The sequence below is a fragment of the Olsenella sp. CU969 genome, from assembly GCF_905219715.1.
In the GTDB taxonomy this organism is placed as follows: domain Bacteria; phylum Actinomycetota; class Coriobacteriia; order Coriobacteriales; family Atopobiaceae; genus Granulimonas; species Granulimonas faecalis.
The window spans coordinates 1-57,671 of sequence record NZ_CAJMXC010000002.1; the positions used below are offsets into that span (position 1 = coordinate 1).

45 protein-coding genes and 1 tRNA gene (1 of these 46 running past the window's edge) are annotated in these 57,671 nt (G+C 70.0%); 42 read left to right on the top strand and 4 right to left on the bottom strand.

Going from position 1 to position 57,671, the window contains the following annotated elements; all coding sequences use genetic code 11:
- From JX283_RS00315 to JX283_RS00425, 23 genes are all read left to right on the top strand, one after another.
- On the top strand, window positions 1–554 hold a 554-nt coding region (locus JX283_RS00315; RefSeq protein ID WP_204828809.1), incomplete at its 5' end, for a tRNA (guanine(37)-N(1))-methyltransferase.
- 35 nt (window positions 555–589) lie between these two features.
- Window positions 590–1,174: a signal peptidase I gene (gene lepB, locus JX283_RS00320; protein WP_204828810.1), complete on the top strand. Its 585-nt coding sequence runs from the start codon at window positions 590–592 to the stop codon at window positions 1,172–1,174.
- A gap of 82 nt (window positions 1,175–1,256) precedes the next feature.
- Window positions 1,257–2,144, top strand: coding sequence for a glycine--tRNA ligase subunit alpha (locus JX283_RS00325; RefSeq protein WP_135977314.1), 888 nt, complete (start codon window positions 1,257–1,259; stop codon window positions 2,142–2,144).
- A gap of 4 nt (window positions 2,145–2,148) precedes the next feature.
- Window positions 2,149–4,233 (top strand): glycine--tRNA ligase subunit beta, encoded by a 2,085-nt coding sequence (gene glyS, locus JX283_RS00330; protein ID WP_204828811.1) that lies wholly within the window; start codon window positions 2,149–2,151, stop codon window positions 4,231–4,233.
- A gap of 119 nt (window positions 4,234–4,352) precedes the next feature.
- Entirely contained in the window at window positions 4,353–5,267 is a 915-nt protein-coding gene (locus tag JX283_RS00335) for a pyruvate, water dikinase regulatory protein (protein ID WP_239652386.1), read from the top strand.
- A 129-nt stretch (window positions 5,268–5,396) separates the two neighbouring features.
- Window positions 5,397–8,159, top strand: a complete 2,763-nt coding sequence (ppdK, locus tag JX283_RS00340; protein WP_204828812.1) for a pyruvate, phosphate dikinase — start codon at window positions 5,397–5,399, stop codon at window positions 8,157–8,159.
- A gap of 824 nt (window positions 8,160–8,983) precedes the next feature.
- On the top strand, window positions 8,984–9,325 hold the full coding sequence (gene rplS / locus JX283_RS00345) for a 50S ribosomal protein L19 (protein WP_135977318.1): 342 nt from the start codon (window positions 8,984–8,986) through the stop codon (window positions 9,323–9,325).
- A 75-nt stretch (window positions 9,326–9,400) separates the two neighbouring features.
- Window positions 9,401–10,156 (top strand): ribonuclease HII, encoded by a 756-nt coding sequence (locus JX283_RS00350; protein WP_204828813.1) that lies wholly within the window; start codon window positions 9,401–9,403, stop codon window positions 10,154–10,156.
- A 222-nt stretch (window positions 10,157–10,378) separates the two neighbouring features.
- Window positions 10,379–10,897 (top strand): YraN family protein, encoded by a 519-nt coding sequence (locus JX283_RS00355; protein WP_239652387.1) that lies wholly within the window; start codon window positions 10,379–10,381, stop codon window positions 10,895–10,897.
- Window positions 10,882–12,387 (top strand): YifB family Mg chelatase-like AAA ATPase, encoded by a 1,506-nt coding sequence (locus JX283_RS00360; RefSeq protein WP_204828814.1) that lies wholly within the window; start codon window positions 10,882–10,884, stop codon window positions 12,385–12,387. The genes JX283_RS00355 and JX283_RS00360 overlap by 16 nt, the downstream gene beginning before the upstream one ends.
- A 1-nt stretch (window position 12,388) precedes the next feature.
- A complete protein-coding gene (locus JX283_RS00365; protein ID WP_239652388.1) occupies window positions 12,389–13,276 on the top strand; it encodes a DNA-processing protein DprA in 888 nt (295 codons plus the stop codon).
- A gap of 67 nt (window positions 13,277–13,343) precedes the next feature.
- The gene (gene trmFO, locus JX283_RS00370) at window positions 13,344–14,687 is read left to right on the top strand and encodes a methylenetetrahydrofolate--tRNA-(uracil(54)-C(5))-methyltransferase (FADH(2)-oxidizing) TrmFO (protein ID WP_204828815.1); all 1,344 of its coding nucleotides are present in this window, start codon (window positions 13,344–13,346) and stop codon (window positions 14,685–14,687) included.
- Entirely contained in the window at window positions 14,684–15,592 is a 909-nt protein-coding gene (locus tag JX283_RS00375; RefSeq protein WP_204828816.1) for a tyrosine recombinase XerC, read from the top strand. Before trmFO ends, JX283_RS00375 begins: the two co-directional genes overlap by 4 nt.
- Before the next feature lie 219 nt (window positions 15,593–15,811).
- The gene (gene rpsB / locus JX283_RS00380; protein WP_204828817.1) at window positions 15,812–16,669 is read left to right on the top strand and encodes a 30S ribosomal protein S2; all 858 of its coding nucleotides are present in this window, start codon (window positions 15,812–15,814) and stop codon (window positions 16,667–16,669) included.
- A gap of 52 nt (window positions 16,670–16,721) precedes the next feature.
- Complete coding sequence (tsf, locus tag JX283_RS00385) at window positions 16,722–17,594, top strand: translation elongation factor Ts (RefSeq protein WP_204828818.1); 873 nt, start codon at window positions 16,722–16,724, stop codon at window positions 17,592–17,594.
- A gap of 112 nt (window positions 17,595–17,706) precedes the next feature.
- Window positions 17,707–18,435, top strand: a complete 729-nt coding sequence (gene pyrH / locus JX283_RS00390) for a UMP kinase (protein WP_204828819.1) — start codon at window positions 17,707–17,709, stop codon at window positions 18,433–18,435.
- Window positions 18,435–18,980, top strand: coding sequence for a ribosome recycling factor (frr, locus tag JX283_RS00395; RefSeq protein WP_204828820.1), 546 nt, complete (start codon window positions 18,435–18,437; stop codon window positions 18,978–18,980). The genes pyrH and frr overlap by 1 nt, the downstream gene beginning before the upstream one ends.
- A 1-nt stretch (window position 18,981) precedes the next feature.
- Entirely contained in the window at window positions 18,982–19,767 is a 786-nt protein-coding gene (locus tag JX283_RS00400; protein ID WP_239652389.1) for an isoprenyl transferase, read from the top strand.
- Between the two features lie 47 nt (window positions 19,768–19,814).
- On the top strand, window positions 19,815–20,714 hold the full coding sequence (locus JX283_RS00405) for a phosphatidate cytidylyltransferase (protein WP_204828821.1): 900 nt from the start codon (window positions 19,815–19,817) through the stop codon (window positions 20,712–20,714).
- Entirely contained in the window at window positions 20,711–21,910 is a 1,200-nt protein-coding gene (gene dxr, locus JX283_RS00410; RefSeq protein WP_204828822.1) for a 1-deoxy-D-xylulose-5-phosphate reductoisomerase, read from the top strand. The genes JX283_RS00405 and dxr overlap by 4 nt, the downstream gene beginning before the upstream one ends.
- On the top strand, window positions 21,904–23,289 hold the full coding sequence (locus JX283_RS00415) for a site-2 protease family protein (RefSeq protein WP_204828823.1): 1,386 nt from the start codon (window positions 21,904–21,906) through the stop codon (window positions 23,287–23,289). The genes dxr and JX283_RS00415 overlap by 7 nt, the downstream gene beginning before the upstream one ends.
- 2 nt (window positions 23,290–23,291) lie before the next feature.
- Entirely contained in the window at window positions 23,292–24,419 is a 1,128-nt protein-coding gene (gene ispG / locus JX283_RS00420; RefSeq protein ID WP_204828824.1) for a flavodoxin-dependent (E)-4-hydroxy-3-methylbut-2-enyl-diphosphate synthase, read from the top strand.
- 110 nt (window positions 24,420–24,529) lie between these two features.
- Window positions 24,530–26,236, top strand: a complete 1,707-nt coding sequence (locus JX283_RS00425; protein WP_204828848.1) for a proline--tRNA ligase — start codon at window positions 24,530–24,532, stop codon at window positions 26,234–26,236.
- A 106-nt stretch (window positions 26,237–26,342) separates the two neighbouring features.
- Here JX283_RS00425 and JX283_RS00430 read toward each other — a convergent pair whose 3' ends face one another.
- The gene (locus JX283_RS00430; RefSeq protein ID WP_204828825.1) at window positions 26,343–28,079 is read right to left on the bottom strand and encodes a 1-deoxy-D-xylulose-5-phosphate synthase; all 1,737 of its coding nucleotides are present in this window, start codon (window positions 28,077–28,079) and stop codon (window positions 26,343–26,345) included.
- Between the two features lie 178 nt (window positions 28,080–28,257).
- Window positions 28,258–28,333, bottom strand: a tRNA-Ala gene (locus JX283_RS00435).
- A gap of 183 nt (window positions 28,334–28,516) precedes the next feature.
- On the opposite strand from JX283_RS00435, the gene JX283_RS00440 reads away from it, so the two are divergent.
- The 16 genes from JX283_RS00440 (at window position 28,517) to JX283_RS00515 (ending at window position 45,149) form a co-directional block, all read left to right on the top strand.
- On the top strand, window positions 28,517–28,864 hold the full coding sequence (locus tag JX283_RS00440; protein WP_204828826.1) for an Asp23/Gls24 family envelope stress response protein: 348 nt from the start codon (window positions 28,517–28,519) through the stop codon (window positions 28,862–28,864).
- Window positions 28,865–28,931: 67 nt separating this feature from the next.
- On the top strand, window positions 28,932–30,596 hold the full coding sequence (locus JX283_RS00445) for a DAK2 domain-containing protein (protein ID WP_204828827.1): 1,665 nt from the start codon (window positions 28,932–28,934) through the stop codon (window positions 30,594–30,596).
- A gap of 15 nt (window positions 30,597–30,611) precedes the next feature.
- Window positions 30,612–32,768 (top strand): ATP-dependent DNA helicase RecG, encoded by a 2,157-nt coding sequence (locus JX283_RS00450; protein ID WP_204828828.1) that lies wholly within the window; start codon window positions 30,612–30,614, stop codon window positions 32,766–32,768.
- Window positions 32,765–33,358: an RsmD family RNA methyltransferase gene (locus JX283_RS00455; RefSeq protein ID WP_135977334.1), complete on the top strand. Its 594-nt coding sequence runs from the start codon at window positions 32,765–32,767 to the stop codon at window positions 33,356–33,358. The genes JX283_RS00450 and JX283_RS00455 overlap by 4 nt, the downstream gene beginning before the upstream one ends.
- Window positions 33,348–33,881, top strand: coding sequence for a pantetheine-phosphate adenylyltransferase (gene coaD / locus JX283_RS00460; RefSeq protein ID WP_204828829.1), 534 nt, complete (start codon window positions 33,348–33,350; stop codon window positions 33,879–33,881). Before JX283_RS00455 ends, coaD begins: the two co-directional genes overlap by 11 nt.
- Before the next feature lie 91 nt (window positions 33,882–33,972).
- Complete coding sequence (locus JX283_RS00465) at window positions 33,973–34,464, top strand: ATPase (protein ID WP_204828830.1); 492 nt, start codon at window positions 33,973–33,975, stop codon at window positions 34,462–34,464.
- Between the two features lie 13 nt (window positions 34,465–34,477).
- A complete protein-coding gene (locus JX283_RS00470; protein ID WP_239652390.1) occupies window positions 34,478–35,140 on the top strand; it encodes a DUF177 domain-containing protein in 663 nt (220 codons plus the stop codon).
- Between the two features lie 144 nt (window positions 35,141–35,284).
- Window positions 35,285–35,464 carry a 50S ribosomal protein L32 gene (gene rpmF, locus JX283_RS00475; protein WP_135977337.1) on the top strand — a complete coding sequence of 60 codons (180 nt, stop codon included), beginning with the start codon at window positions 35,285–35,287 and terminating at the stop codon, window positions 35,462–35,464.
- Between the two features lie 129 nt (window positions 35,465–35,593).
- On the top strand, window positions 35,594–36,595 hold the full coding sequence (plsX, locus tag JX283_RS00480; RefSeq protein ID WP_204828831.1) for a phosphate acyltransferase PlsX: 1,002 nt from the start codon (window positions 35,594–35,596) through the stop codon (window positions 36,593–36,595).
- A 59-nt stretch (window positions 36,596–36,654) separates the two neighbouring features.
- Window positions 36,655–36,900 carry an acyl carrier protein gene (locus JX283_RS00485; RefSeq protein WP_239652391.1) on the top strand — a complete coding sequence of 82 codons (246 nt, stop codon included), beginning with the start codon at window positions 36,655–36,657 and terminating at the stop codon, window positions 36,898–36,900.
- An 8-nt stretch (window positions 36,901–36,908) separates the two neighbouring features.
- On the top strand, window positions 36,909–37,664 hold the full coding sequence (gene rnc / locus JX283_RS00490) for a ribonuclease III (protein ID WP_204828832.1): 756 nt from the start codon (window positions 36,909–36,911) through the stop codon (window positions 37,662–37,664).
- 2 nt (window positions 37,665–37,666) lie between these two features.
- Window positions 37,667–41,206: a chromosome segregation protein SMC gene (smc, locus tag JX283_RS00495; RefSeq protein WP_204828833.1), complete on the top strand. Its 3,540-nt coding sequence runs from the start codon at window positions 37,667–37,669 to the stop codon at window positions 41,204–41,206.
- A complete protein-coding gene (gene ftsY, locus JX283_RS00500) occupies window positions 41,206–42,102 on the top strand; it encodes a signal recognition particle-docking protein FtsY (RefSeq protein ID WP_204828834.1) in 897 nt (298 codons plus the stop codon). The genes smc and ftsY overlap by 1 nt, the downstream gene beginning before the upstream one ends.
- Before the next feature lie 7 nt (window positions 42,103–42,109).
- Window positions 42,110–43,495, top strand: a complete 1,386-nt coding sequence (gene ffh / locus JX283_RS00505) for a signal recognition particle protein (protein ID WP_204828835.1) — start codon at window positions 42,110–42,112, stop codon at window positions 43,493–43,495.
- Between the two features lie 438 nt (window positions 43,496–43,933).
- The gene (locus tag JX283_RS08695; RefSeq protein ID WP_204828836.1) at window positions 43,934–44,440 is read left to right on the top strand and encodes a signal peptidase I; all 507 of its coding nucleotides are present in this window, start codon (window positions 43,934–43,936) and stop codon (window positions 44,438–44,440) included.
- Between the two features lie 16 nt (window positions 44,441–44,456).
- Complete coding sequence (locus tag JX283_RS00515) at window positions 44,457–45,149, top strand: TasA family protein (RefSeq protein ID WP_204828837.1); 693 nt, start codon at window positions 44,457–44,459, stop codon at window positions 45,147–45,149.
- Between the two features lie 3,557 nt (window positions 45,150–48,706).
- Here the strand turns inward: JX283_RS00515 and JX283_RS00520 are convergent.
- Complete coding sequence (locus JX283_RS00520) at window positions 48,707–50,164, bottom strand: L,D-transpeptidase family protein (protein WP_204828838.1); 1,458 nt, start codon at window positions 50,162–50,164, stop codon at window positions 48,707–48,709.
- 121 nt (window positions 50,165–50,285) lie between these two features.
- Here JX283_RS00520 and JX283_RS00525 point away from each other — a divergent pair, with 121 nt between their 5' ends.
- Both JX283_RS00525 and ftsH read left to right on the top strand, forming a co-directional pair.
- Window positions 50,286–51,098 (top strand): RNA methyltransferase, encoded by an 813-nt coding sequence (locus JX283_RS00525; RefSeq protein ID WP_204828839.1) that lies wholly within the window; start codon window positions 50,286–50,288, stop codon window positions 51,096–51,098.
- Window positions 51,099–51,229: 131 nt separating this feature from the next.
- On the top strand, window positions 51,230–53,116 hold the full coding sequence (gene ftsH, locus JX283_RS00530; protein WP_239652392.1) for an ATP-dependent zinc metalloprotease FtsH: 1,887 nt from the start codon (window positions 51,230–51,232) through the stop codon (window positions 53,114–53,116).
- Window positions 53,117–53,196: 80 nt separating this feature from the next.
- Here ftsH and JX283_RS00535 read toward each other — a convergent pair whose 3' ends face one another.
- The gene (locus tag JX283_RS00535) at window positions 53,197–55,104 is read right to left on the bottom strand and encodes a fructose-1,6-bisphosphatase (RefSeq protein WP_204828840.1); all 1,908 of its coding nucleotides are present in this window, start codon (window positions 55,102–55,104) and stop codon (window positions 53,197–53,199) included.
- Window positions 55,105–55,244: 140 nt separating this feature from the next.
- Between JX283_RS00535 and ileS the strand changes: the two genes are divergently transcribed.
- Window positions 55,245–57,671, top strand: partial view of an isoleucine--tRNA ligase gene (gene ileS, locus JX283_RS00540; RefSeq protein WP_204828841.1) — the 5' portion only. Its footprint extends 381 nt past the window's final position; only the first 2,427 of its 2,808 coding nucleotides appear in the window; its start codon is at window positions 55,245–55,247; its stop codon lies off the right edge, out of view.

Sequence of the window (57,671 nt, forward strand, 5' to 3'; positions counted from 1 at the left end):
TGCTCATGAAGCCCGCGCCCGTCTTCGAGTGCGTCCGCGAGCTGGCGGGGGAGGGGGCGGCGCCCCGCACGGTGTTCTTCTCGCCCGCCGGCCGCACCTTCACCGAGGACGTGGCCCGCGAGCTCGCGGCCGAGGAGCGCCTGCTCTTCGTCTGCGGCCGCTACGAGGGCATGGACGAGCGCTGCTACACCCTGGCCGACGACGTGCTCTCTTTGGGCGACTACGTCCTCACGGGCGGGGAGCTCGCCTGCATGGCCGTCACCGACGCCGTGGTGAGGCTGCTCCCCGGCGCCCTCGGCGNCGAGCGNTCGGCTCAGGAGGNGTCGTTCTCGGACGGGCTCCTCGAGTACGCCCAGTACACCCGGCCCGCGTCGTTCGAGGGCATGGACGTGCCGGGGGTGCTCCTCTCGGGCGACCACGCCCGGGTGGACGCCTGGCGCAGGCGCGACGCCCTCGTGCGCACCGCCCGCCGACGCCCCGACCTCCTCGCCTCCGCGCCCATCACCGACGAGGAGCGCGCCTTCCTCGTGGAGTCGGGGCTCCTGTCCGGGTAAAGTNGNTGGAACGAGTCGAGGTCGAGGAGGCAGCCATGGCAGGTACCGGTTCCGCTGGGAGAAAGGGCCCGTCCCGCCTCCGGGACGTCGTCGAGTGGGTGGCCGTGGTCGCCGTGGCGGTGGCCGTGGCCGTCTTCGTGCGGGCCTACGTCGCCGAGCCCTTCGAGATCCCCACGGAGTCCATGGTCGACACCATCCAGGTGGGCGACCGCGTGCTGGGGGAGAAGGTCAGCTACCTCGGCTCCGGGCCCGCCGCCGGCGACGTCGTCACCTTCCACGACCCCGAGCAGCCCTCCACGACGCTCATCAAGCGCGTCATCGCCACCCCCGNCCAGACCGTNGNCATNCGCGACGGTGCCGTCTACGTCGACGGCGAGCGGCTCGACGAGCCCTACACCGGGGGGAAGCCCACCGAGCCCATCGAGGGGCGCCACGCCGCCTTCCTCGACGGCGACGTCTCCTACCCGCTCACCTTAGGGGAGGACGAGTACTGGGTCATGGGCGACAACCGCACCAACTCCCTCGACTCCCGCTACTTCGGGCCCATCCGCCGCGACTCGGTGACCTCCAAGGCCTGGTTCATCTTCTGGCCCCTCAACGACGTGGCGCTCCTGGGCTAGGCGGCTCCCCCTCACCGGCGGTCCCCGAAGGGCTAGTATTGGAAGCCGCCATGACCGCACGCACCCGAGGGGAACGAAGCCTATGCACAAGGACGCACTGACGTTCCAGGCCATGATCCTGGCCCTGGAGCACTACTGGGCCGGTTGCGGCTGCACCGTGATGCAGCCCTACGACTCTGAGGTCGGGGCCGGCACCTTCCACACGGCGACGTTGCTCCGCTCCCTCGGCCCCGCCCCCTGGGCCTGCTGCTACCCGCAGCCCTGCCGCCGCCCCGCCGACGGCCGCTACGGCGAGAACCCCAACCGCATGCAGCACTACTACCAGTTCCAGGTGCTCATCAAGCCCAGCCCCGCCAACGCGCAGGAGCTCTACCTCGGCAGCCTCGAGGCCATCGGCCTCGACCCGGCCAAGCATGACGTGCGCTTCGTCGAGGACGACTGGGAGAGCCCCACGCTGGGCGCCTGGGGCCTCGGCTGGGAGGTGTGGCTCAACGGCATGGAGGTCACGCAGTTCACCTACTTCCAGCAGGTGGGCGGCATCGAGTGCGACCCGGTGCCCGTGGAGATCACCTACGGTCTCGAGCGCATCGCCATGTACGCCCAGGGCGTCGACTCCGTGTACGACCTCGTGTGGAGCTACCTGCCCGACGGCACGCCCATGACCTACGGCGACGTCTTCCTCGAGAACGAGCGCGAGTTCTCCGCCTACAACTTCGAGGTCGCCGACGTCCCCATGATGCGCCAGAAGTTCGACGACTACGAGCGCGAGTGCCGCCGCTGCCTCGAGGCCGGGCTGCCGCTCCCGGGCTACGACTGCGTGCTCAAGTGCAGCCACGCCTTCAACCTGCTCGACAGCCGCGGCGCCCTGTCCGCCACCGAGCGCACCAACTACATCCTGCGCGTCCGCACCCTCGCCAAGGCGGCGTGCGAGTGCTACCTCGCCTGCGTGGCCTCCAAGGAGGTTGAGTAAGCCCATGACCCAGACCAAGGACTTCCTGCTCGAGATCGGCTCCGAGGAGCTGCCGAGCGCGCCCCTCGACCGTGCCGCCGCCCAGCTTGCGAGGCTCGTCGAGGCCGGCCTCGACGACGCCGGGCTCGCCCACGGCGGGGTCCGCGTCGTCTCCACCCCCCGGCGCCTCGCCGTGCTCGTGGCCGACGTCGCCTGCGCCACCGAGGCCGCCCACTCCGTCATGCGCGGCCCGGCGGCCGCCATCGCGTTCGACGCCGACGGCAACCCCACCAAGGCGGCCGTCGGCTTCGCCCGCGGCAAGGGCGTGGACCCCGCCGACCTCGTGGTTCGCGGGGACGGCGGCAAGGACTACGTCTTCGCCGAGGTGGACGAGCCCGCCGTGCCCGCCGAGCAGATCCTCGCGCCCCTCTGCGAGCGCGTCATCGCCGGCCTCGACTGGCCCCGCAGCCAGCGCTGGGGCTCAACCCACGAGCGCTACGGCCGGCCCGTGCGCTGGATCTGCGCCCTCTTCGGCGACGAGGTGCTCGACGTCTCCTACGCCGACGTCACCTCCGGCCGCACCACCCGCGGCCACCGCGTGCTGGCCCCCGGCGAGCACGTCGTGCCCGAGCCNTCCGCCTACGAGGCCGTGCTCGAGGACGCCCGCGTCCTCGGCCACGAGGAGCGCGCCGCCCGCATCCGCGAGGGCATCGCCGCCGTGGAGTCCGAGTTCGGCGTCACCGTGGACACCCCGGCCCGCGTCTTCGACGAGGTGGTCAACCTCTGCGAGTGGCCCACGGTCCTGGTGGGCCGCTTCGACGAGGAGTTCCTCTCGGTCCCCCACGAGATCATCTGCGAGTCCATGCTGTCCCACCAGCGCTACTTCCCCACGTACGACGGCGACGGCAACCTCACCCGGGCCTTCATCGTCGNGGGCAACGGCGACCCGGCCTGCTCCGAGACCGTGGTGGACGGCAACGAGCGCGTGGTGCGCGCCCGCCTCGACGACGCCAANTTTTTCTTCGAGGAGGACCTNAAACACCCCCTCGAGGACTACCTGCCCAGGCTCGAGACCGTGACCTTCCAGGAGCGCCTCGGCACCATGGGCCAGAAGGCCGCCCGCATGGTGGCCCTCGCCCCCGCGGTGGTCTCCGAGGCCGGCGGCACCGAGGAGCAGCGGGACCACGCCCGCCGCGCCGCGCACCTCGCCAAGGCCGACCTCGTCACCCAGGCCGTCGTGGAGTTCACGAGCCAGCAGGGCGTCATGGGCGGCTACTACGCCCAGGCGGCCNNNGAGCCCGACGAGGTCTCCAGCGCCGTGGCCCAGNNCTACCGCCCGCGCTTCGCCGNCGACGAGCTCCCTGAGGGCCTCGTCGCGCGGGCCGTCGCCNTGGCCGACAAGCTCGACACCATCTGCGGCATGTTCGCCATCGACGAGCCGCCCACGGGATCCTCGGACCCCTTCGCCCAGCGCCGCAGCGCCATCGGCGTCATCCACATGCTCGAGGACATGCCCCAGGCGAGCCTCTCCGACCTCATCGATGCCTCCCTCGACGCCTATGCGGACCAGGGACTCTCCTTCGACCNCGGCGCCGTCGCCCAGAGGGTGAGGGAGTTCTTCCTCGGGCGCCTGGCCACCATGGCCAAGGACGAGGGCATCGGCCCCGACACCGTGGCCGCGGTCTCCGCCGCCTCGGTGATCGACCCGGCCGAGTTCTTCCAGCGCGCCCGGGCCCTGGAGCGGGCCCAGGTGGAGGACCCCGAGCTGTTCGAGGCCCTCGCGGGGGCCTACGCCCGCGCCGCCAACCTCGCCGACGCCGACCTCGGCTGCGACGTGGACGAGAGCGGCCTCGGCGACGCGGAGAGGCGCCTCCTGGACGCCTGTGTGAACGGCCAGGCCGCCGTGTCCGCCGCCCTGGCCTCCGGCGACTACGAGGGCGCCCTGGCCGCCCTCGGCGCCCTCAGGGGCCCCATCGACGGCTTCTTCGACGAGGTCATGGTCATGGACGACGACCCGGCCGTGAGGGAGAACCGCCTGCGGCTCCTCAACCGCTTCGCCGCCGTATTCTCCGGTGTGGCCGACTTCGGCGCCTTGGGAAGGGGTCGTTAGGCAACCAACTCCCTTGTTATTTTGAAAAGGCCGCCTGCTCCCAAGCGTTGCAGGCGGCCTTTAGTTACTTGTAAAATTGCCAAGGCCCGTCAACGACAGACTCCTCGCAAGGAGGTCCCTTGGCTAAGTACAGTTTCGAAGGGGAGGCCATCGACTACGCGNCCGACNNCGCGGTCATCCACGTCATCTCCGACTCCCTGGGGGAGACGGCGTCGAGCGTGGTCACCGCGGCCGCGGCGCAGTTTCCCCTCGGCTCGGTGCGTATCCTACNCCTTCCCAAGCTCCAGGCGCTCAGGCAGGTGAGGGAGTACTTCGACTCCCTCGACCCGGAGAGCGCGGAGCACCCCAGTGCCGTGTTCCACACCATCGTCGACCCCGACCTCCGTCGCGAGGTGCGCCGCGAGCTCGACGAGCGCGAGATCCCGTCGGTCGACCTGCTCGGCCCGGGCATCGCCATCCTCTCGTCGCTCACCGGCAAGGAGCCCGTGGGCATCCCCGGCNTCAACCACGAGGCCGACGACCGCTACTTCCGNCGCATCGACGCCATGGAGTTCTTCGTCGAGCACGTCGACGGACGCAACCCGCAGGACCNGCCCAAGGCCGACATCGTGCTCATCGGCGTCTCCCGCACCTCCAAGACGCCGCTGTCCATGTACCTCGCGTTCATGGGATACAAGGTGGGCAACGTGCCCCTGGCCCTCGGCGTCGAGCCCCCCATCGAGCTCGAGGAGGTGGACCCGGCCCGCATCTTCGGGCTCATGTCCACCACCGACACCCTCGTCTCCATCCGCATGCGCCGCCTGTCCAAGGACGGGGCGTCCGACTACGCTGCCTCCTACGCCGACCCCGCCGAGGTGGTGGCCGAGCGGGCCGAGGCCCGCAAGCTCATGCGCCACCTGGGCTGCATGATCANCAACANCAGCGGGAAGGCCGTCGAGGAGACCGCCAACGAGATCATCGCCCAGATCGAGGAGCTCAAGCGCATCCGCGCCGAGTACGCCGCCCGGGAGCGGGAGGCCCAGGGCTCCGAGTAGGTCCTTGGCCATTCACCGGTGGACAACCTTCGCCGGTTTTGGTTGGATACTGATATATGTATCGGCACGAGGCGCCCTTCGGGGCGCGAGAGAGGCGCATCCCGTGCGCCGCAAGCAAAAGGGAGATTTATGGCTGACCCGAACAAGCATGTGTACCGCTGGGGCATCGACGCCTCCGGCAACGACATCACCGAGGCCGACTCCTCGATGAACTACGTCGTCGGCGGCAAGGGCGCCAACCTGGCCGAGATGGCCAAGATCGGCCTGCCCGTGCCCCCCGGCTTCTCCATCACCTGCCAGACCTGCGTCGCCTATTCCGGCAACGACAACACCTGGCCCGAGGGCGTCCTCGACGAGATCGACGCCGCCCGCGCCGACCTCGAGGAGCGCATGGGCAAGCGCCTGGGCGACCCGGCCGACCCGCTGCTCGTCTCCGTGCGCTCCGGCGCGCCGTTCTCCATGCCCGGCATGATGGACACCGTCCTCAACCTCGGCCTCAACGACGAGTCCGTGGAGGGCATCATCGCCCAGACCGAGAACCCGCGCTTCGCCTGGGANTCCTACCGCCGCTTCATCCAGATGTTCTCCAANGTGGTCATGGGCGTGGACGCCGACCTCTTCGAGAACGCCATCACCCAGCGCAAGCTCGCCAAGGGCNTCAAGAACGNCACCGACCTCACGGCCGACGACCTCAAGGAGCTCGTGGCCCAGTTCAAGAGGATCTTCTCCGACAACGTCGACACCCAGGCCCACCCCGAGATCGTGGTGGACGGCGTCGCCACCTTCCCGCAGGACCCCTACCTGCAGCTGAAGCTCGCCATCGAGGCCGTCTTCGGCTCCTGGATGAACGAGCGCGCCATCCTCTACCGCCAGCAGAACAAGATCCNCGACGACCTCGGCACCGCCGTCAACGTCCAGATCATGGCCTACGGCAACAAGGGCAACGACTCCGCCACCGGCGTCGCCTTCACCCGCAACCCCGCCGACGGCACCCGCGAGTACTACGGCGACTTCCTGGTCAACGCCCAGGGCGAGGATGTCGTGGCCGGCATCCGCAACACCCAGCCCATCGCCGAGCTCAAGGAGATGGAGNGCCTCGAGGAGGCGGGCGCCCAGCTCNAGGACATCTTCGAGCTCCTCGAGAACCACTACCACGACATGATGGACATCGAGTTCACCATCGAGAACGGCAAGCTCTGGATGCTCCAGACCCGCGTGGGCAAGCGCACCGCCCTGGCCGCCCTCCACATCGCCATCGACATGGAGCGCGAGGGCCACATCACCAAGGAGCAGGCCGTCTGCCGCGTCAACCCCCAGCAGCTCGACCAGCTCCTGCACCCCCAGATCGACCCCAACGCCAACCTGGACGTCCTGGCCACCGGCCTCAACGCCAGCCCCGGCGCCGCCGTGGGCGAGGTGGTCTTCTCCAGCGCNGACGCCGTCGACTTCGCCGAGCAGGGTCGCCCCTGCATCCTCGTGCGCTGGGAGACCAACCCCGACGACCTCAAGGGCATGGTCGCCGCCGAGGGCATCCTGACCTCGCACGGCGGCAAGACCTCCCACGCCGCCGTCATCGCCCGCGGCATGGGCGCCCCCTGCGTCTGCGGCGTTGAGGCCCTGAAGATCGACGCCGCCAACAAGGAGGCCAAGGTCAGCGGCACCGACGTGGTGCTCCACGAGGGCGACGTCATCACCATCGACGGCACCACCGGCCGCGTGGTCCTCGGCGCCGTGGAGCTCGTGAAGCCCGAGCTCGCCGGCGACCTCGACACCATCCTCCAGTGGGCCGACGAGATCCGCGACGACGAGTCCCTCGGCCGCGTCATGGGCGTGCGTGCCAACGCCGACAACCCCGAGGACGCCAAGCTGTCCCTCGAGTTCGGCGCCCAGGGCATCGGCCTCTGCCGCACCGAGCACATGTTCCTCGGCGACCGCAAGCGCATCATCCAGGACTACATCCTCTCCGAGGACAAGGACGTCAAGGACCGCGCGGTCAAGGACCTCACCGAGGCCCAGGAGGGCGACTTCCTCCAGATGCTCGAGACCATGAGCGGCCACCCGATGATCATCCGCCTGCTCGACCCGCCGCTGCACGAGTTCCTCGACAGCCCGCGCGAGCTCGCCGTCGAGATCNCCAAGATGNAGGCCACCGGCGCCGACCCGGCCCTCATCGCCGAGAAGAGCGCCCTGCTCGCCCGCATCGACGCCATGGCCGAGGCCAACCCCATGCTCGGCCTCCGCGGCTGCCGCCTCGGCNTCATGTACCCCGAGCTCAACGAGCTCCAGGTGCGTGCCATCGCCACCGCCACCGCCGAGCTCAAGGCCCGCGGCCTCGACCCCGAGCCCGAGATCATGATCCCGCTCGTCTCCACCGCCGAGGAGCTCGCGATCGTGCGCGCCCAGGTGGAGCAGGTCATCGCCGAGGTCGAGAAGAAGTTCGGCTGCGAGCTCGACATCCCCGTGGGCACCATGATCGAGCTGCCCCGCGCCGCTGTCACCGCCGACGAGATCGGCAAGTACGCCGACTTCTTCTCCTTCGGCACCAACGACCTCACCCAGACCGCCTTCGGCTTCTCCCGCGACGACGTCGAGAGCGCCTTCATCCCCACCTACCTGCGCAAGAAGCTCCTGCGCACCAACCCCTTCGAGACGCTCGACGCGGGTGTCGCCAAGCTCGTGGGTATGGGTGTCGAGGGCGGCCGCGAGGCCAACCCCGGCCTCGTCTGCGGCGTCTGCGGCGAGACCGGCGGCGACCCCGACTCCATCGTCATGTACTACGACCTCGGTCTCGACTACGTCTCCTGCTCGCCGTACCGCGTGCCCATCGCGCGCCTCACGGCGGCCCAGGCCAAGATCGCCGCTGCCGGCAAGATGGGCCACGTCGACAAGTAGGCCCCTCCCGTACCCATACCGGCAGCTGAAAGGCGGCCGTCCCGGAAGACCGGNGCGGCCGCCTTGTCCATGGCGGGCGGTTTGAGAACGAGGACGCGGGCGGTCGGCGGCCGCGGTCGGTGCGGGTACCTGCGGGAGGTGCCGACGTCCCGGGGCGCGACGCTCAGCGGTCGGCCACCGTGCTCTCGCCGTGGTTCCAGAGGATGTCGTCGGTCTCCTCGAGCCCGCGCCCGTTGGCGAGGCACCAGGCGATCACCGTGTCGCGCCGGTTGTCGGCCATGAGCNGGGCGTGGCCGCCCAAGACGAGCATGTGGCTGGCCTCCTCGGGGGAGAGCTCGAGCCCGAACGCCAGCTGCAGCAGCTTGTCCCGGGAGGCGTGGCGCGACCCGGCGATGATCTGGTAGCCGAAGGTCGAGTTGAGCTTCGACGCCCTGATGGCCTCGATGCGGGTGCACCGGCGGGACTCCAGCGTGGACTTGAGCCAAGACACCAAGGTCTCCTGCGAGAAGGGTCTTGCGAGAGCCTTCTCGAGAGAGATGCCAGCGAGCTTGGTCAAGTGTTCGGTTCCCATGGCGACCCCACGTTTCCCTTCACCGGATGTTATATATGATGATGCACAAGTTGCGAGTCCTATTCATCAGCTAGTGGCTGAATCTTCCCATTTCTTTTCTTTTCCCATAGAGGGACAGTGGGGCCGCTTCTTTGGACCTCCCGTGAATCGACGTCCGTCCCTTGTGCGGGATTGACTCCACCGCTACCATGTTCGTTCGTGTGCAAAGCTATGTGTCGGCCGCAGCGCGGCGGCACCTCTAGGAAGAGGAACCATGGATTACATTCGTGCCATCGAGCGCCAGCAGATCCGCGAGGACATCCCCACGGTCATCCCGGGCGACAACGTGAAGGTGCACTACCGCATCAAGGAGGGCGACCGCGAGCGCGTCCAGGTCTTCCAGGGCGACGTCATCCGCATGTCCGGCGAGGGCGCCCGCGAGACCTTCACCGTCCGCAAGATCTCCTTCGGCGTGGGCGTCGAGCGCACGTTCCCGCTCTACAGCCCCAAGATCGCCAAGCTGGAGGTCGTCCGTCACGGCGACGTCCACCGCGCCAAGCTCTACTACCTGCGCGACCGCGTGGGCAAGGCCGCCCGCATCCGCGAGAAGCGCTAGGCCGCAGACACCCGCACCCGAACGCGCCCGCCCCGAGCGGGCGCGTTTTTTGTGCGCACCAGAAGGGAGCGTGCCATGGAACCCGCCNCCGCCGTCGCCCGGGCGCTCCGGGAGGCCCCCCTGGAGGGGCTCGAGGCGCTCATCGAGGCCAGCTCCGACGACCCCCGCGCCACGGTGGCCTCCGCCGTCGCCCGGGCCCGCCGCCGCCTCGAGCGGGAGCGGGCCGACCGCGAGCGTGTGGCGGGGCTCTACCGCACCATGGACGGGCTCGCCGAGGGCGGCCTGGCCGTGGGGGTGGACGAGGTGGGGCGCGGGCCCCTGGCCGGCCCCCTCGTCGTGGGGGCCGTGGTGCTCCCGCCGGAGCCCATAGTGTGGGGCATCGACGACTCCAAGCGGCTGTCGCCGGCCGCGAGGGAGCGGCTCGACGCCCGCATCCGTGAGGTCGCGACGGCCGTGTCCCTCGTCTGGGTGCCGCCCGCGGATATCGACGCCCACGGCANGTCCGCCTGCCTTCGCCGCGCCATGGGGGAGGCGGTCTCCGCCTGCGGCGTGGAGCCCGACGCCGTGCTCATCGACGGCAACCCCGTCCACGCGCACCCCCGGGAGCGCTGCCTCGTGGGCGGTAACGGCANGGTCGCGTCCATCGCCTGCGCCTCCATCGTGGCCAAGGTGGCCCGCGACCGGCGGATGGTGGAGCTCGACGCCGCGTACCCTGGGTACGGGTTCGCGTCCAACAAGGGGTACGGCTCGGCGTCCCACATCGCCGCCATCCGCTNCCTGGGGCTGACCCNCGAGCACCGGGCCTCGTTCTGTGGCCGTTTTGTGGACTGAGCGGCGAGGGCCCCTGGGCGCCCGTCGCCCCATCCTCCGNAGGAGAATCGAACCTTGATGAAGGCCCCCGCCGTTGCCGGGGGCCTTTCCTGTGTCCCCCGGTTTCCGACCGTCNGCGGTCGGGGCCGTGTCGGGCAGCCGTCGGGTACCGGTCGGGAACCGGTCGGGGCCGCCTTCCACCATGGTGCCCGTCCAGCGGGTCCCAGACACGAGGAGGAAGCCATGGAGGACGTCAGGGGGGTCATGGAGGTCACGGGGGCGTCGGGGGCTGACGAGGCGGTGGTCGTGGACCAGGGCGTGGCCGCCGACACGTCGGTGCCGCCCTGGGACGCCTACCCGCGCCCCCAGAAGTCCGTGCGGGAGTACACGGAGCGCGAGCTCGGGGCCGAGGGCGAGCACCTCGCCCAGGTCTACCTCGTGCGTCGCGGGCTCGAGATCCGCGACCTCAACTGGGTGTGCCCGGGCGGCGAGGCGGACATCGTGGCTGCCGAGGAGCGCGGGTGCGTGGTGCTCGTGGAGGTGAAGTGCCGCCTGGCCATCGACGCCCCCGAGGAGCCCATGCCCGAGCTCGCCGTCGACCGGCGCAAGCGCGCGAGGTACCGGAGGATAGCCCTCTACTACCTCTCGGAGCACCCGGAGGTGGANTCCGTGCGCTTCGACGTGATCGCCATCAACATCGTCCAGGAGCGGATGGCCCGCCTCCGCCACCTGGTGGGGGCCTTCGCATGGGACGGCCAGTGAGCCGCCACGGGGCGTCGGTCCACACGGCGGTGCTCCGCGGCGCCGAGGCCGTGCCCGTGGACGTGGAGGTGGACCTCGCGGGCGGCATTCCCGGCATCAACATCATCGGCATGGCCGACAAGGCGGTGCTCGAGGCCCGGAGCCGCGTGCGGTGCGCCTTCCGGGCGAGCGGGTTCTCGCTCCCGCGCATGAGCGTGACGGTGAACCTCGCCCCGGCGGACGTCCGCAAGGCCGGGACCGGGCTCGACCTGCCCATAGCGGCCGCCATCCTGGCCGCGGCCTCCCAGGTGCCGAGGGAGGGGCTCGACGGTTACCTCCTCGTGGGGGAGCTCGGGCTCACCGGGGAGGTCTCCCCGGTGCCGGGGGCCATCGCGTTCCAGAAGCTCGCCGCCGAGCAGGGTCTCGTCCTCGCCGGGGCCCCGGGGGAGGCGGCCCGGGCGCCCATCGGCGCCCCGCCGGTGCCCGTCCCGTGCCTCTCCCGGCTCAAGCAGGGCATGGGCGCCCTCGCCGAGGCGGCGGCCGGGGCCCCGGTACCCGACGCCGTGCGCCCGGGGCCCCAGGAGGCCGTCGACTTCTCCGACGTGGTGGACCAGGAGGCGGTGAAGAGGGCCTGCGTCGTGGCGGCGGCCGGCGGCCACGGCATGCTTATGGTGGGGCCGCCGGGGACCGGCAAGACCATGGTCGCCCGGCGCATGGCCACCGTCCTGCCGCCCCTGGAGGGGGAGGAGCTCATCGAGGCGGCCGTGATCCACTCGGCGGCGGGCCTCGACGCCTCCGGCATCCTCGCCGGCGAGCGGCCGTTCCGCGCGCCGCACCACACGGTGTCGTGCGCCGGGCTCGTGGGCGGGGGCCGCCCGGTGGGGCCAGGCGAGGTGTCGCTCGCCCACTGCGGGGTGCTCTTCCTCGACGAGCTCCCGGAGTTCGCCGGCAACGTGCTCCAGACCCTGCGGCAGCCGCTGGAGGACAAGCGCGTGGTGCTCGTGCGGGCCGACGGCACCTACCGGTTCCCGGCCGACTTCCAGCTCGTGGCCGCGGCCAACCCGTGCCCCTGCGGGCACCTGGGGGACCGCGGCCGGGAGTGCACGTGCTCGGCGGCCCAGGTGCAGCGCTACCAGGCCCGGGTGGGCGGCCCCCTCATGGACCGCATCGACATCGTGTGCGACGTCGCGAGGCCGAGGCCGGGCTCCATCATCCGCGGCNANGAGGGCAGGGGCTCGGCCGANNTGCGCGACCAGGTGCTGGCGGCCCGGGAGTTCGCCTCCTGGCGCCGCTCCCAGGGCGTGGGCGACGGCCCCGTGTCGTCCCTCGGGCTCGACGAGGCGGCGTCCGGGCGCCTCGACCTCCTCGCCCGCACCGCGTCGCTCGGCGGCCGCGCCGTCACGCGGATCGCACGGGTGGCGCGCACCGTGGCCGACATCGAGGAGAGCCGGGCGGTCACGGCGCGGCACGTCGCCGAGGCCTCGCTCTGGCGTCAGAGGGAGGTGGCCTGACATGGCCGACATGACGGCGGGGTTCGAGCTCGTTCCCGGCGACGACCTGTGGCCGCCCCTGGTGGGGGAGGGGTCCGGCATCGACCGCATCTACGGCCGCGGCGACCCCTCCGTGCTCTCGACGCCCTGCATATCGGTGGTGGGGGCCCGACGCGGGACGCCCTACGGCCTGGCCGTGGCCTCGCTGGCGGGCCGCGTGGCCGCCGAGGCCGGGCTCACGGTGGTGTCCGGCGGGGCCATGGGGGTGGACGCCGCCGCGGCGCGGGCGGCGCTCGCGGCGGGCGGCCGCACCGTGGTGTGCGCCGGCACCGGGGCCGACCTCGTGTACCCTGCGAGCAGCCGCGACGTCTTCGAGGGGGCGACCGCCCAGGGAGGGGCGGTCGTCGCCCTCGCCCCCTGGGGGACCGGGCCGATCCGGTGGACCTTTCCGAGGAGGAATCGCCTCATCGCCGCCCTCTCGCCCGTGCTCGTGGTGACCGAGGCCGGGCTGCCCTCCGGCACCTNCTCCACGGCCGACGCCGCCGTGGAGCTCGGGCGCACGGTCTACGCCGCGCCGGGATCCATGTTCTCGCCGTCGTCGAGGGGCACCAACCTGCTCATCTCCCAGGGGGCCACCATGATCGTGGACGAGGAGTCGCTGGAGATGTCCATCTCCATGGACTACGGGGTCCTGAGGAGCCCTCGCATGCGCACGGCCAAGGACCGGGGCAGGCTCTACTCGGCCCTCGTGGGCCAGGCCATGCGGCCGGACGACCTGGCGGCGGCTCTCGGGAAGGGTGTGCTCGAGGTCATGCGCCTCCTCGCCGACTACGAGGCGGAGGGACTCGTCCGCAGGCTGCCCGACGGCCGCTACAGCCCCACGGAGGCGGCGCTTCTCGACGAGGTCTGAGGGGCGGTACGGGGTATGCTTGGACGACGGCGGAACGGGAGGGCGGAGCGCCCGGGGAGGGGGACACGTGGAGAAGGTCACCGTGATCGGCGGCGGTCTGGCGGGCAGCGAGTGCGCCCTGGCCCTGACGGCCCGCGGCGTCCCGGTCCGCCTCGTGGAGCAGCGCCCCGGCGGGGACGCCCCGGCGCACCACACCGACGGCCTCGCCGAGCTCGTGTGTTCCAACTCCCTCAAGTCGACGAACCCCGAGAGCGCCGCGGGCATCCTCAAGGGCGAGCTCCACACCCTGGGCTCGCGCCTCCTGCCCCTGGCGGAGGCGTGCGCCGTGCCCGCCGGCGGCGCCCTGGNNGTGGACAGGGCCGCCTTCTCCCGCTCGGTCACCGAGGCCGTGGGGTCCGAGCCGCTCANCGAGCTCGNCCGCGAGNNGNCGACGTTCANCCTCGACGGCCCCGTGGTGGTGGCCGCGGGGNCGCTCTGCTCCGACGCGCTCTTCTCCGCGGTCTCCGACCTTCTGGAGGCCCACGGGACCCCGGGCTCGCTCTCGTTCTTCGACGCGGCGGCCCCCATCGTCGACGCCTCCACCATCGACCGGACCGNGGTCTTCACGCAGTCGCGCTACGGCGCNGAGGGGGAGGGCGACTACCTCAACTGCCCCCTGGACCGCGGTGAGTACGAGGCCTTCGTGGAGGCCCTCGTGGGTGCGAGGCGCGTCGTGCAGAAGGACTTCGAGCAGCGCGACCTCTTCCNGGNCTGCCAGCCNGCCGANGAGGTGGCCCGCACCGGCGTGGACTCGCTGCGCTACGGTGCCATGAAGCCCGTGGGTCTCGTGGACCCGCGCACGGGCTCGCGCCCCTGGGCGGCCCTCCAGCTGCGCGCCGAGAACGCCGAGCGGAGCGCCTACAACCTCGTGGGCTTCCAGACGAACCTCGCCTGGCCCGAGCAGCGCCGCGTCTTCTCCATGGTGCCGGGGCTCGAGAACGCCGAGTTCTTCCGCTACGGCGTCATGCACCGCAACACCTTCATCGACGCGCCCCGGGCCCTGGACCGCACCTTCCGCGTGCCCGGCACCCGGGTGCGCTTCGCCGGCCAGATCTGCGGGACCGAGGGCTACGTGGAGGCCGTGGCGTCGGGGCNCCTGGCGGCCCTCAACACCTACGCCGACCTCGCGGGGGCCCCGGCCGTCGACCTGCCCCGCACGGGCGCCCTCGGCTCGCTCGTGGCCTACGCCACGGACCCGGCCACGGTCGACTACCAGCCCATGCACGTGAACTTCGGCCTCGTGCCGCCCCTCGATGGGCCACGGCGCAAGAAGCGCGAGCGCTACGCCGCCTATGCCGCGCGGGCGCGGGCGGACCTCGACGCCTGGGTCGCCGGGCGCCCCGACCTGTTCCCCGGGGCGGCGCGGCCGTGAGCGCGGGCTGGGAGGGGAGGCTGGGGGACTTCCTGCACTTCCTCGCCACGGTGAGGAACCTCTCGCCCAACACGGTGCGCTCCTACCGCTGCGACCTCGAGGGCTTTCTCTCGTGGTGCGACCGCACCGGCACCGACCCGGCGGCGCTCGGCCCCTCGGACGTCCGCGCCTACCTCGGGGAGCTCCGGCGGGCCCGCTACGCGGGGCGCACGGTCTCGAGGCGGCTCTCGGCGCTCCGGACCTTCTACGACTGGCTCGGGAGGGAGGGCGTCGTCGAGGGCAACGTGGCCGCGGCCGCGTCGTCGCCCAGGACCGGGCGGCCCCTCCCCGAGGTGCTCGACGACGACCAGGCATCCGCCCTCATCGCCGCCGCGGACACCTCGACCCCCGAGGGTCTCAGGGACCGCGCGCAGGCCGAGCTCATGTACGCGTCAGGCGCGCGCATCGCCGAGGTGGCGCACCTCTCGGTGGGCGACGTCGACCTCGGGGCCGGGGGCGTCCGGCTCTTCGGCAAGGGCTCCAAGGAGCGGCTCGTCCCGCTCTACCCGGCCGCCTGCCGCGCCGTGGGGGCCTACCTCCGCGACGGCCGGCCCGCCCTCGCCGCGCGGGCGGCGCACGCCTCCGACGCCCTGTTCCTCTCCAGCCGCGGCAACCCCATGGGGGCCGACGCCCTGCGCGTGCGCTTCGAGCGCCTCGCCGCCCTCGCCGGCCTGNCCTCCTCCGTGACGCCCCACGCCATGCGGCACACCTTCGCCACCGAGCTGCTCTCGGGCGGCGCCGACCTCAGGAGCGTCCAGGAGCTCCTCGGGCACGCCTCCATCTCCACCACCCAGGTCTACACGCACCTGTCGGTGGACCGCCTCAAGGAGGCCTCGCTCCAGGCCCATCCCCGGTCCGGGCGGTGAGCCGCGGCGCTTTTGTGGGGTCCCGGTAGAGAAGGGCCGGTCCTGAACTGGGGGTGGCGCCGGGGNGCCNCCGTGCNTATACTGTGGTCTTGCTGTGCAAAAGCACAGGAGAAGACACACGCGTGGCCACTCGGCAGCCGCGGTGCCCGGACCTACAAGCCAGGGTCCGGGTGGCTGGCCGGGGACGACGNCACGCGGAGGAANAACCGAAGGAGAACCATGGCTGTCAAGATCAACATCAAGACCCTGCTCGACGCCGGCTGCCACTACGGCCACCAGACCCGCCGCTGGAACCCCAAGATGAAGCCCTACATCTTCGGCGAGCGCAACGGCATCTACATCCTCGACCTCAAGCAGACCATCGTCGACGCCGACAAGGCCTACACCTTCCTCAAGAACCTCACCGCCAAGGGNGGCACCGTGCTCTTCGTGGGCACCAAGAAGCAGGCCCAGGAGCCCGTGGCCGCCCAGGCCGAGCGCTGCGGCATGCCCTACATCAACAACCGCTGGCTGGGCGGCGTGNTCACNAACTTCGTGACCATGCGCTCCCGCATCGAGCGCATGACCGAGCTCGAGGCCATGCAGGAGGACGGCCGCATGGCGCTCCTCCCCAAGAAGGAGCAGTCCGTGCTCACCAAGGAGCTCGAGAAGCTCACCAAGAACCTCGGCGGCGTCCGTGAGATGAAGGCCCTGCCCCAGGCGCTCTTCNTGGTCGACACCAAGCGCGAGGAGATCGCCATCCGCGAGGCCCGTCGCCTGAAGATCCCCGTGGTCGCCCTCCTCGACACCAACTCCGACCCCGACGTCGTGGACTACGGTATCCCCGCCAACGACGACGCCATCCGCTCCGTCTCCCTCATGTGCGAGCTCATCGCCGACGCGGTGCTCGCCGGCAACGGCCGCGAGCAGATCTCTGCCGAGGAGATGGCCGGAACCCCCGCCGTCACCGACGCCGTGGAGAACCAGATCCTCGACGTGCAGCCCGAGGTCTCCGACGCCAAGGCCGCCGTCTCCGTGGACGGCCGGACCGTCGAGTCGGTGACCACCGCCGAGACCGACGACAAGGTCGCCCGCTAACCCACCCGTCCGCGCCGGCGCAGCCGGCACCCAGCCAATGAGAAGAGGTTCCATGGCCACCAAGATCACCGCCCAGATGGTCAAGCAGCTCCGCGAGATGACCGACTCGCCCATGATGGAGTGCAAGAAGGCCCTCGTCGAGGCCGAGGGCGACCTCGAGAAGGCCGTCGACGTCCTCCGCACCATGGGCATCGCCAAGGCCGTCAAGAAGGCCGGCCGCGACACCAACGAGGGCACCGTGGGCGCCTTCGTCACCGCCGACGGCCACAAGGGCGCCCTCGTTGAGGTCTCTTGCGAGACCGACTTCGTGGGCACCAACCCCAAGTTCACCGGCTTCGCCACCCAGCTCGCCGAGGTCGTCGCCGACAACGCCCCGGCCGACGTCGAGGCGCTCAAGGCCCTGCCCTTCGAGGGCGCAGACACCGTGGACTCCGCGCTCACCGAGCTCATCCACACCATGGGCGAGAACATGAAGATCGCCCGCTTCGTCGTGCGCTCCGTCCAGGACGGCGCCCTCTCCAGCTACGTCCACGGCGGCAAGCTCGGCGTGCTCGTGGAGTTCGCCTTCTCCAAGCCCGCCACCGCCGAGAACGACGCCTTCAAGGCCTACGCCCACGACGTCGCCATGCAGGTGGCCGCCGCCCAGCCCGTGGCCGCCCGCATCGAGGACGTCCCGGCCGAGACCGTCGAGCACGAGGTCGCGATCTACAAGGCCCAGGCCGCCGAGTCCGGCAAGCCCGAGGCCATCCAGGAGCGCATGGCCGAGGGTCGCCTCAACAAGTTCNACAAGGAGAACGTGCTCACCNAGCAGGTCTTCATCAAGGACTCCGACCAGACCATCCGCTCCCTCGGCGAGAAGGTCTCCAAGGAGTGCGACGACAGCATCTCCATCGTCGCCTTCGACCGCTTCTCCTTCGGCGAGTAGGCCGAGGGCAAATCCGNCTCTCTGACNGGGGCGGGGACGGTGCGAGCCGGCCCCGCCCCTGTCCATGGGCTATGATGATGCGGCACGGGCCATCACTCGAGACGGGGCAAGCGTGGAAGACTACAAGTACCGCCGTATTCTGCTCAAGCTCTCCGGAGAGGCCCTCATGGGCGACGGCGAGTACGGCATGGACCCCAAGATGCTCGAGCACCTCGCCGAGTCCATCAAGACCATCCATGACGACGGCATCGAGGTGGGCATCGTCGTCGGTGGCGGCAACATCTTCCGCGGCATGGCCGGCGCCGCCGCGGGCATGGACCGCGCCCAGGCCGACTACATGGGCATGCTCGCCACGGTCATGAACGCCCTCGCGCTCCAGGACGCCTTCGAGAAGGCCGGCATGATGACCAGGGTCATGAGTGCCATCGAGATGCACGAGGTGGCCGAGACCTACATCNGCCGCCGCGCCATCCGCCACCTGGAGAAGGGCCGCGTGGTCATCTTCGCCGCCGGCACGGGCAACCCCTACTTCACCACCGACACCGCGGCGGCCCTCCGCGCCTGCGAGATCGACGCCGACTGCCTCATGAAGGCCACCAAGGTCGACGGCATCTACGACAAGGACCCGATGAGGCACGAGGACGCCAAGCGCTACGACACCATCAGCTACCGCGACGTCCTCGCGCAGGGACTCAAGGTCATGGACGCCACCGCCACGGCCCTGAGCCAGGACAACCATATGCCCATCATCGTCTTCGACATCTCCGAGGACGACGTGTTCGAGAAGGCCCTTAAGGGAGAGTCGGTGGGAACCACCGTCGTGGAAGAGGAGACCCTCTGATGAGCGATACCATCAACAACGCAAAGAGCAAGATGGAGAAGTGCCTCGACACCCTCAAGGCCAACTTCTCCAAGGTCCGCACCGGCCGCGCCNACCCCCACGTGCTCGACGCCATCAAGGTCGACTACTACGGCGTGGAGACCCCGGTCACCCAGCTCGCCGGCGTGAAGGTCCCCGAGGCCACCATGCTGCTCGTCGAGCCCTGGGACAAGTCGGTGCTCAACGCCATCGANNAGGCNATCCGCAACTCCGACCTCGGTATCAACCCGTCCAACGACGGCTCCTCCATCCGCCTGCCCTTCCCGGCCCCCACCGAGGAGCGCCGCCGCGAGCTCNTCAAGGACTGCAAGGGCTACGCCGAGGAGGCCCGCNTGGCAGTGCGCAACGTCCGCCGCGACGCCAACGGCAAGATCGAGCGCGAGGAGGAGAACTCCGAGGACGACGTCCGCCGCGAGCAGGCCGAGGTCCAGAAGCTCACCGACTCCTACATCAAGAAGATCGACGAGGCGCNGAAGGCCAAAGAGNCCGAGGTAATGGAGATCTAGGTTGCGATACGACGCAGACGCGCTGGCGCGTCATTTCGCCGACGGTCCCGGTGACGTCTCCCTCGCCGACGTCGACATGGCGCGCCTGCCGTCCCATATCTCCATCATCATGGACGGCAACGGCCGTTGGNCCGAGGNCCGCGGCATGGAGCGCCCCTACGGCCACATGGCCGGTGTGGACTCCCTCCGCGAGACCATCACCACGTGCGTGCGCCTGGGGATCGACGCGCTGTCCGCCTATGCCTTCTCCACGGAGAACTGGAAGCGCCCGCAGCGCGAGGTGGACATGCTCATGCACCTGTTCGCGACCACGTTGGTGANCGAGCTGCCGCNCTTCGTCCAGGAGAACGTGCGCCTCGTCTTCCTCGGCGACCTCGAGGCACTGCCCCGGGAGACCCGGGAGGTCTTTGAGGAGGGCCTCGCCAAGACGGCGTCCCATACCGGCATGGTGCTCGCCCTCGCCGTGAACTACGGCTCCCGGGCCGAGATCGCCCGGGCCTGCCGGCTCGTGGCGGCCGACGTCGCCGCCGGTAGGATGGACCCCGGATCGGTGGACGAGTTCGCCGTGGCGGAGCGGCTCTACACGGCCGGTCTGTCCGACCCCGAGCTCCTCATCCGCACCTCGGGCGAGCTCAGGCTCTCCAACTTCCTCCTCTGGCAGCTCGCCTACGCCGAGTTCTACGTGACTCCCGTGCTCTGGCCGGACTTCGACCGCTGGGAGCTCCTGCGCGCCGTCGCGTCGTTCCAAGGGCGCGAGCGCCGGTTCGGGGGAGTGGTCCAAGGGTGAGCGACGACTCCAAACACAACCGCGGCCCACAGGGGCTCGAGAGGCCCATGGACAAGTACGAAAGGAAGCGCGACGAGCGCGAGGAGCTCCGTCTCGAGGGCGGAACCCGCAGCTCCCGGGTGCGTTCCGGCACCGAGAAGCTGCTCACGCGCACGCTCTCGGGCCTCTTCTACAGCGTCACCGTGCTCGTGTGCATCTTCTGGGGGCCGGTGCCCTGCGCCGTGCTCTTCTGCGCCATGGCCTGGCTCTGCTGCTCGGAGTTCTTCCGCATCGCCCGCATGCTCGGACGCATGCCCAACGAGCTCATCGGGCTCACGGCGGCCGTGGCCTTCGTCGTGTGCCCGCTTCTGCCCGACGTGGCCCTCATGGTTGTCTTCTCGCTTCTGGTCCTCTCCTGCGGGGTGTGGTTCGTCTGGACCGCCCGCGCCTCCATCAGCGACGCCGCCATCACGGTGCTCGGCCCGGTCTACACGGGGTTCCTGCTGAGCTCCGTCATGTACGTCCGCGTCATAGACATCCCGAGCCAGCCCATGCCCGTGGCGGCCCTGCTCACCTTCGGCGTGATCTCGTCCATCTGGATGAGCGACGCCGCGGCGTACTTCGTGGGCCAGCGCTTCGGGCGGCACAAGATGGTGCCCAAGATCAGCCCCCACAAGACCTGGGAGGGCTTGGCCGGCGGCATGGTCGGCTCCGTCTTCGTGTGGCTGATCATGTGGGTCGTTGGACTGCCCTGCGTCACGCTGCCCCTCGCACTGCTCGGCGGCGTCTGCGTGGGCGCCGTGGGCGTCATCGGCGACCTCTTCGAGTCGCGCCTCAAGCGCGCCGCGGGTGTCAAGGACTCCGGCAACTTCCTGCCGGGTCACGGCGGCATGCTCGACCGCACCGACTCCATCCTCTTCGGCTCCATGACGGCCTTCTTCATCCTCAGGCTTGGAGGGCTCCTATGAACATCTTCGAGGACCGCGCGCCCTCGCCGCCCCNCCCCACGCCACTGCGTGTGGCCGTCCTGGGCTGCACGGGCTCCATCGGCCGACAGGCCCTCGACGTCGCGAGGCAGCACCCGGAACGCGTGGAGGTGACGGCGCTCTCTGTGTACGGCAGCACCGCGGAGCTCGTGGCCTTGGCCCGGGAGTTCCGTCCCTCGGCCGTGGCCGTGGCCGACCGCTCCCACGGCGACNACGGCGTCCTCGACGGCCTGCCGTCTGGCTGCNGCCNGTTCCTCGGCGACGAGGGGGTCATGGAGCTCGCCTCCCTGAACGACGTGGACTGCGTCCTCGTGGCCGTGGTGGGGGAGGCCGGCATCCACGCCGCCCACGCCGCCCTGGCCGCGCGCAAGGTGCTCGCCTGCGCCAACAAGGAGGCCCTCGTGGCCGCCGGCGACCTCCTCATGCCCATGGCCGAGCCCGGCCGCCTCATACCGGTGGACTCCGAGCACTCGGCCATCTACCAGTGCCTGGTGGGAGGCCGCGAACGCGAGCTCCGGCGCATCTGGCTCACGTGCTCCGGCGGCCCCTTCCTCGGGCGNACCCGCGAGAGCCTCGCGTCGGTGACCCCCGAGGAGGCGCTCGGCCACCCCACCTGGGCCATGGGCCCCAAGATCACCGTGGACTCCGCGACCCTCATGAACAAGGGCCTCGAGGTCATCGAGGCCCACCACCTCTTCGACGTCCCCGTGGACGCCGTGGAGGTCCTCGTGCACCCCCAGAGCAAGATCCACTCCATGGTGGAGTTCGCGGACGGCTCCACCGTCGCGCAACTCGGCCCCTCCGACATGCGGATCCCCATCCAGTACGCCTTCAGCTACCCGCACCGTTGGGACGCGCCCTGCGAGCCCGTGGACTGGCGGACGGCGGGGGAGCTCACATTCGGCGCCCCCGACACGGAGACGTTCCGCTGCCTGGCCCTGGCACTTCAGGCGGGGCGGGTCGGCGGCACGCTGCCCTGTGCNATGAACGCCGCCAACGAGGTGGCCAACCAGGCATTCCGCGACGGGCGCCTGGGCTTCCTCGCCATCGCCGAGGTGGTCTCCGCGGTCATGGACGCCACCGTGCCCGAGCCGGTGGAGTCGCTCGCCCAGGTGGCCGAGGTCGACGCCCGTGCCCGCGCCAAGGCGGCCCANGCGGTCTCGAGGCTGTCGTGCTAGCCGGGCTCGGCGGGGCGGTCTCCGCTATCCTCTGGGGCCTCGTGCTCCTCTCGGTCCTCGTCTTCGTCCATGAGGGCGGTCACTTCCNCNCGGNCCGTGTCCTCGGCATCCGCGTGCGCGAGTTCTTCCTCGGCATGCCCTGCCGGTTCCGCCTCGCATGGGAGTCGCGCCGCTACGGCACCGTCTACGGCGCCACGCCCCTGCTGCTGGGCGGCTATACCATGGTCTGCGGCATGGACGGCGCGTCGAGCCCGCACCTCGCCGGCGCCCTCGCCTCGGTGGCGGCCCACGGTCGCGCCACGGTGGACCAGGTGGCCGCCGACGCCGGCTGCACGGCCGAGGAGGCCGTCGAGGCGCTGGCCACCCTCGCCGATTGGGNCTCCGTGGCCCCGTACTACGACCCCGACCTCGGCGAGAGGCCCACGGATTCCNCGTGGCCCTCGTCCTTCGAGACCTTGGAGCGCGACCCGTCGCTCCTCACCAAGTACGACCGCGGCCACGACTTCTCGCTGCCCGGCACCACGGCCCAGGGCGAGCCCCACGCCCTCGGGGAGGGCCCCGAGGCCTTCCTCGCCGCCGAGCGCTCCCACNCCTACCTTGCCCACGGGTTCTGGGGCCGCACCTTCGTCCTCGTGAGCGGCGTTGCCGTGAACCTCGTCTGCGGGATCCTGCTCGTCGTGGCGGTGCTCACCCTCGCGGGCGTCCCCATGGTGGGCGACGCCCCCGTGGCGGGATCGGTGACCGAGGGGTCCCTGGCCCAGCAGGCCGGCATCGAGGCCGGCGACGAGTTCGTGTCGGTGGACGGGACNCCCGTCTCCACCTGGCAGGGGACCGTCGAGGCCGTCCGGGAGGCCCTCTCCGAGGGCACCGACTTCACGGTCACGNTGAGGCGCGACGGNAGGCCTGTGGACGTGGGCGTGGCCCTCGACGGCCCCGCCGAGACCCTCGGCATCCAGGGGACGGTGGAGAACGTGCGCCTCGGCATCGGCGCGTCCCTCTCCTATGCCCTCTCCTACGTGGGGGCGACCGCCTCGTTCATCCTCAGGCTGCTCCAGCCCGCCCACATCGGCGAGGTCATCGAGAGCTCCAGCTCCGTCGTCGGCATCTCGGTCATGGCCAGCGAGGCAGCGAGCCAGGGGATGGCGTCGTTCGCACTGCTCGCGGCCGCGGTGTCCCTGAGCCTGGCCTTCATGAACCTGCTGCCCATACCGCCGCTGGACGGCGGCAAGGTCGTGATCGAGGCCATCCAGGCCGTGCGCCGGCGCCCCGTCTCCATGCGCGTGCAGCAGGGTGTGTCCATGGTGGGTATAGCCCTGTTCATGCTCCTGTTCTTCGTCCTGCTCCGGCAGGACATCGTCCGCTTCGTCTTGGGAGGCTGACCATGGAAGACCTTCGGCGCGAGGCCGGGCTCCTGGGTGACGGCGCCCCGGGGCCCCTTCCCCGCACCCTCACCCGGCGGGTCCACGTGGGCCCGGTGGCCGTGGGCGGCGGCGCCCCCGTGGCCGTCCAGTCCATGACCTGCACCCCGACCCAGGACCCCGCCGCCACGCTCGCCCAGGTCGCGGCCCTCGCCGAGGAGGGCTGCGAGATAGTTCGTGTCGCCGTCCCGTCGGCCGACGCCCTCGACGGTTTCGGCGAGGTCTGCGCCGAGAGCCCGCTGCCCGTGGTGGCCGACATCCACTTCGACCACCGNCTCGCCCTGGGGGCGTGCGCCCGGGGGGCCTCTGCCCTGCGGATCAACCCCGGCAACATCGGGTCATGGGCCAAGGTGGACGCCGTGATCGACGCCGCGGGCGAGGCCGGCATCCCCATCCGTATCGGCGTGAACGCCGGTTCCCTCGACCCGGCCGTGGACGCCCGCGAGGACCTCACGCAACCCGAGAAGCTCGTNGAGAGCGCCCTGTCNTTCGTGCNGCANTTCGAGGGGCGCGGCTTCCCCGACATCGTGCTCTCGGCCAAGACGCACTCGGTGCCCTCCACCATCCGCACCAACCGGGAGCNCTCGGCCCGCATCCCCACCGTGCCGCTGCACCTCGGCGTCACCGAGGCGGGGGGCCTCGGGCCCGCCACGGTCAAGAACTCCGTGGCCCTGGGGGTGCTCCTCTCCGAGGGTATCGGCGACACCGTGCGCGTCTCCANCACGGCGCCGCCGNAGGAGGAGGTTCGCGTCGCCTGGAACATCCTGCANTCGGTNGGCCTGCGCCGCCGCGGCCCCGAGATCGTCTCGTGCCCCACGTGCGGGCGCTGCCGCATCGACCTCATGGGTCTCGCGTCGCAGGTGGAGGAGCGGCTGCGGGGCGTGGAGGCGCCCATCACCGTGGCCGTCATGGGCTGCGTGGTCAACGGGCCCGGTGAGGCCCGTGCCGCAGACATCGGCATCGCCGGCGGCGNCGGCCAGGGCCTCCTCATCGCCGGCGGCGAGTCGCTGGGGTCCGTCCCGGAGGGGCGCCTCGTCGACGCCCTCATGGAGGAGATCGACCGCCGCTACGGNGACGGCCCGCGCCCGTAGGGGCCGCACGGGCCGCCCGTCCCCGCGCCCGGGGCGGGGAGGCCCACATCACCGGGCGCACGACCACGTACCAGAACGGAGGAGCCTAAACCGTGAAGACGTTCCAGACCATGAGCTCGCTGTACGCACCCACCCTCAAGGAGGACCCGGCCGACGCGGACCTCGCGAGCCATCGCCTCCTGCTGAGGGCCGGCATGATCCGCAAGACCGCCGCCGGGCTCTACTCGTACCTGCCGCTCGCCTGGCGCTCCCTCGAGAAGATCGAGGACATCATCCGCGANGAGATGGACACCCACGGGGCCCAGGAGGTCCTCCTGCCCATCCTCACCCCGGCGGAGCTCTGGGAGGAGTCCGGCCGCTACGATGCCTACGGCCCCGAGCTCATGCGCCTCTCCGACCGCCACGACCGCGACTTCGTGCTCGGCCCCACCCACGAGGAGACCATGACCGACCTCGTGCGCGGCGAGCTCCGCTCCTACAAGCAGCTGCCGGTCAACCTCTACCAGATCCAGCAGAAGTACCGCGACGAGCTNCGCCCGCGCTTCTNCCNCATGCGCGGCCGNGAGTTCATCATGAAGGACGNCTACTCCTTCGACGCCGACGCCGAGGGCATGCAGCGCTCCTTCGACACGATGTACGACGCCTACTCCGGCGTCTGCGACCGCTGCGGCATCAAGGCCCTCCCGGTGGCCGCCGACTCCGGCCAGATCGGCGGCTCCACCTCCATCGAGTTCATGGCCCTCGCCGNGGCCGGGGAGGCGGCGCTCGTCTACTGCCCCGANTGCGGCTACGCCGCCGACGAGGAGGCCGCCACGGTGGTCATCTCCGTCGAGGACGGCCCCGAGACCCACGACCACGAGCTCGAGTGCGTGGAGACGCCCGGCGTCCACACCATCGCCGAGCTCGCCGGGCTCTTCGACGTCCCCGAGGCCGCCTGCCGCAAGGCCGTGGCCCTCGTGGACGGCGAGGGGAGGCCCGTGGTGTGCATCGTCCCGGGCGACCACGAGCTCAACGAGGTCAAGGCGTCCCACGCCTTCGGCGGCTACCACCTCATGAGCGATGAGGAGCTCGAGTCGTTCGGCCTGTTCAAGGGCTNCATCGGCCCCGTGGGGCTCCCCGAGGGCGTCTCCTGCGTCTGCGACGTCTCCCTGCGCGGCTCCCTCAGCTGGCTCGTGGGCGCCAACCGCCCCGAGAGCCACTACCTGGGCGCCCGCCCAGGCCGCGACTTCGAGCCGGACGCCTGGGAGGACCTCGCCAGCGCCAAGGCGTCGGACGCCTGCCCCGTGTGCGGCAAGCCGCTCGCGGCGGCCCGCGGCATCGAGATGGGCCAGACCTTCCAGCTCGNTGACAAGTACTCCCGGTCCATGGGGGCCACGTTCCTCGACAGGGACGGCAAGGAGCGGTACTTCCAGATGGGGTGCTACGGCATCGGCGTGACGCGCACGCTCGCCGCCGTGGTCGAGCAGTGCCACGACGACTCCGGCATCGTGTGGCCGGTCTCGGTGGCGCCGTTCGAGGTCGAGGTCGTCGCCCTCGACACCGCGGACGACCTCGTGTGGCCCGCCGCCCAGCAGGTGGCCGNCCAGCTCGTGGAGGCCGGCGTCCAGGTGCTGCTCGACGACCGCAAGGAGCGCCCGGGCGTGAAGTTCAACGACGCCGACCTCCTCGGCCTGCCCTACCAGGTGATCCTCGGCAAGAAGGCCGTGGCCAAGGGCATGTGCGAGGTCAAGGACCGCGCCACCGGCGAGCGCCGCGAGGTGGCCATCGACGAGGTCGTCGTCGAGGTGGGCTCCGAGGTCATCGCCCGCAGGCGCTAGGCGCGGGACCATCCGACGGGCCTCCATGGGGGAGGGGGCGCCCCGACCGGTCTTCAAGCCGGTCGGGGCGCCCCCTCCCATTCATAGACAAGTCGCCCGGCTGCGCCTAACGGGTCGCCCGGCGCTCCGCGGCGGCCCCGAGGGCGGCCAGGGCGTCCTCGGCCACGAGCTCCGGCGTCATGCGCGCCTGCTCCACGAGGGTGTCGGGGTCGTAGCGGTCGGGGACGTCCTTGGGGAAGCCCCTCACGACCACGGCGACGCCCANCGGGGCGAGGGCGGCGGCGACCTTCTGTCCGAACCCGCCGTCGGCAAAGCCGTCCTCCAGCGTGATCACCGCGTCATGGCCCTCGGCGAGAAACGCCGCNAGGTCGGCGTCGACGNCGGAGACCACGCGGGGGTTCAGTACGGTGGGCTCGATCCCGGACCGCTCGCGCACGATGCGCGCGGTCTCGAGGGCGCAGGGGTAGAACGTGCCGGCGCCCACGATCGCCACGCGGGAGCCGCGGACGACGTCGGGGAGCGCGTTCTTCACGGGGGCGCCGCCCGGCACCTTCACGGCCACGGGGCCGTCGCACGTGTCGAGGGCCCAGTTCATCATGGCCTCGAACTCGGGGACCGTGGCCGGTGCCAGGTAGGTGACGTGGGGGATGGCGCCGAGCATGGCGATGTCGCCGAGCCCCAGGTGCGTGGCGTCCGTCATGGAGTAGACGGACCCGCGGTCGACCATGAGCACGGCGTGGGCGCGGTTGACGCCGAGCTCCTGGACCACCTGGTCGTAGGCGCGCCCCAGGAACGTGGAGTAGAGGCACACCACGGGGCGCATGCCGGCCGAGGCGAGGCCGACGGAGAAGGTGAGCGCCGTGGCCTCGGCGATGCCGACGTCGACGAACTGGCGCCCCGCCGCGGCACGCATGGCGGGGGTGAAGCCGAGGCCCGTGGGTGTGGCCGCCACCACCGTCATGGTGGACGGGTCTGCCGCCATGCGGCGGTTGAGGTACCCCGTCGTCACGTCGCTCCNGGCGAGGGGCGCGGCCCCGTGGGCGCCCCCCTCGAGGGGGCCCACGTTGTGGAAGGTCTCGNGGTCGTCCATCGCNGGGCCAAAGCCGTGGCCCTTCTCGGTGTGGACGTGCACGACCTGTGGGCCCGACGCGTCGCGCGCCGCCTCGAGGGCCGGGACGAGCGCGGCGACGGAGTTGCCGTCCTCGATGTAGCGGTAAGAGAAGCCCAGGTCCGTGAAGAAGTTGCGCTCGACGTCGCTGCCCGCCTCGCGGAGCCTGCGGAGTTCCTCGTAGAGCGAGCCGTGGTTCTCGGCGATGGACATGTCGTTGTCGTTCACGACGACCACGAGGTCGTCGCAGAGCTCCCCGGCGACGTCGAGGCCCTCGAAGGCCTCGCCGCCCGAGAGGGAGCCGTCGCCGATGACGGCGACCACGTGGCCCTTCATCCCGGCCATGGCCCGACCGCGCGAGATGCCGGCCGCCAGGCCCACGGACGTGGAGGTGTGGCCCAGGACGAAGGGGTCGTGCTCCGACTCGGAGGGGCTGGAGAAGCCCGAGACGTCGTCGTAGTGGGCCGGGTCGAGGAAGGCCTCCTTGCGGCCCGTGAGCATCTTGTGGGCGTTGGTCTGGTGGGACACGTCGAACACGATGGCGNCGGTGGGGGAGTCGAAGACCCGGTGGAGCGCCACCGTGAGCTCGACGACGCCCAGGNTGGGGCCGAGGTGGCCTCCGTGGGTCCGTGCCCGCACCATGAGGGCGTCTCGAATCTCGGCCGCCAGGGCCTCGAGCTCGGCGACGCCCATGCCCTTGAGGTCGCGGGGGGAGTCGATGGTCTCGAGATACATGGGTTCGGGGTTCCTTCGCTCGGNCGGTGGCTACGCTNCTGTAGATACCCGTGCCCTACAGCTTAACCACCGCAGGGGCGGGGCCGGTCTGCGCATGGCGCCCCGGTCGACAAAGGGTGCCCAACGGTAGTCGGGCCATGAAGAAGGGCGGCGACCGAGGCCGCCGCCCTGTTGCGTGTGGTGGAGATAAGGGGGATCGAACCCCTGACCTCATGACTGCCAGTCATGCGCTCTCCCAGCTGAGCTATATCCCCGTGGGTTGGTGCGTCGTCAACTATAGCAGNNGGCGGCGCGAGTGCAACGGACCATCTCCTCTCCNTCAAACCACACCGAAGATGTGCAGAGACTGGGGGGCGACAGGGGCGTGGGGTATAGTCGTTCAGACCGAGTTAGGGGCCCAGGGACCCCTGTCGCACACTAACTGATGGGAGTACCACATGGCTGACGCAGCGGTTCCCGGCACGCTCCAGGTCTCCAACGACGTCATCGCCGACNTCGCNGGATACGCCGCGATGATGTGCTACGGCGTGGTGGGCATGGCCTACACCGACGACCAGCAGAACCTCCAGACCCTGCTCTCCATGAGCCAGATGTCCAAGGGCATCGACGTCGACATGGACGGCGACACCGTCTCCGTCACGCTCCACGTGGTGGTGGACGCCGGCGTCAACATNCGCTCCGTGAGCCAGAACCTCGAGAGCAGCGTCAGNTTCATGCTCGNNCNGGTCGCCCAGATCGATGGNGCGGANGTCCACGTGGTCATTGAGGACNTGAGGGTGCGCTAGGCACCGCAGGCACCAGACGGCAGGCACGGGGCACGGCCCCGGAGAGACAGACCGGAGTTACCACAGAATGATTGCGAACNTCATACGCCACTGCTTCCCCGTCGCCGCCCAGGCGGTCCCCGACAGGGCGGACGAGATCAACAAGCTCAACGTCTTCCCCGTCCCCGACGGCGACACCGGAACCAACATGAGCCTCACGCTCAAGACCGTGGTGAAGGAGGTCGAGGCCCTTCCGGCCAACGCCCCCATGGAGGCCGTCGCCAAGGCCATCACGCACGGCTCGCTCATGGGCGCCCGCGGCAACTCCGGCGTCATCACCAGCCAGATCCTGCGCGGCATGGCCGAGGGCCTCGTCGATGCCAAGGGAGACCCCGTCACGGTCACCGACCTCGCCGCCGCATGGCGCCACGGCCGCAAGGTCGCGTTCCAGGCGGTCCGCAAGCCCGTCGAGGGGACCATCCTCACCGNCGNCTCCGNCCTCTCNGNNCGCGCNGACGAGCTGGCCCACGACCGCTCCATGTCCGTGGAGGAGGCCCTCAAGGAGCTCGTGTCCGAGGCCTACGNNTCCGTGGCGCGCACCCCCGACCTCCTTCCCGTCCTTAAGGAGAACGGCGTCGTCGACTCCGGCGCCTTCGGCTTCGCGGTGTTCTTCGAGGCCTTCGTGAACGCCTGCCTCGGCACCGNCTCCTCCGTGGACTTCCGTACCACCGTGGACAGCTCCGNCGCCAAGCGCTCCNTGGCCGCCNGCGTGCACATCGAGCTCAACNACGACTGGGAGGGCTCGGAGTACCGCTACTGCACCGAGTTCCTCTTCCACGCCGACAGCTCGGACTTCGACCAGAAGGCCGCCCTCGACTTCCTGGCCACCATGGGCGACTGCGAGCTCCTCGTGGGCTCCAACCCCGACTACAAGATCCATGTGCACACCAACGAGCCCGACCGCGTGCTGCACCACATGCTCGGCCACGGTCAGATCTTCGAGGTCTTCATCCACAACATGGACCTCGAGGCCCACGACCGCACCGCGGCCATCGCCGCCGACCGGGAGGCCGCCGGCGCCCCCAGGNAGAAGCTCGGCGTCGTGGCCGTGGCGGCCGGCGACGGCGAGGCCGAGATCCTCGAGTNGCTCGGCGTGGACGTCGTCNTCTCGGGCGGCCAGACCATGAACCCGTCCACCGCCGACATCCTCGACGCCGTCGAGCGCGCCAACGCCGAGCACGTCATCGTGCTGCCGGACAACGGCAACATCCGCATGGCCGCCGAGGCAGCGGCCAACGCCTGCGACACCTGCGAGGTCGCCGTGGTCCCCACCAAGACCGTGCCCCAGGCCTTCGCTGCCCTGTTCGTCCTTGAGACCNACGTCCCGCTGGCCGACNACGTGGCGGNCATGACCGAGGCCGTGGCCAACGTCCGCGACGGCGAGGTCACCCGTGCCGTGCGCGACTCCCAGGCCGCCGACGGCTCCCCCATCAGGTCGGGCGNCGTCATGGGCATCCAGGACGGCGCCATCACCGTGGTGGGCTCGTCCGTGGACCAGGTCACCCTCGACCTCGTGCGCCGCATGCAGACCGAGGAGGAGGGCGACACCCTCACCATCCTCGCCGGCGACGAGCTCGACGATGAGGCCTTCCAGGCCCTCTGCGACGCCATCGAGGAGGCCATGCCCGACCTCGAGGTCGACCCGCACCGCGGCGGCCAGCCCCTTTACCCCGTGATCTTCTCCATCGAGTAGTCCCNAGGGAGGCCCATGGCAGAGCCAGGGACCATCGTCGTTCCCGCGACATCCGGCCGTCTGACGCGCACCTGCGCGCTGGACGACCGCGTGTCGCNGCTTCGTCATGTCTCGGGACAGCGTCTCGCCGCCCTCGAGCNCATGGGCGTGCGCACCGNNCGCGACCTCTTCCTCCACCGGCCCCGCCGCTACCTCGACTTCTCCCATGTGGTCCCCATCGCCCACGCCGACGTCGGCCAGGAGGCCACCGTCGTGGGGCGCATCGACCGCGTCGAGCTCAAGCGCCCCCGGCCCCGGCTGCCCATCGTCNAGGTCTTCGTCGTGGACGACACGGGCNTCATCCGTGCGTCGTTCTTCANGCAGCCGTGGCTCAAGGACGCCTTCTCGGTAGGCGATACCGTCGCCCTCTCCGGGAAGGTGACCTTCGCCTACGGCTTCAAGCAGATGGCCTCGCCGTTCCACGAGGTGCTGGGCCCNAACGAGACGGGCGGCTACTCGCGTGTCGTGCCGGTGCACCCGGTGAGCGAGGGGCTCACCCCCGCGTGGATGCGGCGCATCGCGAGCTGCGCGGTGGCCGACTTCTCCGACGTCTGCGATTTCCTCCCGGCGTCCCTCGTCGCGGCGCGGGGCCTTATGGGCTGGGGGGCTGCCGTGCGCGCCGCGCACTTCCCGTCCTCCCTCGACGAGNCCGAGCGCGCTCGNCGGCGCCTCGCCTACGACGAGCTCCTCTGCCTCCAGCTCGTGCTCCGGGCTCGCCACGCGCTGGAGGGGGCCGGCCGACCNGGCTTCTCCCACACCGTCGACCGTCCCCACGTGGCGGCCCTCCTCGACGCCCTGCCGTTCGACCTCACCGGCGAGCAGCGGGCGGCCGTCGACGACATCCTCGCCGACATGGCGTCGCCCCGGCCCATGAACCGTCTGCTCCTCGGCGACGTCGGCACGGGCAAGACCGCCGTGGCGGCCGTGGCCATGGCCNCCTGCGCCGACTNCGGCACCCAGTGCGCCGTCATGGCGCCCACCTCCGTGCTGGCCCGCCAGTACGCCGAGAAGACGGGCCCCGTGCTCGACGCGGCCGGCGTGACGTGGCGCCTGCTCACGGGCTCCACGCCGGCCGACGAGNNCGCCTCGGTGCCGGAGGGGGTGGCGTCCGGGGAGGTCGCCGTCCTGTTCGGCACCACGGCGGTCCTCTCCGAGGACGTGCGGTTCCGCGACCTCTCCCTCGCCGTGGTGGACGAGCAGCACCGCTTCGGCGTCAACCAGCGCACGGGCCTCAAGGGCAAGGGCGAGGCGGCCGACGTCCTCACGATGACGGCCACGCCCATCCCTCGCACGCTCGCCCTCTCCGTGTACGGCGACGTCTGCGTCTCATCCATCCGCGAGCGGCCGCACCCGGGGGCCGGCACCACCACGACGGTGGTGCCCCNCGAGTCGCNCGACATCGCCTTCGGGGCCATCCGGGAGGAGGTCGCCGCCGGGCATCAGGCCTACGTGGTCTGCCCCCTCGTGGACGACGCCGACGACGGATCGGAGCTCGACGACGTGCCCGAGGGTTCCGACCGCACCCTCAAGAGCGCCCGGGCGGCCTTCGAGGAGCTCTCCCGCAGCGTGTTCCCCGACCTCTCCGTGGGCCTGATCCACGGGCGCATGGCGCCCGCCGAGAAGGACGCCGCCATGGCCGCGTTCCGCGACGGCGCCGTGGACGTGCTCGTGTCCACCACCGTCATCGAGGTCGGCGTGGACGTCCCCAACGCCTGCGCGATGCTCGTCTACGACGCCGACCGCTTCGGGCTCGCGACGCTCCACCAGCTCCGTGGGCGCGTGGGGCGCGGCGCCGTGGCGGGCAGGGTCTTCCTCNAGACGTCGTCCAAGAGGGGCACGCCGNCCCGCAAGCGCNTGGCGGCCNTCGAGCGGAGCGCCGACGGGTTGGAGCTCGCCGAGCTCGACCTCAGGCTGCGGCATGAGGGCGACGTGTTGGGATACCGTCAGTCGGGGGCCGCGACGCTGGCCCTCGTGGACCTCGCCGAGGACGGCNACCTCGTCGAGGCGGCCCACGGCGACGCCCTCGCCCTGCTCGAGGCGTCGNCCGANCTCTCGGTCCCGGGGCTCAGCCCCCTGGCCCACGAGGTCGAGNAGCGGTTCACGCTGTACTTCAAGGACGGGGGAGGGGCATGAGGGTCGTAGGCGGACAGTGGAGGGGGAGGCCCCTCAAGGCCCCCGAGGGCTCGGGCACCCGCCCGTCGACCGACCGCATGCGGGAGGCTGTGGCCTCCATGGTCGCGTCGGCCCGCGGGCTCGACCTCGGCGGCGCGTGGGTTCTCGACGCCTTCTGCGGCTCCGGGGCCCTGGGCCTCGAGCTCGTGAGCCGCGGCGCAGAGGGGTGCGTGCTCGTCGACCGCGACCGCCGCGCCCTCGCCTGCGCCCGGGGCAACGTGCGGTCCCTCGGTGCCGACGGGTGCGCGAGGTGCGTGCCTGGTGATGCGGTCGCCTGCGCCCGTGCGGGGCGGCTGGGCGACCGGCCGTTCGACATCGTCCTGCTCGACCCGCCCTACCGCCTGGACCCGGGCCTCTCGGCGTCGCTCCTCGACGCGCTCCGCGGGCGGGGGCTCCTGGCCCCGGGGTGCCTCGTGGTCCACGAGCGGGCCGCCGACGCCGCGCCGCTCGAGGCCGACGGCCTCGAGCCCCTCAGGGAACGCCCCCACGGCGGGAGCGTCGTGACACTGCTGGAGAGCCGCACGGGAGAGGAGGGCCCCGATGCCCGATGAGGCCGGTCCCATAGACCACGTGGTGGTGCCAGGCACGTTCGACCCGGTCACCTACGGCCATCTCGACGTCATACGGCGGGCCACCCGCATCGCCCCGGAGGTGACTGTGGCCGTGGCCGTCTCCCGGGACAAGCGCGGGAGCGCGCGGGCCTTCACGCTCGACGAGCGCGTCGCCATGGTGCGCGAGGCCGTGGGAGAGCTCGGCATCGGCGACGTGCGGGTCATGGCCATGGACGGCCTGCTCGTCGACTTCTGCCGGAGGATCGGCGCCGGGGCCGTGGTGAAGGGCCTCCGGGCCACCACAGACTTCGAGTACGNGCTCGCCCANGCCGACCTCAACGTTCGCATGAGCCCCGACCTCGAGNCGATCTACGTCATGAGNAACCCTGNGTACGGCTACGTGTCGAGCTCCATCGTGCGCGAGATCGCGGCCCTCGGCGGCGACGTCTCNCTGCTCNTGNCGCCGTGCGTGGNGCGGCGCCTCAAACGGCGCTTTTCGGGCGGGGACGTCGGGATTCTCTGAATTGCGGGCACTGCGTGCGGCCCGTGTTAGGATTAACGAGTATGCGTCGCCCGAAGGCGATGCTCGTGCCATCACCTTGAAAGGAGCCCATATGCAGCCGGGTGAGGAGCTCGAGAACCTCGTGGCGGAGCTCGAGGACATCGTGAGCCAGGCCAAGCCCACCTTCGGTGGAGGCGGCCAGAAGAAGATCGTCGACAGCGAGGAGATCTANCAGATCATNGACGACATCAAGGACACCTTCCCCGAGGAGTTCGCCACCGCGCGGCGCATCCTCAAGGAGCAGGACGAGATCCTCGCCCACGCGCAGCAGCAGGCCGACTCCATCATCGCCGATGCCCAGCAGCAGGCCATGATCCTCGCGGGCNACCAGGAGNTCGTGCGCCTCGCCCAGCAGAAGGCGGACGACATCCGCGACGCCGNGCAGCAGTACGAGCGCGACACCCGCTACAACGCCGAGGAGTACGTCGAGGAGATCCTCGAGCACCTCGAGGACAACCTCAAGTCCATCGTCGTCCAGGTGACCCGCTGCCGCCAGACGCTCACCGACAAGGCCGGCGGCCGCTCGGGCCAGCAGAACTGGTAGGGGAGCGGCGTCCATGGACATCAAGCCCATCATCGTCCACATCGNCGACCACCTCGCGCTGCCNGGCGACCCCTGGCCGGTCTCCGGCCACGTGGACGTCCACGGCTACGGCCTCGGCGACCACGACTTCTCGGTGCCCGACGGCATCGACTACGACATCGTGCTCACCAACACCGGCGACGGCATCCTCGCCACGGGCATCGTGNAGGCCGACGTCCTCGGAACGTGCGACCGCTGCCTCGACGAGGCGCGCATCTCCATCGCCTCCGAGGTCGACGAGTACTTCCTCTTCGAGCTGCCGGACGCCTCCGAGCAGTCCGACGACGAGGACGACGTCGACTTCTCGCTGGTGGACCGGGAGAACGGCACCGTCGACCTCGCCGGGCCCGTCAACGCCGCCGTCATCATGGAGACCCCGTTCGTGGTGCTCTGCCGCGAGGACTGCAAGGGCCTCTGCCCGGACTGCGGCGCCAGCCTCAACGAGGGCGACTGCGGCTGCGCCGAGGCCCACGGGGACGACATCGACCCCACCAACCCCTTCTCGGTGCTCGCACAGCTCAAGCGAGACGTCGCCGAGGGCGAGGTGGAGGAGCGCGCCGCCCAGGACGCAGCCGACGAGGCGGCCGCGGAGGCCTGGGCCGAGGCCATGGACGCCGCCGAGGGCGACGAGTCCTAGGGGATACGTGAACATACCGTGCATGGGAGGCCCCGGCCGCCGCGGGTGTTTACAACCCCCGCTCCCGTGCTAGTATTATCAGCTGTGTGTTTGTGGACGTTGCCCACCCCGGTGGAGCGATAGACAGATCGGAAGAGGTTCATCATGGCAGTACCCAAGCAGAAGAAGGGCCGCGGGGCCACGCACTCCCGCCGTTCGGCCAACAGCAAGCTCGCGATGCCCGCGCGCTGCACGTGCTCCCACTGCGGTGCCGTGAAGCTCCCGCACCGCGTCTGCCCCAACTGCGGCTACTACCGCGACCGTCAGGTCATCGCCGTCGACTAGTCGCCCCCGCTGCTCATCCTGGGNTCGAGGCCGCCTTCCNGGGCGGCCTTTTCCNTGACGGGCGCCCATCACGGGTAGTATTGACAGGCGGGCGGGGCCGATGGCCCCGCGGACCCTCAAGGAGTGCCAATGAACATTGTCTGCGTAGACGCCATGGGCGGCGACCTCACCCCGGACGTCGTGCTCTCCGGCATCGACCTCGCCCTCGGGGCCGACCGCGACCTCACCGTGCTGGTGGCCGGCGACGCCTCGGTCGTGGAACCCTTCTGCGCCTCCCGCGGCCGCGCCGTCCCGCTCGTCACCACCGAGGTCATCGCCATGGGCGAGCACCCTGCCACGGCCGTGCGCGCCAAGCGCGACTCCTCCATCGTGCGGGGCTGCCGCGCCGTCCGCGAGGGCGACGCCCAGGCCTTCTTCTCCGCGGGGTCCACGGGCGCCGTGCTCGCCGCCGCCACCGTCACCGTGGGCAGGGTCAAGGGCGTGTCGCGCCCGGCGCTCGCCGCGGTGCTCCCGGGCCTCGACGGCCATCAGACCGTCTTCTGCGACCTCGGCGCCAACGCCGACTGCCGCCCCGAGATGGTCGTGCAGTTCGCGCAGATGGGCGCCGTCCTCGCCGAGGTGGAGGCCGGGGCGGGGCACCCGACGGTGGCGCTGCTCTCCAACGGCACCGAGGAGACCAAGGGCAGCTCCCAGGCCCTCGCGTTCCACGGGGCCCTCGAGGAGGCCGCCGACGCCGGGCTCGTCGACTTCGCCGGCAACTGCGAGGGCTCCGACATCCTGCTGGGGTCCCACGACGTCATCGTCTCCTGCGGNTTCGCCGGCAACATCGCGCTCAAGGCCATGGAGGGCACGGCCAAGTTCATGGCGNCCCGGCTCAAGGNGGCCGCGGCGTCCTCGCCCCGCTCCGCGCTGGGTGCCCTCCTCGTGAAGCCCGCCTTCTCCGCCATCGCCGCCGACCTCTCGGGCGACGTCCACGGCGGCGCCTGCCTCCTCGGGCTCAAGGCCCCCGTCCTCGTGGGCCACGGCCACACGAGCCCCGAGGCCGTCATGAACGGCACCCTCGCCGCCCTGCGCACGGTCCGGGAGGACCTGTGCGGTCGCATCGCGGCGAGCCTGCGGGCGGACGCGTGAGCCCCGCTCCACTACACTGTCAGAGACCTGCGCCCGCGCGGGCGCGCGACCGGAAAGGCATGGAAGCTATGGACCGCAACGAGCTCTTCGACAAGGTCGCCGAGACCGTGGCCGAGACCATGAACGTCGACGCCGAGGACCTCACCCCCGAGACCACCTTCGAGTCNCTCTCCGCCGACTCCATCGACCTCATCGAGCTGGTGACCGCCCTCGAGGAGGACTTCGACACCGCCATCGACGACGACCNGCTCACCTCCATCAAGAGCATCGGCGACGCCGTCGACCTGCTCTCCCAGAACCTCTGAGCCGCACCATGGTCGAGGTTCCCCCCAGCAAGGTCGCCCAAGCCGAGCGGATACTGGGCCACCGGTTCGCCGACCGCCGGCTCGTGGAGTCGGCGCTCTGCCACCCCTCCGCCGTGGAGGGCGGCCCGGTGTNGGACTCCTACGAGCGCCTCGAGTTCCTGGGCGACTCCATCCTCGGGGCCATCGTGGCCCTCGACCTCTTCCGCCGCTTCCCGGGCATGGACGAGGGCGAGCTCTCCCGCCTCAAGGTGACGCTCGTGTCGGGCGACACCCTGNCCCGGGTGGCCGCCGACCTCGGCGTGGGGGAGTGTATCGTCTTCGGCGCGTCCGAGGAGAAGACCCAGCTCCGGGGTATGCACTCCGCCCTCGAGAACGTCTACGAGTCGCTCGTCGGCGCCCTCTACCTCGATGCCGGGCTCGGCGAGGCGCGCCGCTTCGTCCTCGACACGCTGGNCCCCCACGTGGACTCCCACAAGGCGCTCCGCCCCGTGAGCCCCAAGTCGCGGCTCCAGGAACTCACCCAGCGCGACCTGCACTGCGGGCCCGAGTACAAGGTCGTGGCCGAGGAGGGCCCGGCCCACGCCCCCACCTACACCGCCGTTGCCATCGTCCAGGGCGTCCGCGTGGGCCGTGGCAAGGGCCCCACCAAGAAGGCGGCCGAGGCCGAGGCCGCACACCACGCAATCCTGAGGCTCACCGACGGCACCGGCGAGGGCCAGGTGCACTCGTCGGTGCTGGCCTCCGACGTAGACGGGCAGTCGTAGCCGTGTACCTGAGATCGCTCACGCTCAAGGGCTTCAAGTCCTTCGCCGACCGCACCCACAGGGTCTTCGACCCGGGCCTCACCGTCGTGGTGGGTCCCAACGGCAGCGGCAAGTCCAACGTGAGCGACGCCATNCTCTGGGTCCTCGGAGAGCAGAGTGCCAAGCAGCTCCGCGGCCAGGCCATGGAGGACGTCATCTTCTCGGGTTCCTCCGCCCGCGGGCCCGTGAGCGTGGCCGAGGTCACGCTCGTGCTCGACAACTCCGACCACCGCCTCCCGGTGGACTTCGACGAGGTCGCCGTCACTCGGCGCATGTATCGCTCGGGTGAGAGCGAGTACCTCGTCAACGCGGCCCCGGCCCGCCTGCGCGACATCCAGGACATCCTCCACGACTCCGGCCTGGGCAAGGANACCCACTCCATCATCAGCCAGGGCAAGCTCGACGCCATCCTCTCCAGCCGCCCCGAGGAACGCCGCTCCCTCATCGAGGAGGCCGCCGGCATCTCCAAGCACCGGCGTCGCAAGGAGCGCTCCATGCGCAGGCTCAAGGCCATGGAGGAGAACGTGCGTCGTGCCCGGGACATCGACCGCGAGATCCGCCGCCGCCTGAAGCCCCTCGAGCGCCAGGTGGACAAGGCGCAGCGCTTCGCCGATCTCGACGGGCGCCGCCAGACCCTCGAGACCCAGCTGGCCGTGGACGACCTCCGGCAGCTCAAGGAGCGCTGGGACGCCGTGGCNGCCCGCCGTCGCGAGGCCGAGGCCGACGTCGAGATCTGCCGCTACCGCGCCGGCGAGCGCTCGGCCGAGCTCGAGAAGCTCCAGAGCCTCCTCGAGCAGAAGGGCCTGTTCGTGGGCGACCTTGGCGAGCAGCGCCGCCGGGTGCAGGACCAGCTCGGCCGCATCGAGAGCGACATGCGTCTCCTCGAGGAGAAGGGCCGCAACATGGTGGCCAAGCTCTCGGACACCCGCATGGCCCTCTCATCCATCGACCACCAGGCATCGTCGGCCCGGGCCGAGCTCGACGCCGCCGCCGCGGAGCTCGACGGCGTCGCCGCTCGGCAGCGCGTGGTCTCCTCCGAGAGCACCGTGCTCCAGGAGCGCGCCGACGGGTGCGCCCGCACGCTCGCGGTGGCCGAGGAGCGCGCCGCCGACGCCCAGCTCGCCCTGCGCTCAGCCCAGCGCGAGAACGACTCCGCCGTGCTCGAGCGAGCCCGGATCAAGGAGCGTCNCGCCAATGCCGAGGTGGAGGACGGTCTGTTCCAGACGCGCCTAGACCAGCTCGACGAGNACGTCGAGGCCGGCCGCGCCGCCCTCGCCGCAGCCCGGGCCAAGGCTGCCGAGACCCAGAAGGCCGCCGACGCGGCGCGCCGCGACCTCGACGCCGCGGCTTCCGCCATCTCGAGGGCGTCCAAGGCCCTCGGCGAGTGCCGCAAGGCCGAGGACTCCGCCCGCTCCCGTCTCACGGAGCGCAGGGCGCGCCTGGAGGCGCTGCGCAAGGTCGCCGCCTCCGCCAAGGGCAACCCGCGGTCGCGCGGCGTTGCCGAGCGGGCGGGCGGCTCCCTCGCCGAGGGCACGCTCTCCGCCCGCCTCGCGGCCCCGGGCGACCTCGCGCCGCTCGTGGAGTGCCTGCTGTCCGACGCCATGGAGGCGCTCGTGGTGGCCCCCTCCGGCGACATCGCCGCCGTGGCCGAGACCGCCGCGGCCACGGCCGGGACCGGCGCCGTGACCCTCGTGCCGCTCGACCCCGCGGTGCCCGACCCGGTGCCGGGCGCCCCCGGGGAGTCCCTCNTCGCGCTCCTGCGGGAGGCCGACCCCGACTGCCCGGCGGCCGAGCTCGCCCTCCTCGCGCCCGTGCGCGTGGTGTCCGGCGCCCGGGAGGCCGTGGAGGCCCACGGCGCCTGGCCGCAGTGCGTCTTCTGCACCCGGGACCTCGTGGTGGTCGACCGCGAGGGCCGCGTCACGGTGGGCCTCGCCGACCCGTCCGGCTCCGGCGTCATCGAGCGAAACGACGAGATCCGCTCCCTCGAGGCGGCCATGGGCGGCCTCGAGGAGGCCGTGTCCGCGGCCCGGGCGAGCGCCCAGGAGGCCAAGGCCGCCCTCGACGCCGCCCGCCGGGCGCAGGACGAGGCCCGCGACCGCGCCTCGTCGCTCCGCTCCGAGTCCGACTCCCTCACCCGCGAGGCCTCGCGCCTCGAGGCCCAGCTCTCCCGTTCCGAGGCGGAGCGCGCCTCCGTGGCCGCGCGCCGCGAGAAGGCGGGGGAGAAGGCACGCGCCGAGGCGCCCCGCCTGAAGGAGCTCGAGGCCACCGTCGCCCGGAGCGCCGCGGCCATCGAGGAAGCCACCGCCGCCGTGGAGGCCTGCGCCAAGGACCGCGAGCGGGCCGCCTCGGAGGCCTCCGAGGCCAAGGAGGCTGCGAGCTCCTCGGCGGTGGAGCTCGCCACCCTCACCGAGCGCCGCCGCCACCTCACCGAGCGCGTCGACTCCCTCGAGAGGTCCATGGAGTCGCTGGCGGCGCGCCGTCAGAGCGCCGTGGAGGGCACGCGCTCCCTCGAGGTGCTGCGCTTGCGCATCGACCCGCTCCACGAGCGCTACGAGGGCATCCTCGAGGCCGCCCGCGCCTGGGCGGGCCGCCTGCGCGACCGCGCCTCCCTCGCCGAGGCTGACAGCGAGTCGCTCAAGAAGACCATCGGCGACGCAAAGGCCGCCTCCGAGGAGGCCTCCGCGGCGCTCGACGGCGCCAAGGCCCGCCAGGCCGAGCTCGACGTCGAGGCCGGTCGCCTCGAGGTGCAGGTGGAGAACGCCGTGAACGCCGTGCGCGAGTGCTCCGCCGTCCCCCTCGAGGAGGCCCTCGAGCTCCCGGCGCCCGAGGATCGCGCCGCGAGCGAGGCGGAGCTCGCCTCGCTCGTCGCCTCCATCAGGAACCTCGGTCCCGTCAACCAGGTGGCCATGGAGGAGTACACCGAGCTCAAGGAGCGCGCCGACTTCATCGCGTCCCAGCTCGCCGACCTCGAGCACGCCAAGGGTGCCATCGACAAGATCAACGCCGCCATCGACCGCAAGATGCGCCGCGCGTTCGTGGAGACCTACGGGACGGTGAACGCCAACTTCCAGGAGATCTTCTCCATGCTCTTCCCCGGGGGCAGCGCCACCCTCGTCATGGACGACCCCGACCACCCGGCCGAGACCGGCATCGAGATCGCCGCCCAGCCCAAGGGCAAGCGNNTACCCAAGCTGGCGCTCATGAGCGGCGGCGAGAAGTCGCTGACGGCCCTCGCCCTGCTCTTCGCCGTCTACAAGACCCGGACGGTGCCGTTCTACGTCTTCGACGAGGTGGAGGCCGCCCTCGACGACTCCAACCTCGACAAGCTCCTCGGCGCCATCGAGCATCTGAAGGAGACCACCCAGCTCATCGTCATCTCGCACCAACGGCGTACGATGGAGCAGGCGGACGTCTTGTACGGGGTCTCCATGCAGGCCGAGGGNGTGAGCAGCGTCGTCTCCCAGAGGCTCGACCAACAGACAGGAAGGGTGGTGGATGCCTGATGGGATTCGCCGACAGGCTCAAGAAGGGGCTGAGCCGCTCCCGCGAGGCCCTCAACGAGATCTTCTACTTCGGCGGCGAGGTCGACGAGGACTTCTGGGAGGACCTCGAGGACACCCTCGTCATGGGCGACCTCGGCGCCGAGGTGGCCATGAACGTCACCGACGACCTCCGCGAGCAGGCCGCCCGCGAGAACCTCCGGACCGACCGCCAGCTGAGGCGCGCCCTCTCCGAGCGCCTCGCCGCGGAGTTCTGCCCCGTGGGGCGCGACCCGTTCGACGACCTGCCCAGCTGCGNGCTCTTCGTGGGCATCAACGGCGCCGGCAAGACCACCACGGTGGGCAAGCTCGCCAACGACGCCCGCGAGCGCTCCATCCCCGTGGTCATCGGCGGGGCGGACACATTCCGCGCCGCGGCCATCGAGCAGCTCGACGTCTGGGCCGAGCGCGCCGGCGTGCGCCTGGTCACCCGCGACCGCGGCGCCGACCCGGCCTCCGTGTGCTACGACGTCCTCGAGGCGGCCGAGCGCGACGGCTCCGAGCTCGTGCTCATCGACACGGCCGGGCGCCTCCACACCTCCAGCGACCTCATGCGCGAGCTCGCCAAGGTGGTCTCGGTCACGCGCAGGCGCTCCCCGATGCCCGTCTCCGTCGTGCTCGTCATCGACGCCACCACGGGTCAGAACGGCCTGTCCCAGGCCAAGGANTTNGATGACGCCCTCGACCTCGACGGCNTCATCGTCATCAAGCTCGACNGCACCGCCAAGGGCGGCATCGCGGTCGCCATCAGCCACACCCTGCAGCTCCCGATCCTGCGCATCGGCGTGGGCGAGTCCATCGAGGACTTCCAGCGCTTCGACGCCCAGGCCTTCTGTCGCGCCCTGGTGGGCGAGGAATAGGGGTCCCATGTTCAACAGCCTGTCCGACCGACTCCAGGACACCTTNGACAAGCTCCGCGNCAAGGGGCGCCTCACGGAGGATGACATCAACGTCGCCATGCGCGAGATCCGCCTCGCCCTCCTCGAGGCCGACGTCAACTTCAAGGTCGTCAAGCGTTTCGTGGCCGCCTGCAAGGAGCGCTGCATGACGAGCGAGGTGCTCGACTCGCTCACGCCCTCCCAGAACGTCGTCAAGATCGTGCTCGACGAGCTCACCGAGCTCCTCGGCTCCACGGAGTCCAAGCTCGTACTCGCCCAGAACCGCATCCCGAACGTGATCATGCTCGTGGGCCTCCAGGGCTCCGGCAAGACCACGGCGGCCGCCAAGCTCGCCCACCTGCTCAAGAGGCAGGGCAAGAGCCCGCTGCTCGCGGCCTGCGACGTCTATCGCCCCGCGGCCGCCGACCAGCTCGCCACCCTCGGCGGCGAGCTCGGCGTGCCCGTGTACCGCGGCGACGGCGCGCACCCCGTGGACATCGCCCGCGGCGCCGTCCAGGAGGCCGTGGACACGCTGCGCGACGTCGTCATCGTCGACACCGCCGGACGTCTCCAGATCGACGAGGCCATGATGCANGAGGCCGTGGANATCAAGGCAGCCGTCCGCCCGGACCAGGTGCTCATGGTGGTCGACGCCATGACCGGCCAGGACATCGTCAACGTCGTCTCCGAGTTCGCCGAGCGCACGGACTTCGACGGCGTCATCATGTCCAAGCTCGACGGCGACGCCCGCGGCGGCGGTGCGCTCTCGGTGCGGCAGGTCACGGGCAAGCCCATCAAGTTCGTCTCCATGGGTGAGAAGCCCGACTCCCTCGAGGTCTTCCATCCCGACCGCATGGCCAAGCGCATCCTCGGTATGGGCGACCTCTACGGCATCATCGACGCCGCCCAGCAGGCCGCCGACGAGGAGCAGGTTGCTCGCGCCGAGAAGATGCTGCGCGAAGGCCTCACCATGGACGACATGCTCCACCAGCTGCAGTCCATCCGGAAGATGGGCGGAGTCCAGAAGATCATCTCCATGCTGCCCGGCGGCGAGCGGATGCTCGGCCAGATGGGCGGCGACGCCGTGGACGACAGCTCGCTCACCCGCATCGAGGCCATGATCCGCTCCATGACGCCCGAGGAGCGCGCCTGCCCCAAGATCATCAACGGNATGCGGCGCTCGCGCATCGCCAAGGGATCGGGCCGCACCGTGCAGGAGGTCAACGCCCTCCTCAAGCAGTGGGGAGAGATGAACCGCATGATGGGGCGCATCCGCGCCATGGCGAGCTCGGGCGACATGAGCCCCAAGGCCATGAAGCGCATGATGGGCCAGATGGCCCAGATGCCCCAGCAAAAGAGGGGCAGACGCCGCTGACAGGCCCGTCTCACCGCTTGCGCAAGGCCTCCTTTCCTTTGGGAAGGGAGGCCTTTTTCTGTGCTTAGGCATATTTATGGAGAAAATGTATACGCACCGCTCAAGGGCGGATTTTGAGGTCCTGCTGCACACTGTGCTCAGATGCTGTGCATAATGAGGGCCATGGAAACGAGGGGAGTTACCGNCAATCCTCTTCCACATGCTCTATAACACCTGTTAGATAACGGCGTATTTGTGGCGATAANCGTTTGCCACNTCGCNTAGCTGTCGTTTACAAATCACTTCCTTATATACGCAGGATAGACATTCATGCCTTCTTGCTCTGTGCCGCCGCTGTCTCGCGATTGCTGCCTCTCTTTAGCAACCCGGCTTCGCCACTGCCGGCCCAGCCGATCCCAGGGTCGGCGCCCGCTTCGGTTCCCAGGTTCGGAGGTGCCCATGGGCAGGTTTCGCTCTCTCATCATCAATGCCCAGATCGTCGTCTTGGTCGCTGTCGTGTTTGTGTCCTTGGGCGCCGAGGCGCTGGGGTGGGGCGCCTATGCCATAGCCACGGGCTCCATGGAGCCTTCCGNTTCCGTGGGGTCCCTGGCAGTCTGTGCCCCTGTCGGGGGCAGGGCGCCTGTAGAGGGCGAGGTCGTCGCCTACGAGAGGGCGGGGACGGTGGTGGTCCATCGCGTCGTGTCCGTGTCCGGCGACGGCTCGCTTGTCTGCAAAGGTGACCGAAACGACGAGCCCGACCCCGGGACGGTTCGCGCCGAGGCGCTTGTCGGCCGTCTGGTGTTGAGCGTCCCTGCGGCAGGCGCGGCTTTGTGNGCGCTTGCAGAGCATCGGGCCCAGGCCGTCTGCGCGCTGGTTGCCCTGGACGCTGCCCTGTGCTTGCTCCCGGGCGCCGCAATTCCAAGGCGTCCCAAAAGACGTCGAGGTAAACGCCCCGTTGTGGGCTAGGAGAAAAGGAGGGGTCATGAAAAGGAGTCAGGCGTTGTGGAAGTTGAGGCGCAAGAGGATGGCCAAGAAGGCTGTGGTGGCTGTGGCCGCGGCATCGATGGCGGCAACGGTCGTGGTCGGGGGCGCGGTGGCGTTCTTCTCAGACACCGACTCGGTCACCAACGTGGTCTCCGNTGCGGAGNGGCTCGACGTGGCCGTGGAGGAGCCTGCGTGGAACCTTGAGGACGGCGACGGAGACGGGGTCCCCGATGCGGCCCAGAGCCTCGCCCCAGGGCAGGTGGTAGCCAAGGACCCGCGCGTGGCCAACAAGGCGGGTGTCGACTCGTGGTGCATGGCGCAGGTGAGCGTGCCGGTGCACGAGGTCTCGCTGGTGGGGGAGGACGGCAGGAGGCGCGACCCTGCCCCGGCCGAGCTCTTCTCCTGGGAGCTGGGCGAGGGCTGGGAGGAGTACGGAACGGCTTTCCTCACGGAGGACGGCTCGGCCGCTGTGCACACCTACCTCGCTAAAGACGCCGTTGCCGTAGGGGCCCAGACGCCGCCCGTCTTCACCCAGGTGACCATGGCCGACGTGTTGGAGGGGTCCGTCTCGGGCACTTGTTCCATCGGCGTCAAGGGCTTCGGCGTGCAGGCCCATGGCTTCTCGTCGCCGTCCGAGGCATGGGGGGCCCTCCAGGGTCTCGACGCCCCCGAGGATCCGGTCGAGCCATGAGCTGCNGGGCGAAAAGGCGTGCGCGTCNTGCCGNCAAGGTGGCCGCGGCCTGGGGTTTGGCGGTGCTTCTGGGCACTGCCGCACCTCCTGCGCTGGCCTTTCTGAACGCTCGAACGCAGGAGGTGCCCAATGTCCTCTCCGTGGGCGAGGAGAAGGTGGAGATCGTCGAGGACTTTGACCCCAACCCCAAGCGCGACGGATGGGTCAAGAAGAACGTCCGGGTGAGAAACACCGGGAATGTGCCCTGCTATGTGCGTGCCTTGGCCGTGCCGTCCACCTCGCAGGTCGACTGCTCGTTCTCATGGGGCACTTCCGGCTGGGGCGCACCGGACGCGGACGGCTACCGCACATGCCGGGCCCCGATCGCCCCGGGCGANGTGAGTCCGCCCCTGTTGAGCGGCTTGTACCTCGACGCCCCGTCTGCGCCCCGCGACCTTCAGGTGCTCGTCTACGTAGAGAGCGTCCAATCGAGTGGGTTCCCAAACGCCCAGGCGGCATTCGCCGCTCTGAGAGGAGAGGAGGAGTCATGAAAACGCTTGGAAGGCGTCCTGCGCTGGGTCTCGGAGTGCTGGCCATGGCGGCCCTTGTCGCTCAGGCGCCCGTCGGCTTGGGGTCGAGCCAGTCGCTGTGGCGTGCCATGGCACATCTGGCCACCGATACCGTGGACATCGGCCTCGACGACCACCGCATTGAGGAGGGGACTGGCATTGTCGCCGAGTCCGCCGTGCCCCATGCCGTGGACATCCGAAACGAGGGGGCGCCGTGCTGGGTGCGCGTCCGCACCGTGGCGAGCCTCGGCGGAAGAAAGGACGCGGTCTTGGAGCCTGCAGCCGTTCCCGAAGGGTTCGTCGNATCGGCCGACGGCAACGCCTACCTTGAGCGGCCGCNCGAGGAGGGCGAGGCGGTCACGTGGACCGAGGACCTTTACGACCCGTGGAAAGACGGCTCGTCTCTCGGTAGAAAGGCGGAGTTCACGACCGTGGTGGAGGCCATACAGCGAGACCACGTGTCACCGGAGCTCGGGTCTGCGTCGCCCTGGGGAGACGTTGCCGTGGAGCGCTGCGTTGCAAAAAGGAGCGACCCATGAGGACGCGGCTACCGCTCGCGCTTGCGGGCTGCACTCTGGTGTGCGCGCTGGCCGGACCCCGTACGGTGCTGGCGCTCGATGCCGAAGCGATCTACCGGGGCCCGGAGGGATTCGCTGCGGACGTGGCACAGCTCACGGAGGCCTTCGAGCGTGCCGTGCCCGGCGACAGGCAGGAGGGCGGCCTGTCTTTGGAGAACGGCGGCGAGGCACCCATTGTCGTGACGCTGTGGACGGAGCCGGGAGACGCCGTGTCCGAGGTCTTGCTCGAGGAGGCGCGCCTCACGCTCACGGCGGAAAGCGGCGAGCTCCTGTTCGACGGACCTGCGGTGTTCGAGGGTGTTTCCAGCCCGTTGGAGCTTGGCACATTGGCGCCTGGCGCGCAGGTGGNCATCGNGTTCTCCTTGTNTGTGGACGAGTCGGCTGGCAACGGCGCGGCCTTGCGCGAGGCAGCCGTGGACGTGGTTCTTTGCGCCGACGAGCTGGCCGGGGAGGGGGTGGCCGAAGAAGCCGTGGCAGGCCAGGAGCGCGTGGGCTCTATGGCCCGTACCGGTGACCGCCTTTCGTCCGTTGGCGCCTCGCTCCTTGCTTTTGCGGCGCTGGCCACGGCGGCGGTCCTTGGCGCGCGACCTAGAAAGGGGGACGTATGAGGCGCTGTGCTTCTCTGGGGGCTCTCGCAGCGACGGCGGCCTTTGCGGNGCTGTTCGTTGTGCCGGGCATTGCCATGGCCTACGAGGTCGCCTATGTGGACTCGTACAACGAGGTGCCGGTGACCGAGGCCTACCTCAACCGTTTCGACGGCAGGCTGCCCGACGAGGTGAGCTGCTCACCTGCGGTCAAGACGAGAAAGGAGGCCGACGGTGCTGTGCGCTATTACGTGGACGACACATCCTATTCTCCTGAGAGCGCGCCCAAAACCGTGAAGGATGCTGTCAGGCTCGTCTACCGCAAGGCGGGCACCGCCTTGNACGGCCGCTCTCTTGACGTGACCCTGGCCATGGATGTGACCTGGAGCAACAAAAGCCCTGAGATGGCCGGCGGACTGCCGACGTTTCTGAGGACGCCGGGCGTGTCGGGCAGCGCGCTCGACTGGGAGGCCGGGTCCCTCGTTCCCGTGGCGGGGCGGCCGTGGGATTCCGCCAAGATGAGCATCGGCATCTCCATAGCCAACCGTCTCGAGGTGACTTTGAGCGACACGGGCAGGCCTTTCGAGGGACGCGTCCTCCTCTGGCTGCGCGACCTCGACCAGTGGACCGGCGGCCCCTTCTCCCGCGAGACCATAGAGCTCGTCTCGGGATTTGCCAATGACGTGTACGTGGGGAAGAACACGCGGCTCTCCCGCGACGATTTGTCCAAGGGCCTTTTCCGCCCCGTCGACGGGGCGGGCGACGACGGCTCGCGTACCGACTTCGTGGCCTTTATGAAGGGCGGACGGGCGCAGCTGCGCTGGCAGGGCGAAGAGTGCAGCACCGCGTTTCGCTCCATCTATCCCGAAAGCTACCCGCCCATCGCCGACGACCCGGTCTACNACCCCGTGAAGTCGGTGACGGCGGTGGCGGGCAAGCCGGTCCCGGACCCTGCCTTTGCCACAGCGCTGCCGGGCCAGACTGTCACGTTCGAGGTGGAGCAGNCGCTNCCCTACGTCGTAGAGAGCAACAAGCCCCAGGTCGTGCGCTTCGTCGACGACCTCAACAGCCGCTTCGACCCCTCCACGGCAAAAGTGAGGGTCTTCCAGGGCGACAAGGACGTCTCCGACAACTGGAGGGTTGCGGTGAGCGGGAGCCGGGTCACCGCGACGGCCGTGGACACCCAGAAGGCAGTGCTGGGACTCACCTTTCAGGTCACTGCCACGCTTAAAAACGACGCCTCGGGAACGGTCGTCAACCGAGCGATCACCACCGTGGTCACGAGGACCCAGCAAAACGTTGAGAAGCAGTCCAACGCCGTGAAGGTAAAGGTGGCGTCCGCCCCCAAGGAGCTCGTGGTGGTCAAGCGGGTCAAGGCGCGAGACCTGCTGGTCGCCCATGGCATGCCCTCGTTTCCCTTCAAGGTGACGGTGCGCGGCGCCAAGGGGGACCTTGCAACCCTCTACGGGCTGGCCTCGTTCGAGGGCGACCGTGCAGACGCGGGCGNCGGGTGGGTGGCCGCCCAGGCCACGTTCGACCTCACTCCCTTTAATCCCACGTCCATCGACGCAATCGTCGTTGAAGAGGTGCCGGTGTCTCGCTATCGGCTGGTCGAGGCTGCGGGAAAGGGGCCCTGGGAACGCGAGGGCCGTCGTTTGACGCTCTCATATGGGACGGTGCCCGACACTTCCGGCTTGGAGTGCACGTTCACCAATGAGAAGGTCACCGACCGCTGGTTCGGCCACGCGGCCGCAGCCGTGAACGACCTGTCGCTCGAGCCATAGAAAATCGGCCCGCAGCCATTTTGAAAGGCTGCGGGCCGACCCGTGCGCGTTTCAAACCAAGTTTTAGCCGTGGACCGCCACGACCGTACCGCGGTCGATGAGCGAGCACAGCTCGGCGGCTTTGTCGGGCGGGAGGTTCACGCAGCCGTGGCTGCCGTTGCTCTGGTAGATGGACCCGCCAAAGGAGCCGCGCCAGCTGGCGTCATGGAGGCCGATGGAGTTGCCTACGAACGGCATCCAGTAGGAGACAGGGGTCTCGTACTCGGGCTTTCCGGTCTCGGGGTCCTTTTTGCCGATGAGGGTGCTTTCTGGGTTCGACTTGTTGAAGTAGTCGTCGATGAAGTAGACGCCCGTGGGGGTCTGGTAGTTCTTGGACGNGTCGCCGCTCACGATGTCGGCCTCCCATGCCAGGGAGCCGTTGGCGTCATAGAAGCGGGCGTGCTGCTCGGCAAGGTCGACGTCCACGTAGGAGTTACCCCAGTCGCGCCCCGAGGCGTCGGGGAGGGCCTGCGCCGTCTGATGGGTGGGGATGTCGATGGTGGCGGTCTTGCCCTCCTTCACGCCGGCGACGATGAGGTCGGCAAGAGAGCCGGAGTCCACGTTCCACCCGTAGGTGCCTCCCACCACGGTCACGACCTTGCCGTCGGGCCGCGTGTAGGAGCGCTCCGTGCCCACGGTGTCGAGGCTGCGGGAGAGCTCTCCGCTGCCCCATTCCTTGATGGCGTCCTCGTTGAGCGTGGCCTTGAGATTGCCGTCCAGCGTCACCCAGTCGATGATCTTGGAGGCGTCGATGGTGCCGGCGTCCTTGCCGTCGAGGTTCAAGGAGAGCTTGGCCGTGAGGAACGAGTTGGCCTCCTCGGCCGCCTTCGCGAGCTCGGGGGCGNNTTTGGTGACCTTGGCCTGGACGTAGTCGTCGGCGGGCAAAGACACGCTGCGCTCCAGGGTGTCGAGGGCCCCTTCGACGGTGGCGACCGCCTTCTGGCCATCGATTTTCGTGCCGGCCTTCTCCTCGGTCACGACGAAGGATGTGCTGGCGCTGTCATAGGCGATGGTGGCGTCCACGGCGTCGGTGCCCTTGGCGTTGGCGGCGTCCACAGCGGAGTTCACAAGGGTGGTCACTTTGTCTCGGTCGTAAGAGGAGCCCCGGGCATGGGTGAGGTCGTGGGAGAGAAAGACCTCAGCCGGCCACAGCCAGGGGTGTGTCTCAGAGATGGCGTCGCGCACATAGGCTGCGGCGTCGAACGTGAGGCCGACCTCTGACGACTTGATGGTGAGGTCGAGGTTCTCGCCTGTCACATGGAGCGTGTAGGCGTCGGTGCNGTCGGTGAGGCCCGACTGGACGTCGGCGGCGGTGCGCANCGACACGTTGCGGCCGAGGATGCGCGTGTTGGGCATGAAGACGTTGGAGAAAACCACGACCCCCACAAGGTAGAGGGCCGCGACGGCTCCTGCGACTATCAGGGCGATCCGGGCACCTTTGGGCAGTTTGGGCACTTTCGCGCCCGTGGGATGGTTGGCCATGCTGCTTCGCTTCCATGGGTGTCGGCGCCTGCGCGCCGCGAATCGTCAGACAGGGTGTATGGTAACCCAAGGCCGCAGCGGTCGTCTGCGGAAGTTCATTAGTGGAAGTTTTGAGGTCACGATGGAAATACGCTGCACGGCAGGTCTCGACGATCCGCGCCTCGCCTTGTTCTGCGGCCTCACCGACCACGAGCTGCGTCGATCCGTCGAGGCGGAGCACGGCATCTTCATCGCCGAATCGGCCAAGGTCGTGCGAAGCGCGCTTGCGGCCTGCGTCCGCCCTGTGGCCTTTCTGCTCGAGGACCGTCGCCTCGGTCAGGCGGCCGCGCTTATTNAGGCCGCCGGCCCCGATGTTCCCGTGTTCGTCCTCGACCGCGAGGAGATCTCGCGCATCGTGGGCTACCCGCACAATCGCGGCGTCCTGTGCGCCATGGAGCGCCCGGCCCCGCGTCCGGCAGACGAGGTCCTTGCCCAGGCGAAGACGTGCGCCGTGGTGGAGGCGGTGACCGACACCACCAATGTAGGCGCCATCTTCCGCTCTGCTGCGGCGTTGGNGTGCGNCGCCGTTCNCCTCACGCCCACGTGCGCCGACCCTTTGGCCAGGCGCTGCGTGCGCGTGTCCATGGGAAGCGTCTTCTCCGTGCCGTGGGCACGCACCGGCCCGTGGCCCGAAGAGNGCGNCGAGCTCCNTCACGGTCACGGGTTCACCGTNGTGGCCTGCGCCCTTTCCGCCGACGCCTTGGAGCTCGGNTCGGCCGCAGCCGATGCTGTCGAACAGCCGGCGCTCCTCTTCGGCACGGAGGGCGACGGCCTGGCGCCCTCCACCGTGGCCCTTGTCGATCGTGTGGTGCGCATCCCCATGGCGCACGGCATCGACTCTTTGAACGTGGCGGCTGCGAGCGCCGTCTTCTTCTGGCAGTACTGCCGCAGATAGGCTCGCACGGGCTTGTGGTTCTTTTGGTCTGCCCGCCCTGGGCCGCCGCCCCCGCGGGCCCCGTATGTTTGAATGTCCAAACGTATGTTCCGCGGGGTCTGCCCCGCCTGCGACCCAGTGAGGAGGTGCCCATGGACAACAAGAAGAAGCGGCAGTCGATGATGCTCTACGCCATCATCGCGGTGGTCGTGGTCGTGGACTTGCGTTCCGTGGTGTATCCCAACGTGGTCGGCCAGTCGGTGAAAGAGGTGGACTACTCCACTTTCATATCCATGGTCGACGACAACAAGGTTGAGAAGGTTCAGCTCAACACCAACAACGACTCCATCCTCTTCGTCACGGGAGAGGGCGACGGCGCCCAGACCTACCGCTGCAACGCCTTCCCCAACGACACCACGCTCGTCAAGCGCCTTGAGGACCACAACGTGCAGTTTGCCGCCGAGATTCCCGACGAGTCCTCCAACATGCTGCTCTATGCCCTCATGATCTACGGGCTGCCCATCTTGCTCCTCATCCTCGGCGGCNNNTNCCTCAACCGCCAGCTCAAAAAGTCGATGGGCGACGATGGCCCGTCCATGAGCTTCGGCGGGGGAGGCCTTGGCGGCTTTGGCAAGTCTGGCGCCNAGGTCGTCGCCGAGAAGGAGNNGGGCGNCACTTTCAAGNACGTGGCCGGCCAGGACGAGGCCAAGGAGTCTTTGGCCGAGCTCGTGAGCTTCCTCGAGAAGCCGCAGCGCTACGAGGCCNTCGGCGCCAAGCTTCCCCGCGGCGCCCTGCTCGTGGNCCCTCCGGGCACCGGCAAGACGCTTCTGGCCAAGGCCGTGGCCGGAGAGGCCAAGGTGCCGTTCTTCTCCATCTCGGGCTCCGNGTTCGTGGAGATGTTCGTGGGCCGCGGTGCCGCCAAGGTGCGAGATCTCTTCAAGCAAGCCAACGAGAAGGCCCCCTGCATCGTGTTCATCGACGAGATCGATACCGTGGGCAAGCGCCGCGACGCCGGGCTGTCCNCTAACGACGAGCGCGAGCAGACCCTGAACCAGCTGCTCACCGAGATGGACGGCTTCGACAACCACAAGGGCATCGTGGTCATCGGCGCCACCAACCGCCCCGACACCCTCGATCCGGCCTTGCTGCGCCCNGGTCGTTTTGATCGCCGCGTGCCGGTGGNGCTGCCCGACCTTGCCGGCCGCAAGGCCATCCTCGCCCTTCACGCCGACGACGTGAAGATGGAGGGGTCCATCGACCTCGATGTCATCGCCCGCGCCACCCCCGGCGCCTCTGGCGCCGACCTCTCCAACATCATCAACGAGGCTGCCCTTCGCGCCGTGCGCATGGGCCGCAGCCGCGTGACCCAGGAGGACATCCAGGAGTCCGTGGAAGTGGTCATCGCCGGCGAGAAGCGCAAGTCCACGGTTCTCTCCGACAAGGAGAAAAAGATCGTGGCCTACCACGAGATCGGCCACGCCATGGTGGCGGCCGCCCAGAAAGGCCAGGCCCCGGTCTCCAAGATCACCATCGTGCCACGCACCTCGGGGGCCCTCGGCTACACCATGCAGGTGGAGGAGGACGAGCACTACCTGGTCACCAAGGAGGAGGCCATGGAGCAGATCGCCGTCATGTGCGGCGGCCGCTCGGCCGAGGAGCTCATCTTCAAGCAGGTGACTACCGGCGCCTCCAACGACATCGAGCGCGCCACGAAGCTCGCCCGCAACATGGTGACCCAGTACGGCATGAGCGACCGCTTCGGCATGGTGGCCCTCGGCCAGGTGCAGAACCGCTATCTCGGCGGCGACGCAGCCCTCACCTGCTCGGAGGGGACGGCGCAAGAGATCGACGACGAAGTCATGCGCATTGTCGAGGAGGCCCATCAAAACGCCCTCAAGATCCTGCGCGAGAACCAGTTCAAGCTCCACGAGCTGGCTCGCTACCTCCAGGTGNAGGAGACCATCACCGGCGAGGAGTTCATGGCCATCTTCACCCGCGACAACGACTTCCTGCCCAAGAGGGAGGACGACGCCTCCTAGGCACCGGCGCGGCATGCCGCGAGGGCCCCGGTGCGGATTCCCGTCCGCGCCGGGGCCCTCGCCGTTCGACGATCTGCGACCTAGCCCCGTGTCGCCCGCTCCTTGAGGGCGCCGGAGTTGTAGGCGTCCAAGAGCCTGCGCAGCTCCACGATGCGCTGGCGGATCTTCGCGCCGGTGTCGCTGTCCTCCACGAGCAGGGGCCGATCGGAGGTCTCGAAGCGGTCGGTGTCGCTCATGATGTCGGCGTTGAGGTCGAGCACGTCCCCGATGGAGGTGAAGGCGCGGTGCGCCTTGATGCGCAGGCCCGAGGAGTCGGAGATGAGGGTGTAGCCGGCGATACCCGTGGTCTTGTGGTAGGCGGTGCAGAAGCCGCCNTCGATGACCACGANCTTGCCGCAGGAGCGCACCGGGCTCTCGCCGGAGCTCGCCTTGACCGGCGTGTGGCCGTTGACGATGTGTCCGTGCTCGGGGCTCACGCCGAACTCCCGGAGCACCTGCTTGCACACCGAGGGCGACTCGGTGAGCTCCCAGTAGGGGTCCCGGGGCTCCGCCCACGTCGCCTTGTCNGTGACGAAGGTGCGCTCGAACGTCTTCATGACCCTGCCCGAGAGCGGCGACGCGGGGCCGCACCAGAGGTAGTACATGAGGTCGAGGTTCCCCTGGTCGGGCTCCATCCAGGCTTGGNGCGCCTCGCGGTCCAGCCAGTCGAACAGGTCGNGNCCGGCCAAGCGCCGCCCGCGGAGCTCCACGGTACGAAACAGCCCGTCGCCCTCCGTCATGGGGACGCAGGCGTGGAAGAGCAGGTTGTCGTTGGAGATGCGGTAGAGGCTGCCGCGCTCGTAGAGAAACGCAACGNGGCGTCGCNGGCGCTCGGAGTCCGCGAAGGCCTCGGCCATGGCGTCGATCANCTCGCGTTCGCCGTCGGTGAGCGCAAGTGGGTCGGCCGGGTTGAGCGTNGGNAAGTCCACGGTGGCGAGCGGGGCGTCCCCTCCCGGCAGGTGCACACAGTCCCCCTCGACGTCCACGAGGGGCAGCAGGAGCCGGTCGTCCATAGCGAAGTCCGGGTTGCGGCGGATGAGCTGACCCTCGAGCTTGAAGAGGATGACCGAGATGGCCTTGTCGATGGGGGAGAGCACGTCGCCGTCGCGGTAGGTGCGCTCCGCGAACAGGGCGAGCTCGCGCATGGAGACGCCGTAGGAGCTCTCGAGGATGGAGAGCGCCCCATAGCGCAGGTTGTTGCGCACCACGGCCGCCTGGCAGGCCAGCGACCCCGCGGCCGCGCCCATCCACACGATGTCGTGGTTGCCCCACTGGACGTCGGTGGAGGGCATCTCGAGGAGCCGGTCGCAGATGCGGTCGGCGTGGGGCCCGCGGTCGAAGAGGTCGCCCACGATGTGGAGGCGGTCCACGGCCAGGCGCTTGATGAGGGCGGCGAGCGACTCCACGAAGTCCGGGCCGCTCCCCGTGTCCACGATGGTGTCCACGATGCGCTCGTGGTAGCAGGAGCGGTCCTCCGACTGCCCGGCCTGGTCGCGGAGGAGCTCGTCGATGATGTAGGCGTAGGGCACCGGCATGGACTTGCGCACCTTGGACTGGGTGTAGGCCGAGGCGAAGTGCTTGGCCACCCGGAGGAGCCGCAGCAGGTGGACGCGCCACCAGGTGAGGTCGATGCCCCCGAGGTCGGACTCGGTCTTGGCGAGCTTCTCCTCGGGGTAGTAGATCAGGGTGCAGAGGTCGTCCTGCTCGGCCTGGGAGAGCCCGTCGCCGAACTCGGCGCGCACCCGCTCGCGGATGACGCCCGAGCAGTTGTTGAGGATGTGCTCGAACGCCTCGTACTCGCCGTGGACGTCGCTCATGAAGTGCTCGGTGCCGCGAGGGAGGCCGAGGATNGCCTCGAGGTNGANGATCTNNGTGAAGACCGACTGACGCGTGGGGAACTGCTCGCTCAGGAGCTCGAGGAAGCGCCCCTCGGTGCCGACGGGTTCCATGGCCCTCCTTCAGGGTGACCGGCGTTTCGGGGTCAACCGTAGCACGGCTCCGCGCACGGCCGCCGGCGGTCCACCCAACCTGCGNANTGGTATTATCTCTTGCACATGTGCACACACGTCCCCACGTCTGGAGATGGCCCATGGCCAACAGCTACAAGAAGACCANCAACCTTCCCAAGACAGGCTTCCCCATGCGCGCCGGGCTCGCGTCGTCCGAGCCCAAACGCCTCGCCGCATGGGAGGAGGCCGACGTCTACGGCCTCGCGTGCGAGCAGAACCGCGGCAACGAGCCCTTCGTGCTGCACGACGGGCCNCCGTACGCAAACGGCCCCATCCACCTCGGCCACGCCCTCAACAAGACGGTGAAGGACTTCATCAACCGCTACCAGATCATGNNCGGTCGCGAAGTCTCCTACGNCCCCGGCTGGGACTGCCACGGCCAGCCCATCGAGCACAAGGTCGAGGAGCACCTGGGCACCGAGCGCTTCAACGCCACCGACCCGTCCGAGATCCGCTCCCTCTGCCGCCGGTTCGCCGTCGAGAACATCGACCTCCAGTGCCAGGGCTTCCGCCGCCTGGGGGTCCTCGGCGACTGGGAGCACCCCTACCTCACCCTCTCCAACGACCACGACGCCGCCGACATCGAGGTCTTCAAGCGCATCTGGGATACCGGCGCCATCTACCGTGGCCGCAAGCCCGTGCACTGGTGCACCCACTGCCACACGGCCCTCGCCGAGGCCGAGATCGAGTACNCCGACGTCACCGGCCCGTCCATCTACGTGGGCTACGCCATGGANGACGTCCCCGAGGGCCTGGCCGACGCCGGCATGCCCGTCTCGGTCATGATCTGGACCACCACCCCGTGGACGCTGCCCGCCAACGCCGCCGTCGCCATGAAGCCCGAGGCCACCTACGTGGCCCTGGCCCACGACGGCCGCGCCTACATCGTGCTCGAGGACCTCGCCCCCCGCGTGGCCTCCGTCGCCGGCTGGGAGCCGGGACTCGTGGAGGTGGGCGGCGAGCCCTGGCGCGCCACGGCCGAGGAGCTCAGCGGCCTGCGCTACCACCAGCCCGTGTTCGACGACGTGCTCTGCCCCGTCATCACGGCCGACTACGTGGGCACCGAGGACGGCACCGGCATCGTGCACATCGCCCCGGGCCACGGCGCCGACGACTTCTACGCCGGCGTGGCCGCCGGCATCCCCGTGGTCATGCCCGTGGACGACGACGGCCGCTTCTACTCCGGCGACACCTGGGGCACCGGCGGCCCCTGGAGCGGCATGGNGGTCACCGAGGCCAACCCCAAGATCGTGCGGTGGCTCGAGGACCGCGGCGCCCTCGTGCACGCCGGCACCGTCGAGCACAGCTACCCCCACTGCTGGCGCTGCAAGAACNCGGTGATCTTCCGCGCCNCCGACCAGTGGTTCGTCTCCATGGACGACACGGGCCTGCGCCGGCGCTCCCTCGACGCCATCGAGAACGAGGTCCGTTGGTACCCGGCCTCCTCCGTCAAGCGCATCCGCGCCATGGTGGAGGGCCGCCCCGACTGGTGCCTGTCGCGCCAGCGCGTGTGGGGCGTGCCCATCCCGTCGTTCACCTGCGCCGACTGCGGCGCCTCCGTCATGAACGACGCCACCCTNGACGCCGTTGTCGCCCTGTTCCACGAGAAGGGGTCCGACGCATGGTACACCGACGACCCGTCCTCCTACCTGGGCGACGCCGACGTGTGCCCCGAGTGCGGCGGCCACCACCTCGTGCCCGACCGCGACATCCTCGACGTCTGGTGGGACTCCGGCGTCTCCCACACCGCCGTCCTCAAGGATCGCGAGGGCCTCGCATTCCCGGCCGACCTCTACGTCGAGGGCTCCGACCAGCACCGCGNCTGGGTCCAGAGCTCCCTGCTCACCTCCATGGGCGCCTACTCGTGCCCGCCTTTCAAGGGTGTGCTCACCCTGGGCTTCACCTTGGACGACCAGGGNCGCAAGATGAGCAAGTCGCTCGGCAACACCGTCGACCCCAACGAGATCTTCGACACCCTTGGCGCTGACATCGTGCGCCTCTGGGTGGCCTCGGTGGACTCCACATCCGACATGGCCTNCGACAAGGAGATCCTCGACCGCGTGTCCGACGCCTACCGCCGGTTCCGCAACACCTTCCGGTTCCTGCTCGGCGAGCTCGAGGGCCAGTTCGACCTCGACGCCGACGGCCTGCCCACCTCCGAGCTCACCGCCCTCGACCGGCTGGCACTCGCCCGCCTGTCCGAGGTGCACGCGCAGGTGGAGGAGGCCTACGGCGAGTACCGCTTCAACCAGGTCTACCGCCTGCTCTACGACTACGTGGTGACCGAGCTCTCCAACGGCTACCTCAACGCCACCAAGGACCGCATGTACTGCGACGCTGCCGACTCCGTCGCCCGCCGCAGCGCGCAGAACGCGTGGTACCAGATCCTGTCCATGCTGCTCCGCGACCTCCAGCCCATCCTCGCCTACACCTGCGACGAGGTCCTGGCCTACGTGCCGGCCTCCATGCGGGAGGGCAAGGGGTTCGCGGCGCTGCTCTCCTGGTAC

What these genes read in the sequence shown, in the direction of transcription:
- JX283_RS00325 (WP_135977314.1), top strand. Translation starts at nt 1,257, where the DNA reads ATGCACAAGGACGCACTGACGTTCCAGGCCATGATCCTGGCCCTGGAG.
- rplS (WP_135977318.1), top strand. Translation starts at nt 8,984, where the DNA reads ATGGATTACATTCGTGCCATCGAGCGCCAGCAGATCCGCGAGGACATC.
- JX283_RS00405 (WP_204828821.1), top strand. Translation starts at nt 19,815, where the DNA reads ATGGACAAGTACGAAAGGAAGCGCGACGAGCGCGAGGAGCTCCGTCTC.
- JX283_RS00455 (WP_135977334.1), top strand. Translation starts at nt 32,765, where the DNA reads ATGAGGGTCGTAGGCGGACAGTGGAGGGGGAGGCCCCTCAAGGCCCCC.
- rpmF (WP_135977337.1), top strand. Translation starts at nt 35,285, where the DNA reads ATGGCAGTACCCAAGCAGAAGAAGGGCCGCGGGGCCACGCACTCCCGC.